Source organism: Flavobacterium sp. FG68 (assembly GCF_057808895.1).
This window is the reverse complement of sequence record NZ_JBMDIY010000018.1, coordinates 1-57,671: the sequence shown is the minus strand read 5'-3', so window position 1 is coordinate 57,671 and position 57,671 is coordinate 1. Positions and strand designations below refer to the sequence as shown.

Sequence of the window (57,671 nt, the reverse complement as noted above, 5' to 3'; positions counted from 1 at the left end):
TCGATTAACTATTTTTTTATGAAAGAAGAAATAAACGCTTATAATAATGTTTTAGAGTTAATAGGTAATACCCCGCTTATTAAACTAAATAAAATCACCGAAGAGTTAGAAGGAAATTTCTACGCAAAGGTAGAAGCTTTTAATCCAGGTCATTCCTCAAAAGATAGAATAGCGTTATATATTATTGAAGAAGCCGAAAGAAAAGGAATATTATCACCCGGCGATACCATAATTGAAACTACATCAGGGAATACAGGTTTTAGTTTAGCCATGGTAAGCATTATAAAAGGCTACAATTGTATTTTGGCCGTGAGTTCAAAATCATCCAAAGATAAAATTGACATGCTGAGAAGCTTAGGCGCAAAAGTTTATGTTTGTCCGGCTCACGTATCTGCAGATGATGAAAGATCGTACTACAATGTAGCAAAACGATTACACGAAGAAACAAAGGGTTCAGTTTATATTAATCAATATTTCAATCAATTAAATATTGATGCCCATTACAACACTACAGGTCCCGAAATCTGGGAACAAACAAAAGGACAAATCACACATCTTGTTGCTTGCAGCGGAACCGGAGGAACAATTTCCGGAACAGCAAAATTCTTAAAAGAGCAAAATCCGAATATTAGAATCTTAGGAGTAGATGCTTTTGGATCAGTATTGAAAAAATACCACGAAACAAGAGAATTCGATAATAAAGAAATTTACCCGTATCGTATAGAAGGTTTAGGTAAAAACTTAATTCCTTCGGCAACAGATTTTGATATCATCGATAAATTCATGAAGGTTACCGATGAAGAAAGTGCTCACTCTGCAAGAGAAATCACTCGTAAAGAAGGTTTATTTGTTGGATATACATCTGGAGCAGTAATGCAGGCGATTAAACAATATGCAGAAGAAGGTGAATTTACAAAAGACAGCAATATTATTGCAATCTTCCCTGATCACGGTTCACGTTATATGAGTAAAGTATTCAGTGATGACTGGATGAACGAACAAGGATTCTTTGACAGTGTTAATGAAGAAGAAACCCAAAAAATTGAATTCGTAAAATAGATTACTATTTTTCTAAAAATATTAAACTCCATTCGTTTTGCGAATGGAGTTTTTTTATGCTGACTTTTAAGTGATTAAGAAAATCTATAAAAGAGATCCATATTATTTTAAAAGCTTAAATTTTTATAAATGTTAATTATTTCATTTTGTTTGAGAAAACCGTATTTATACGTAAGATATTTTAATTGAAATTGAGGTTAATTTATAATTTTAAGAATTACTTCAATAGTATAATTAAAATTAATTTTGTCGACAAAATCATCAGTTTTGGTTATTTTAACGATTATTTAGGTAGGTTAACGAAAAAATTTTCGACGAAAAACATAATAGTATAGTTTAGCTGTGTATAAATGACACACTTTATTTATAACCCTAAATTCTGCTATTATGAAAAAATTTCTACTCTCAGTAATGTTTGTAAGTTATTTGAATGCGACTGCTCAAAATCCAATTCAGGAGTTTAATTTCAATGGGACTTTAAATAATGAATCTAACACAATTTCTTTCATGGGGTCAGATGAGTTTGTACCCGATAGATCAGGAATTGCCGGAAATGCTCAAAGACTCAACAATAAAGCGCTGGAAGCCGTGGTAGATGATCTGCCACAAGGTAATAAAGCCAGAACTGTTAGTATTTGGGTTAAATTTAATGACATAGCTTCTGCAAATTATATCTGGGGTTATGGTTCAGCTTACAATGCTCAGTATTTTGGTTTATTGCAGCAGTCGACAGTTTCTTCTAATTCAGATTTAAGTTTAGCGGGCTGGGGTGCAGCAAATGATGTAATTGTCTCAACTCCATTAGCAAAAGGAGTTTGGTATCAATATACCGTAACCTTTGACGGGACGGTTTCTAAAATTTACCGCAACGGAGAATTATTAAAATACATAAACGGTTTAAAACGCTCTACAAAAGGTACTATTTTTAGATTAGGCGAAATAAACACATCAGTTGGTATAAATGCAGATGTAGACGATTTAAAGATCTATGATGTTGCTTTGACAGATGAACAGGTTTCGGAGTCTTATAACAGCTCTAAACCTTTAATAGTAGTCGCAGAAGCTGCAGCAGCCCCTAAAACAAAAGGCGCTGTAAAATCTAAAACAGCAAAAACTACTTCAAGTAATATAATTGTGAGTAAAGATGTAAATGTGGGAGGTAAAAATATTGAAGTGTATTCGCAAGGACAAAAAGTAGTAGGAAATAATTCAATGACAATAAATGATCTTCCAGAAGGAACCTATTTATTAAAGATTTCAAATGCTCCGTCAAAAAAAATAACATCAAAATAAGGCCATCAATTAATTTTTTTAAATAGTTAGTTAGTTTTTAAATATTGTTTAGTAGCAATTAGATTTTTTGGAATTAGGAAACAGCCTTTTGGATTCAGAAGGCTTTTTTTTAGCCCTTTATAACTATAAATTTTTATATTTTGTGAGAATTCTGTATCTGCATGTAGGATTTGTTTGTTTATGCTGAATTAAAATTATAGTTTTAACAAAATTTATAAATAAAATATTTAAAAATTTGTAATTGTAGAATTTGAATAATCAAATTTGCTTTCAAATAAATCATTATAAAAAGATATCATCCAGTAAAAAATGTATATACCTATGAAAAAAATATTACTCACTTTAATGTTTGTAAGTTTTTTAAATTCTAATGCACAAAATCCCGTTCAGGAATTTAATTTCAACGGAAATTTAAGCAGCGCAGATAATACCATTTCCTTTTTAGGTACTCCAGTTTTTGTAAATGACAGAATGGGTGCCCCTAAAGGAGCTTTGCGACTTTCTAACAAAGCTTATCAGGCTGTAGTAGGTGATCTTCCACAGGGAAATAAACCTAGAACAATATCTATTTGGGTTAAATTTAATGCAATAAATGCCGTTAATCATGTTTTGGGTTACGGTACGGCGGCAAATGGACAATATTTCGGATTAACGCAGCAAGCGGCTGCCGGAGGTAATTCTGAGGCAAACCTTGCGGGATGGGGGCCAGGAAATGATGTGGTTGTTTCTGCACCGCTTTTAAAGGATATCTGGTACTTGTACAGCATTACTTATGATGGTAATAGTTCAAAAATTTATCGTAATGGCGAATTGCTAAAATCTACTGAGGGAATCGCGCGTTCAACCAAAGGTTATATTTTGAACATCGGAAAACTAAATACAGCAACAAGCATCAATGCTGATATCGACGATATTAAATTGTATACGGTTGCTATGACAGACGAGCAGGTTATGGAATCCTATAACAGTTCAAAACCGGCTAAAACAGTAGCGGCTCCGCCAGTGCCAGTTTCAAGTACAGAGAAAAAAGCTGCTCCTGCACCTGTAAAACTGCCAGCTGCGGCTGTGGCTGCTTCTGCCGAAACTACTAAAAGTGGTAAAAGTGTTGAGGTTTTTTCTCAAGGACAAAAAATAATAGGAGCTAACGCTTCGAATATTGGCGATTTGCCAGAAGGAACATATTTGATCAAGGTAACAAACACTCCAAAAAAGTAATTTTATATTTTTCTAAAAAAGAAAGCCTTCTGAATTTCAGAAGGCTTTTTATTTTTTTATTAGCTTATTACACTAAGCACTATAAATAAGATTACCAGAATAATTACGGCAAATCTTGTGTATTTTGATGTTTGCATATTTGTTTTTGTTTAAGGAATTATGATCTGATTGTGACAAATATAATAGTTTATTTTACTTTTTATAATATTTTGCTTTCTTCTGCATGAATTTTAACAAAACAAAAAAGCCCTGAAAATTCAGAGCTTTTAAAATTTTTATCAAAAGAAAAATATTATTCCTCTTTCATAGTATGATAAACGTTCATAACGTCATCATCCTCTTCAATTTTTTCGATTAGTTTTTCAACGTCAGCGATTTGAGCTTCAGTTAATTCTTTTGTGATTTGAGGAATACGCTCAAAACCAGAAGATAAAATTTCTAAACCTCTGTTTTCTAATTCTTTTTGTAAAGCACCAAAACTTCCAAAAGGAGCGTAGATCAAGATTCCGTCTTCGTCTTCAAAAACTTCCTCGGCACCAAAATCAATTAATTCAAGCTCTAATTCCTCAGCATCAAGACCAGTATTTGCAATTCTGAAGTTACAAGTATGATCAAACATAAATTCAACTGAACCCTGAGTTCCCATTGTTCCGTTACATTTGTTGAAATAACTGCGAATGTTTGCTACCGTTCTGTTGTTATTATCAGATGCAGTTTCAATCAAAATCGCAATTCCGTGAGGAGCATATCCTTCAAATAAAATTTCTTTATAGTTGGCAGTATCTTTATTGCTGGCATTTTTAATCGCGCGCTCAACATTATCTTTTGGCATGTTGGCCGCTTTTGCGTTTTGTATAACAGCTCTTAATCTAGAATTGGCGTCAGGGTTAGGACCGCCTTCTTTAACAGCCATAACGATGTCTTTACCAATTCTGGTAAATGTTTTGGCCATTGCAGACCAACGTTTCATTTTTCTTCCTTTTCTAAATTCGAACGCTCTTCCCATTTCTAATTTTTAGTTTTGTGATGCAAAAATAAAGGTTATTCCTTATTTATCCAAAATCAAAATTTTAATTTTTTTTATTTGTTTCAAGTTTCAGGTTTCACGTTTCAAGTTGGCACAACTTTACGAACATTCCGTAAAACTTGAAACTTGAAACAAAAAAAACTTGAAACAAAAAACCTTATTTCGAAAAATTGAAGTCATTGATAATATTCACCGCTTCGTTGAGGTATGGATTTGTTTTTAAATTATCCATTTGATATTGATTAATCGTTTTATCATTAGGATAAGCGCCTAATAAAAACTGATTTACAGAAGAATTATAAACATCCAGCGGGTTATTTTCGTCATTAAAAGTATTGATTTCTGTCCAAAGAGAATTTACGACTTTCTTTTGATTAAAAACCGCATCTAAAGTCATCGGAATCTCTGCTTTTGGCGTATTGATCAATTGATCTATTTTTTGATTTATCTTTTTAATATCATTAAAATAAAAATTATCAGCCAGTCTTAAAGAACTGTTTTTGGCCAATTTATCTATTAAAGTACGTTTTACATACGGTCTGAATTTTAAAAACGGTTCAATACTGTCATTTTTCATGGCAGTAGGGAAATCACTTTCTTTTTGATAAACATCTTCATAAAATTCAGGAAGAACAACATCTGGCGTAACACCAATATATTGATGGCTTTTTCCCGTAACCCTGTAAAATTTATTAATTGTAATTTTAAGGAAATCAGTATTTTTATTTTCGTCAAGCGAAAGAATCGTCTGCATTGTAGCTTTTCCAAGCGTATTGCTTCCTAACAAAAGTGCGCGATTATAATCCTGCATAATCGAAGAGAAAAATTCACTTGCAGAAGCCGTATTGCTATTCACCAAAATCACAATTGGGCCTCTGTAAATCATTCCTTTATAAGGATCATTGATAACTGATTTCTCTTTAGTATGATCAATAACAACCGAAATTGGACCATAATCAATAAACATTCCGGCTAGTTTTATGGCTTCTTCCATCGAACCGCCGCCATTATCAATCAAGTCAATGACTAAACCTTTAATATTATCTCTTTCCAGTTTGATGACTTCTCTGGCCACATCATCCGCACATCCTTTTCTACTGTTTCCATCTAAATCAGCATAAAAACTTGGAATTTTTATATAACCAATTTTACTTTCCTTACCAATTATAAAACTGAAAACCGAATTTTCTTCGTCCTTCATTACTTGTTTTTCGATAAAAACATCAAAATTTTTGCCTGAGTTTCTTTTCAGCGTAAGCGTAAGAGTTTTATTCGCTTCAGATAAAATCATGGTAGAAATAGATTCTAACGAAGAACAGGAAACCTGAAGTGTCTCTTTATGATTGGAAACCGAAATAATCTGATCACCTTTTTTAATCTGACCTGTTTGATACGCCGGACCATTTGGATCTATTTCGTGAACAATAATCTCATTTTTTTCATTAAGATTCACCGTCATTCCCAATGATAAATGCTCTTTTGATAACGAAGCCACAAAACTAGATTTAGAATCGTCGCTAAAATAAGCTGTATGCGGATCAAAATAAGTACAGAAGAAATTATAAAGATTCTCGTCTTGTTTCGTTTTAGTTTCTAAAAGCGTGCTGATACGGCAAATTTCATTCGACACAATCAGATTTCTGGATTTAGCTTCAATAGAAGCAAAATTTGCTTTTATAGAATCCAGATTATCACTCGTTTCAGCTATATCATCCAGAATTTGATAACGCAGTTTTTTGCGCCATACCTTCTCTAAATCTTCTTTTTTTAAATAGAAAGGAAATGACTTTTTGTAGAATCGAATGGTATCTTTCTTGGTATAATCAAATGCAGTTGCCTGAATTTTTTCAAGAACCTCTTTAGTTCTGATCAATCCATTAATATATTTGGCGGTAATATCAGTTAAAAAAGTACAATCGTTGCTTAAAATTAAATCGTCCAGATTTAAACGATATTCTGCTGCCAGTTGATCGTATTCGCTCTTAAAAAAGATGTTACGCGAAGGATCTAATTCATTTATAAGATTATCAAAAACAAAAACAGATAAACTGTCATCGACTGGTTTTGGACGCAAATGTTCTGTTTGAATAACAGCATTTATTTTGTTCAGTATTTCGCATGTCTCGGCGCTATTTTGACTAAATAGGAAAGAAGTAAACAGTAAAAATAACGGCAAAATTTTGTTCATAGGTGAAATCTCAACATTCTATATTAAAGTTACGGTAATTTTTCGAAAACGGTTTACATTTTTTCTAAAAAATCTTACATATAAATAAGAAATAAAATGCCGAAGATTAAATGATATCAAGGGATAATACTTGCAATCATTTAATCTTCGGCAAAAAAAATGCATTACCATTACAGTAATGCATCTTACAATATTTATAACTTTAATTATTTCTTGTAAAAAGGCAGTTTTACCACTTTTGCAAGAACATCATTTTTTCTAATTCTAATAAAAATATCACTGTCAACAGCACTATTTGAAACCGTAACATATCCTAAACCAATTCCTTTATTCATAGAAGGAGACATTGTTCCAGAAGTTACAATTCCAATTACAGCTCCAGAACCATCTACAATTTCATAATCATGTCTTGGCACCGCACGTTCCTGCATTTCAAAAGCAACTAATTTTCTGGTAACACCAGCTTCTTTTTGCTTTTTAAGAGCTTCAGAATTAGTAAAATCTTTATTGAATTTTGTGATCCATCCTAAACCAGCTTCAAGCGGAGAAGTAGTATCATTAATATCATTTCCGTAAAGGCAGAATCCCATTTCTAAACGTAAAGTATCACGAGCTGCAAGACCAATAGGTTTGATTCCAAAAGCTGCACCAGCTTCAAAAACTTTGTTCCAGATAGCTTCAGCATCAGCATTTTTACAGTAAATTTCAAATCCTCCCGAACCAGTATAACCAGTTGCAGAAATAATTACATCATTAAAACCTGCAAAATCTGCTACTTCAAAATGGTAATAAGCAATCGCAGATAAATCTATAGAAGACAAAGCCTGCATAGCCTCAACCGCTTTTGGTCCCTGAATTGCCAATAATGAATAATCATCAGAAAGGTTTTTCATTTCAACTCCCAAATCATTGTAAGAGGAAATCCAGCTCCAGTCTTTTTCAATATTCGAAGCATTTACAACAAGTAAATACTCTTCTTCTTTCATTTTATAAACAATCAAATCGTCTACAATTCCGCCTTCGTTATTTGGCAGACAAGAATATTGCGCTCTACCAATAGTTAAAGTCGAAGCATCATTTGAAGTCACTTTTTGAATCAAAGCCAAAGCATTTGGCCCCGTTAACAAAAATTCACCCATATGCGAAACGTCAAAAACGCCCACACTATTACGAACCGTTTCATGTTCAGCATTTACACCTTCATATGTAATAGGCATGTTGTAACCCGCAAAAGGCAGCATTTTCGCTCCCAAACTCTCATGTATGTGCGTAAGCGCAGTATTTTTCATTGTGTTGTTTTATAAAATTGTTCTGCAAATCTATTCAAAAAATATCTAATTTGAATGCCTTAAATTATAAATTTCGCAATAATTAGGAGCTATTTCCTGCTATCCGCTATATCTTTTGCTTTTTAAAGAAAAAAGCAAAAGGATACCGCTGCTATCAGGGCTAGGACTTAACGGAAACAATAAACATTCGTGTTTTCGATTTTTTATGTAACTTTAATCATAATAAACAGTAACGAATCATCTTTTATAAAGTCAAGCTTCACAATCAGCTATGTTTGTTAAAAACAAGTGAAACGCCTTTAACCACAAAGAAAAGCTATGATTCTATGTGTTTAAAAATAAATGCACCAACAAAAGCCATCAAATGAAATCTCCATATTTAATCACAAAAGAAGAAATCTTAAAAATATACAAACCCGTAAACCCTCATACACACAAGGGAATTCAGGGTCATGCTGTGATTATCGCCGGAAGTTACGGAAAAATAGGAGCAGGAGTTTTGGCTTCAAAAGCATGCTTAAAATCCGGCTGCGGACTCGTAACGACTTTTATACCAAAATGCGGTTATCAAATCCTTCAAATCTCCATTCCAGAAGTAATGACCGTTACCGACGAAAACACCAATTTCATTACTAATATTCATTTGCCATTAATTCCGCAAGCAGTTGGAATTGGCCCCGGAATAGGGAAGGAACTCGGAACACAAAAAGCCTTATTTGAATTTTTAAGAATCAACAAAGCGCCTTTGGTTCTCGATGCCGACGCTTTAAACATTATTTCTGAAAATTTATCATGGCTGGAATTAGTTCCCGAAGACACGATTCTGACACCTCATCCAAAAGAATTAGAACGCTTGATTGGAAAATGGAATTCAGAATCTGAAAAATTTCAAAAAACAATCGCCTTTTCAGAGAAGTATAAAGTTATCGTAGTCATGAAAGGCGCACCAACATTCACTATAAACAGAAATTCTGTCTACGAAAATACAACCGGAAACGCAGCCTTGGCAACCGCAGGAAGCGGCGACACCTTAACTGGAATCCTCACAAGTCTTCTGGCGCAAGGCTACGAACCCAAATACGCCTCAAAATTCGGAGTCTATCTTCATGGACTAACAGCAGATATTGCTTTGCCAAAAACTGGTTACGAATCTTTCATAGCCTCAGATATAATCAAAAATTTAGGAAGGGCTTTTTTGAGTTTAGAAAAGTAATTTTAACGCAAAGCTCGCAAAGGTTTTTCGCTAAGTTCGCTAAGTTTTTTTAAGGTGCTTTGCTTTTTAAAGGTCGCAAAGTCGCAAAGTTTTTTAGGTAAAGTTTCTATACAGTTTGTCATTTCGAGGAACGAGAAATCTCCACAAGTAACTCCTCAGCGAGAATCGAATCTTTGTAGAGCTTCTTGTGGAGATTTCTCGTTCCTCGAAATCACAAGATTGGGAATATAGCGTGAACAAAAACTTTGCGACTCTGCGTCTTTGCGAGATTAAAAAACTTTGTGTCTTTGTGGCTTCGTGGCAAAAACCTTAGTAAGTTTGTATTTATGAAAAACAACTTCGATCTCAGAACGGTAAACGTCATGCGTTATATAACGCCGCTGCGCGAAGGCGGATCTTTACCCGCTTTGGCAGAAGCCGATGACGATTTTAAATACGTATTAAAATTTAGTGGTGCCGGACACGGCGTAAAAGCCCTTATAGCCGAATTAGTTGGCGGACAAATAGCAAAAGCCTTAAAACTACAATTACCAGAATTAGTATTCGCAAATCTCGACGAAGCCTTTGGAAGAACCGAAGCTGATGAAGAAATTCAGGATTTACTGCAAGGAAGCCAGGGATTAAATCTGGCACTTCACTTTTTATCAGGAGCGATTACTTTTGATCCCGTTGTAACAACTATCGATGCCAAATTAGCTTCGCAGATTGTTTGGCTGGATGCTTATATTACAAACGTAGACCGAACTTTCAAAAATACCAATATGCTAATCTGGCATAAAGAATTATGGCTAATTGATCACGGAGCATGTTTGTATTTTCATCATTCCTGGAACAATTGGGAACAGCATGCCAAAAGTCCGTTTGCATTGATAAAAGATCATGTTTTATTGCCTCAAGCTTCACTTTTAAAAGAAGTTGACGCTGAATTTAAAGCGATTTTAACGCCAGAAATTTTAGAAGATATCGTAAATACAATTCCGTTAGACTGGCTTCAGTGGGAAGATGCTGACGAAACGCCGGAAGGATTGCGAAACGTTTATTTGCAGTTCTTAAAAACTAGATTAGAGAATTCAGAAATATTTGTAAATCAGGCTCAAAATGCAAGATAACCACTTATACGAATATGCTGTGATTCGTGTTGTGCCAAGGGTAGAACGCGAAGAATTCCTGAATATCGGAATCATTTTGTTTTGCAAAAAAGCCAAATTTATAAAAGTACTTTTTCATTTGGATCAAGCCAGAATTCAGGCGCTTTCAAACGATTTTGATATCGAACAATTAGAATGCAATCTGACTTCATTAGAAAAAATAGCAAAAGGAGCCAAAGACGGCGGTCCAATCGCTGAATTTGATATTCCGGAGCGTTTTCGCTGGTTAACCGCAATTAGAAGTTCTGCAATCCAAACTTCAAGACCACATCCGGGTTTGTGTCAGGATTTGGAGAAAACGATTCAAAGATTGTTTGAAGAGTTGGTGCTTTAAGGAAAGGATCAAAGGTGTAGAGGTTCAAAGTTACAAAGGTTTTCTGTAGAGGCGCACAGCAGTGCGTCTACGCCCCAATTGTCCATACTTTGTGTTAGACGCACTGCTGTGCGCCTCTACATTTAATCTTTGCGCCTTTGCGCCTTCGTGGCAGAAAAAAAATAAAAAACCACGAACTGCATCCCTGCAATCCGTGGTTCTAACTAAAAACTAACTTACTTTTATTCTAATTCAATTAAAACGAACCGCAGATATTGCCGCCTAAAGTTGCTCCTGCATTTGCTGAAATATCAGCTTTAACAGCAGTTTTATTAAGTTTTACAATAGAATATGGCGGAGTAAAAGCAGTACCGCTTCCGGCTTGATTTCCGGTTGTATTTGTAAAAACGTTATCAGTTGCCGTAACAGCCGTATAGCCGCTCATTAAATCGATAGGCGTTTTTACACCTTCAAAAACGTTGCTTTCTACACGAAGATCAGCTTCAAAACCTGCAGCGATGCATTTATTGCTTACCGTACTGTTAAAGAAGTTGTTTACTAAATGTACTTTTCCAAAACGAACTCTTGGCATTCTCTCTTTACATCCTGGAGCCCACCAGCATCTTGCAAAAGTGATTCTCAATTTGCCGCGATCGGCAGTAGCACCATCGCTTGAACCAATTAAGTTTGAATATCTATGATCGTCTGATCCTCCTGAACCTCCAGCTTTTGGTGGTTTTAGATAATGGAATTTAGAATACGTAACCGAAATATAATCGGATTTGTTTTTGATGTCGAAGTTTCCGTCAACACCATCTCTAAATTCGCAGTGATCGACCCAAACATTCGTGCATTCATCCAAAATTGCGTTGTCCCAGCCATCAGTATCATAAGCTCCTGGGCCTTCAAAGATTAAATTTCTGATGATTAGATTTTTGCATCTTTTAATATTGATAATACCAGAAGCATCTTTAGTCTGATTTGTCGAAACCAGTTTTGCACCACTTGTGCCATAAATGGTTTTACCCGTTTGATCCTGAAATGATAATCGTGTAGTAACAGTAATTGTTCCGGAAACTTTGATCACTTTTACAGAAGTGTTCTCTATAGCCGCTTTTAATTGAGCGTAAGTTGTAACCGTAGTTTCAGCCGAAGAACCGCCGCCGGTTGTACTTCCGTTTTGAGAAGCCCAGCCGGGAACTTCAGAACAGTTTCCAATTTTTGCGGTTAAATTCGTCGTAGCCGACTGTGTTGTTGTTTCGATACTTGCTTCTGTATTTGATGAAGCAATTTCTTCAGAATTACATGCCGTAAATCCTAAAGCCAATGTTAGTAAAAACATGGAGAGTGTTGATTGTAATTTCATAATTTAAGTTTGGTTATTTATAAAAGTTTAATAACACAAATCTGATTATAATTTGCAGGAAAAAAGTTGAACAAGTTCAAACTTTTGCAAAAAATTCTATGAAATTCGTTTTTTTAACAGTTGTTAATTTACAAAAATGCATAAATAGTGTACATTTACGTAATCGATTACATTTTTTAAACCCCTAATAAAGAATGGATTGAAAAAACAAATTTATTTCCAACAAAAACCACAAGCATGTACAACCTACTAAGAAAAAACATTGAGCGAAAGATCCCGCTCACAGATGAAGAATGGAATATCATTGTTTCAAAAGCGGAACTTATTAAACTTAAAAAAAATCAGTTTCTTCAAATCCAGGATTCTAATAATAGTTATGAGGGGTTTATTTTAAAAGGTTCATTTAAAACTTATATCTTAAACGAAAACGGAACGGAAACCGTAATTTTCTTTTCTTTCGAAAATGAATGGATGTGTGACTTAGAAAGTTTCTATCACCAAAAACCAACAACTTATAATATCAAAGCCATAGAAGACAGCGAAATTTTGGTCATAAATAAAGCTCAAAAAGCGCAATTGTTTGCAGAAGTTCCCAAGCTTATTCAGTTTCATGTTTTAATGATTGAGCGCGCAAATGTAGCTATTCAGCAAAGACTTTTAGATGTTTTAAATAAAACTTCAAAACAGCGTTATTTAGATTTTAAAGATCGTTATCCGCAAAAAGTCCAGACCATTAATAACAAAAATCTTTCATCGTATTTAGGGGTTTCGCACGAGTTTTTATCAAAGATTAAGAGAAGGTTTCCTAGGTTTAAAGGTTTTTCGTAGAGACGCACTGCAGTGCGTCTAACAGAAGTTTTTTAGCCACAGATTAAAAGGATTAAAATGATTTTTGTTTCACGCAGATTAATCCCCAATCTTGTCATTTCGACGAAGGAGAAATCTTCGTAAGTAACTCCACAACGAGAATCCAATCTTTGTAGAGCTTCTCGCGCAGATTTGCTTCGCCTATCCGCTGTCGCTCGGGTCTCCTTCGTCGAAATGACAAACTGTATGGAAACTTTGCGACTTTACAAGATTTAAAAAAAACTTAGCGCCTTAGTGTCTTCGCGGCAAAAAAACTATTAAAAATCCAATATTCCAAAAAGGCATTCATTAGAAAAATGAAGCAATATATTTTCCTTTTCTTGATTTTCAATGACTAATAAATCATAAGATTCCAGATCATATGGATTCTCATTAATTTTAATAGATGTAGTATTTAAAGAAAATAAAATTATTATTTGAGCATTACAATTCTGATTGCTATTTGTTATTTCCAGTTTATGACGGGAAATTTTTTCAGAAACCATCCAATTAAAATCCATACCATTTGTATAAGAAGTCACTTCATCATCTGAATTAAATTCCATGATTTCATACTTCTCATACACTTTCCTTTCTTTGTTTACCTCAATATCTAAGCAGTTATCAAGCATAACCAAATATCGGTGATAGCCCTTAAATTTGGTAAACTCTGAAGGCACTTTCTCTATTGTAGCACTGCTTATTCTGAATAAAAAAACTCTATCAGTATAGTTTGCTGTTTTCGGATATATCATATATTCATATGTCAATCCGCCACTCCAAATAGAGGGTTTACTATCTTTTTTAGAGAAAAGACTTATTTTCATTTATTGAATATTTTATAAGATTTCAAAGTATCTAAGATTCATATTTAATCTTCTTTTAAATGAACTTATATCACTTATATGGTAAAAAAGAAAAAACTTAGTGTCTTTGTGCCTTCGTGGCAAAAAAAACTTAAATCTTTTTCTCTAAAAATATAAACTCCAAAGGTTCTTCTGAAACTGTAATATGAATTTCGCTTTGAGGGAAAGGTTCTCTTTCGCCTGTATCAACATAACCGTGACGTTTGTACCATGCAATAAGTTCCTCACGAACCGAAATAACCGTCATAATAATGCCAGACAAACCAAGCGTTTTAGCATGAATTTCGGCTTCAGCCAAAAGCTTTTTCCCGATTCCGCTGTTTTGAAGTTCGGGCGAAACGGTCAACATTCCTAAATACAATTGATGTCCTTTTTCAACCAATAAAACCGAACCAATAATTTTGTCATTCTCCGTAAATTTCAGAATTGTATTTTTTGGATTAAGGAAAATTTGGGTCATTTCTTGTTCGTCGGTTCTTTTTCCTTCTAGTAAATGGGCTTCGGTTGTCCAGCCTTTTTTAGAAGATTCTCCTCTGTATGCTGAATTTATTAAGATTGTTAATGCTGGAATGTCTTCGAGTAATGCTTTTGTAATCATGTTATGCGGATTGTATTATAAATATAAATAGTTTCCAGTTTTAACTGGAAAAAAATTGAATTGCCTACAGCTTTAGCTGGAGGAACAAAGTTATGTTAGAAAATGGCTTTAGCCTAATCTTTTTTGATAGAACGCGGATTAAACAGATTTGCTTTTGCAATCCCGATAGCTATCGGGAGCAGATTTACACGGTTTGTATATTTAAAATCCGTATTAATCCGCGTCTTCGTGATAACGAATCCGTTAAATCTGCGTTCAAATATAAAATTGAAAAGCGTATCTTACAAAAACTAGTTTGTTTTTTACCTAAATTTATTTTCGTTTAAGAATTTTAAATATCTTTGAATTATGAGTACAGCAATAAAACCAAAACATATCGGCAGAAACATAAGCCGTATCAGAGAGCTTAAAGATATGAAACAGGAAGCACTGGCACTGGCTTTAGGAACAAGTCAGCAGACCATTTCGGCTATTGAAAACAGCGAAATTGTCGAAGAACAAAAACTAATTGAGATAGCAAATGCTCTTGGTGTTTCTGTTGAAGCAATTAAAAACTTTTCGGAAGAAGCGGTTTTTAATATTATTGGAAATACTTTTCAAGATCAAAGTGCAGTTTACAATTGCAATTGCACTTTTAATCCTTTAGATAAAGTTGTTGAGCTTTATGAACGTTTGGTGCAAGCTGAAAAAGATAAAGTTGAGTATTTAGAGAAGTTATTGAACGGGAAATAACCGTTTTTAAACATATATTAAATTGAAAAGAGACCTTTGATGAGGTCTCTTTTTTTGTTTCTTATTTCTTATTGCTAGCGCGAGCGTCTCGCTCGTGAACGTTCCAATTGGTTTTTGAATTTCCTTGTGCAAACAAGCGAGACGCTCGCGCTAGCGGGGGGGGGGAACATCAATAATTTTTACAAACGTTCTTTTAATTTTTTATTCGTGATAGATTCTTTCACTTTAAAGAAAAAGAAAAATAGTATCAAACTAAATACAAAAAATGTCATAAACATATTAAAGTAATATTCACCTTTTGATACATTCAAAAAAAGCTTATTTCCTTTTGCATCAGATTTATTTGTTGCATCGAAGACAAAATATTTTCCATGCTCAATTTTACCACTGATTGCATCTCCTCCGTGAATATAGTATATAATGAAGAGTACCACAATAGATACTAGAAGTGTAAGTGATATTATTTTGATCAAGTTAAGTTTTAGTTTCATTGAATAATAACTATTGTTTACGGATTTTAGTTAACATTGGCTATAACTAATTTATAAGCGAAACAAACTTTTCCTCAGCTAGCGCGAGCGTCCCGCTCGTGCCCATTCCAATTGGTTTTTGAATTTCTTTGTGTTCACGAGCGGGACGCTCGCGCTAGCAAGTTATAGACACTAATCATTCTTTATTTATTTATTTATTTATTTATAATCATTTGAGTAGTAAACATAATATGGTCTATCTATTGATTTCTTGGTTGAAGTTAAATGATTAATGCAATTTAATTGAAAGTATTTTTCCAAATCTTCAGACTTTAATTTTTTACAATTATTAATATCACTTTGTTTAATTCCAATAAATAATTTGCCATAGACTTCAATTTCTGTTATAGTGTCGAGTTTAATCGTCGTCATATGGTCGCTTGTCTTTAGAATTGTTGTTACTGCGGTAACTTGTGCATTATATTCTGGTATTTGAAAACAAAATGTAAATAAACTATCATCCCGATTTATGTCATATTCACCTCTAAAATCGGATTGTTGAAATATTGAATCTTTATTTAAAGAAATTTTATATTCTCTACTTGAGAGGTTTTTTAAATTAATGGATTGTCTAGGACTTGAATCAGCCACAAAAATCAACATACACAAAATTCCAATAACAGAATTAAGAATATTATTGTTTTTTTCTTCTATTTCGGTTGTTTTTCTTTTGAAATAAAGATAAGAAAATGGCAGAATTATTAATGCAACTAAATCGGTTAAATCAACTGTTCTGTAAAAAGCTAAATTTGTAAAATTCGAAATCCACTCAATAAATGGCTGCGATATTTCAAATTTCCATAAAGTAAAAATTAAAGAAATTAGAAGATAAATTTTGTTCGCATTTTTTTCGAAAAAAATTGAAATGAAGTAAGGAAAAATAAAAAGACCAGCAAAGTCGGATAATTTACCCGTTATAAAATTTGAAAAAGTATATTTAAGATAGAAGTCATTTAATACTAATGTCAATAACCCTAATAGGAAAAGATTCTTTTTTAATAAGTAATATTTTGGATTTTTTGTCATTCAATTATTCGTTTCTTTTTCTTGTTTTTCAAATATATATTTTTTTCATGTTTTTACCTTACTAGCGCGAGAGAATTGCGTTTGTCGGCAATTTTATTTTATAGAGTTTACAATTTTGCATCTCTTCTTTGCTATTTGTCATAATGGAATGCTATTATTTCAAGTAAAACTTTTTTATTTTCATCTTGGGGCAGTCTAAATACATAACTAAAAGAGGATTCTCCTTTTTCTCCATTAGAGCTAACATAATATTCATGATTGATAACTTCATTTTTAATTGTGCTTAGCACATTACTAAAGTCTTTGTTAGTAACAAATAGAATTAAAGCGGTTTTTGAATCACGCCAAGTTAAATACCTATCGAATAATTGAGAAATTGCTTTTAAAAATTCTGAAGTTCCGTGCCAAAATTTGCATTCCGCAACAAACAAATTGCTGTTATCATTAGCATATTTAAGTATAATATCTGTCTTTCCTCCACGATTAAATGTTTCTCCTGTAGCAGTCGTTCCATCATATCTGGTTTCTAAAAACAACAAGACTTGATCTCTTAAAGCTTCTTCATCTTTACCTTGATATGTCGAAGGTTTTTTTTCCATGCTTTTACCTAAATCATATATTACTTTTAAAATATCGTTATACATATTCATTGACATGGTTGGTTCGCTGGAAAATTCTTTATTTTTGGATACTGTAGGTTGCGGAATGTCTTTTTTTGTAATAGTTGGAATTGTAAAAACGGATTCAGTGTCTTTATTAATGCTAATATTTATAGCAGCAAAAAAATCATTTTCTTGTTTGAATTTATTTTTTTCAATATGAAATACTCGCTTCACAGCATTTTCAAAACCATCTACAGTAGATTGTACATTATTATTAATTCTCTCTAAATTATTAAAAGCATAAGAATAAGCTTCTGACTTTGCTCTATTAAACTCTCTAACATCTTGTTGGTAAATTGAAAATGAAAAAGATACTCGATTATTTTTTACATGTATATCATAGCTGGCAGTAGTTCTAGGATTTGGTTGAACAAAAAATAATTCTTCACTTCCTGTAAATTCATAGCTCACAGTAAAGTAGTACACTTCAGCATCAAAATAATATCCCCAAGGATCACTTCTTTTTTCTATTTCTTTTTTAGGCGCTGAAATGGATTCAGTTTCAAGATAAATCTGTAATGGTTCAAGTCTATATTTTTCGACTAAATATTCAATAAATTCTTCCTCATCTATTTTAAGGATATAATCTTTTTCTTTAGATAATATTTCTTCTTTTATTTTATCAAAATGTTGTGTTGGAAAATCCAACCAAGAAATACCTGAAAATGACTTCATTTTTTTTGAATTTAAATAGAATAAAATGTTGATAATTAGGGTTCTTATTTTTCAAATGTAAGTATTTTTTATTGCTAATTTTTACGGATTTCCGTAGTTGATATATTTATTAGGGTTTATGCAATAAAAAAAGCGAGTAAAAACTTTTTACTCGCTTTAATCATTTATCATATGTTTTTACTTCAAGAAAGCCTTCAACTCCTCATAAGTCCCAATCTTCACACTAACTTTTTCCTCATTAATAACACTCTCAATCTGAGCAGGAATCGGAAGTGTAATTCCCAAAGCAGGTTCAACAACATCTAAAAACTTAATAGGATGTGCAGTTTCTAAGAAAATACCAATTGCGTTACTATGTTTTTCCAGTTCTTTTTTCAAGCCTAAATAACCAACAGCGCCGTGCGGTTCTGCGATATAACCATCTGTGTTATAAATTTTCTTTAGAGCTTCAAGAGTTTCTTCATCAGTATAACTATAAGAAGAAAAGTCTTTTTCGAAAGCTTTTAAATCGTTGTTGTACAATTCCTGAATTCTAATAAAGTTACTTGGATTTCCAACGTCCATGGCGTTAGAGATTGTTGCTTTAGAAGGTTTTGGATCGTATTTTCCGTTTTCTAAGAATCTTGGCACCGTGTCGTTTACGTTTGTAGACGCTACAAAATGTTCAATTGGTAAACCTAATTTCTTTGCCATAATTCCGGCGCAGATATTCCCGAAGTTTCCGCTTGGGCAAGAGAAAACTAAAGGTTTGTTTTGGCTTTTCAACGCTTTGTAAGCAAAGAAGAAATAAAACATTTGCGGTAACCAGCGCGCAATATTAATCGAATTTGCCGAAGTCAGGTTTTTATGCACTAAAGTTTCATCTAAAAACGCTTTTTTCACCATATCCTGGCAATCATCAAAAACACCGTCAACTTCAAGTGCTTTAATGTTTTGCCCTAAAGTCGTCAATTGTTTTTCCTGAATATCGCTCACTTTTCCTGACGGATATAAAATCACAACATCAACGCCGTCAACACCTAAAAATCCGCTGGCAACGGCTCCGCCTGTATCTCCAGAAGTAGCGACTAAAACGGTGTTTTTAGCGTCTTTTTTGTCTTTGTTGAAATAGCCCAGACAACGTGACATAAAACGCGCTCCAACGTCTTTAAATGCCATTGTTGGGCCGTGAAATAATTCTAATGAATAGATGCCGTTTTCAACTTTCACAACCGGAAAATCAAAAACCAAAGTATCAGCAATGATTTCTTTTAATTTGTCTGCAGGTATTTCATCGCCAACAAATTGTTTTATGGCTTCAAAAGCAATTTCTTCGTGGCTTAAACTTTCGATTTTATCAAAAAATGACGGATCAAGTGGTGTTATGCTTTCTGGAAAATATAATCCTTTATCACTCGCTAATCCTTGTATAACAGCTTCCTGAAAAGAAACTTTTGGGGCATTATGGTTTAAACTGTAGTATTTCATTTCTAAATTTTAGATTTTAGATTTTAGATTTTAGATTATTTGGAGAAAATTCCAATTTTTAAATTCCAAATTCCAATAGTTATGTTCGGTTTTCTTGTCATTTCGACGGAGGAGAAATCTCCGCAAGTAACTCCGCAATGAGAGTCAAATCTTTGTCGAGCTTCTTGTGGAGATTTCTCCTTTCAGTCGAAATGACAAACTGTATGGTTATGTTTTGTGTCTATACTTTGTCGACAAACTAGTGCGATTTGCTTCGCCTGTTCGCTATCGCTCGAGTCTCGTTCCTCGGAATGACAAACGTTGTGTCATTACTTTGCGTGGGCTTCGACTTCGCTCAGCCTGACAAACTTTGTCTTAATACTTAATTCTTCGTACTTAATACTCTTCTACAAAATTCTTACGCCATCAGGATTAATTTTCGAAACGTGAATTTCATATGGTAAATTCATTTTTTCGTAAACGTCGCTCATGGCTTTTGCGATTTGGTCTGCGGTTTCTTTTCCTCTGCTTAAAGCGAAAATCGAAGGGCCAGAACCTGAAATTCCAGAACCTAAAGCACCGTTTTCAAGAGCCGTTTGTTTGATTAAATCAAATCCCGGAATCAAAACGCTTCTTAATGGTTCAACGATTTCGTCATGAAGCGAACGTCCAATTAAGTCGTAATCTTTTGTGTAAAGACCCGCTATGAGTCCGCCCACATTTCCCCATTGCATAATCGCGCTTTTTAGGGAAACGGTTTGTTTTAATACCGAACGTGCATCAGAAGTTTTTAATTCAATTTGCGGGTGAACCACAGTTGCGAATAATTCTTCCGGGCTGTCAATTCTAATAATATCAAGCGGAGCGTAACTTCTTACCAAAGTAAATCCGCCTAAAAGGGCAGGAGCAACGTTGTCAGCATGTGCATTTCCGCTGGCTAATTTCTCGCCCTGCATCGCAAACTGAACCAAATCTTTACGAGAATACGGTCTTCCTAATAATTCATTAATTCCGAAAACCGCTCCGGCAGAACTTGCAGCGCTGCTTCCAATTCCGCTTCCGGCTTTTATGTTTTTGTAAATTTCGATTTCAAATCCAAAATCTAGTTCGTCTAAAGTTTCAAGCATTGCCAAAGCAGCAACTCCAGAAACGTTTTTTTCGGTTTCCAAAGGTAAATCGGCACCGACAATTTTAGTGATTCGAACTCCTTTTTGATCGACTTTTCGAACAATCATTTCATCGCCCGCATTGTCTAAGCAAAGTCCCAATACGTCAAATCCGCAGGAGAGGTTTGCGATAGTTGCCGGGCAAAATAGTTTTATTTCTTTCATTTTTTTGGTTTTTGCCACGAAGGCACAAAGTCACAAAGTTTTATTTTTTTAGTTTCTGAGATGCTAAGTTTCTAAGATACTAAGCATGAAAAAACTTAGAAACTTAGCGTCTTAGTGCCTTAGCGGCTATACATTCCCAATACGAATAACGTCTGCAAAAATTCCTGATGCTGTAACAGCTGCTCCGGCTCCGGCTCCTTTGATCAATAAAGGCTGATCTATGTAACGATCTGTGTAGAACAATACGATATTATCTTTTCCTTCTAAATTGTAAAAAGGATGATCTTTTGGGATGAATTGCAGACCAACGCTTGCTTTTCCGTTTTCGAATTGCGCTACGTATTTTAATCTTGAATCTTTGGCTAAAGCTTCGTTGTAAATGCCTTCAAAATGAGAAGCGTGTTTGATTAACGATGCAAAAAAGTCTTCGTTGTTTGTTGTTGCTAAACATTCTGCTGGTAAAAACGATTCGTTTGCAATGGCGTCAATATCCATTTCGTAACCGCTTTCGCGAATAAGAATCAGGATTTTACGCGCCACGTCGATTCCGCTTAAGTCAATTTTTGGATCTGGTTCTGTGAATCCCTGAACTCCGGCTTCTTTTACCACATCGTGAAAAGAATTGTTTTTATCGAAATTGTTGAAAATGAAATTCAAACTTCCTGATAAAACCGCCTGAATTTTATGTACTTTATCGCCAGATGCAATAAGGTTTTTTACGGTATCTATAATTGGTAATCCCGCACCAACATTTGTTTCAAATAAAAACGGAGCGTTGTATTGGCGTGATAAACTTTTTAGTTTTTTGTAATTGTCGTATGCAGATGAACAGGCAATTTTATTACAAGTTACAACGGCAATACTTTCTTTTAAGAATTTCTCATACATTTCAGAAACACCTGTATTTGCTGTAATATCAACAAAAATACTGTTACGTAAATTTAATTCTCTGGCACGTGCGATGAATTCTGTTGGAATGGCTGCTTCAGCTTTGTCTAAAGTCGATTTCCAGTCTTTTAATGAAATTCCATCTTCATCAAAAAGCATTTTTCTTGAATTCGACAAAGCAATTACGCGAACATTAATCTTTAAATTATCTTTTAAAAATTTTCTTTGATTGTGAATCTGCTCGATGAATTTTTCGCCCACATTTCCAACTCCCATTACAAATAGGTTCAGCTGTTTTGTGTTTTCTTCAAAGAAGTTTTCGTGTAAAGTATTCAATGCTTTTTTAACGTCTCTTTCGTTAATTACAGTCGAGATATTTCTTTCAGATGCACCTTGCGCAATCGCACGAATGTTTACGTTGTTTTTTCCTAAAGTAGAGAACATTCTACCACTTAAACCTTGGTGATTTTTCATGTTTTCACCAACCAAAGCAATAATGCAAAGGTCTTTTTCTACATAACAAGGATCGATTTTGTTTTGTGCAATTTCGATTTCAAAAGCTCTGTTAATAGCAGCTTCGGCATTATCAGCATCAGAATTTAAAATTCCGATACAAATAGAATGTTCAGAAGAAGCCTGAGTAATAAAAATTACATTGATTTTTTCCTGAGACAATACTTCAAACAAACGTCTTGACGAACCTGCAACACCTATCATTCCGGGACCTTCAAGTGTTAAAAGCGAAATATTATCGATATGACTAATTCCTTTTACAACCGTGTCTTTAGATTGAACATGATCAGAAATTAAAGTTCCTTCGGCTTCCGGCTCAAAAGTATTTTTGATCAGAATAGGAATATTTTTTCTTAAAACGGGTTGAATTGTTGGCGGATACAAAACTTTGGCACCAAAATGCGATAATTCCATAGCTTCCTGATACGAAATATTTGCAATTGGCTGTGCTTGTTTTACAATTTTTGGGTTTGCAGTAAACATTCCGTTTACGTCAGTCCAGATTTCCAGTTGTTCTGCATCGATTGCTCCGGCAATAATCGCCGCAGTATAATCAGATCCGCCACGGCCCAAAGTCGAAGTGATTCCGTCTAAAGTCTGTGCGATAAATCCCGGAAGAATATTGATTTTTGATTGATTCGAAGCAAAATATTCCTGAATCAATTGATTTGAAATTTCGAAGTTTACGGCTGCTTTTCCAAAATCAGCATTTGTTTTAATTAATTCACGGCTGTCTTTGTAAACGGCATCTTTTTCAGTTTGCTGAAAAGCCTGTGCGATGATATAAGACGAAAGCAATTCTCCAAAACTTAAAATAGTATCGGCAGTTCTTGGCGATAATTCGCCTAAAAGAAAACATCCGTCTAATAAAGTTTCTAAATGGTTTATGATTCTTTTTACATGGCTTAACAAACTGCTTTGCTCGCTTACCGGAATAAGATCTTTAAGTGTGTCAAGGTGTTTTTTCTCGATTTCGGCAACGATATCTCTAAAGCCTTCGTCGTTTGCTGCCGCTTTTGCTGCTGCTAATTGCAATAAGTCAGTTACTTTACTAAGTGCAGAAACTACAACTACTAATTTATCCTGCTTCACTTTTTGGTTAACAATTTCGAGAACGAGTTTTATATTTTGAGCATTGGCAACCGAAGTTCCGCCAAATTTTAATACTTTCATTTTTGATATTTTTTTAATAAGGTGCAAAGCTTTTGAGTAACAAAGGTTCAAAGGTTATTAACTGTGAACTGAAACTGAAAACTGTGACTATTTTTTTCTTTGTAAATGTTTTTTATGTATCCAATGCCTTTCTTCTTTTGCGAAAAAAGTATAGATAATCTGGATTATATGTAAAAATGTATACCCCTAAGGGGTAGTAGTTGTTGTAGTAGAAATTGTTGTAGCAGCAATTGCAACTCCTGTTTGAGTTGTCATTGTAGATTGATATTTTGCGCTGTTACTTTTCATTTTTGATTTTTCAAAAGTACAGATTTTTATACGAGTTAAAAATTTTGAAAGCCTTTTTGCGAATATTTTAATAATTTAAATCCTTAGATTTCAATATTGAGCATTTGTTAAAATTAAAGATGTTAAGTTAGCGTTTTAATATATTTCTGATAATTTAAAATGGAAAAACAGATACTTTCCCGACGATATTTTTACTGAAAAAAGGAGCAAAAGACCATGATTATCTACATTTTACTATTGCTAAATAAATAAAAGTAAAGATTGGGCTCTGTCGAAATTTTAATTATTGTGATAAAATGTTGCTTTTTAATATTGATTTGTTGAATTTTGACACCTTAAATTTAAAAATGTCATGAGAGATATTCATTATATAAGTACTGAAACTATTACGCTTGAAACTTTACAGGAAATTTTAGTAAATGATAAGGCACTTGAGTTATCTGAGGAAGCTAAAGTAAATGTTCAAAAATGCCGTGATTATTTAGATAAAAAAATGGCATCGCTTACGACACCAATTTACGGAATCAATACTGGTTTTGGATCTTTATATAGTGTAAAAATCTCTAATGAGAATTTATCGAAACTTCAGGAAAACTTAGTAAAATCTCATGCTTGCGGAACGGGCGAGGAAGTTCCGGCAGAAATTGTAAAAATGATGCTTTTGCTTAAAATTCAATCTTTAAGCTACGGACATTCTGGAGTTCAGTTGATTACGTTAAGCCGTTTGGTTGATTTTTATAATAATAATATTTTACCGGTAATTTATACTCAGGGTTCACTTGGGGCTTCTGGAGATTTAGCGCCGCTGGCTCATTTATCTTTACCTTTAATTGGAGAAGGAGAAGTTTATTTTGAAGGAAAAAAAGTGGCTTCTGCCGAAGTTTTAAAACATTTTAACTGGGAACCAATTGTTTTACAGTCAAAAGAAGGTTTGGCTTTGTTAAACGGAACGCAGTTTATGAGTGCTTATGGAGCTCATATTTTAATTAAAGCTTATAAATATTCATACTTGGCAGATTTGATCGGAACAATTTCTTTGGAAGGTTTTGATGGAAGAATTGAGCCATTTAATGAATTGATACATTATATACGTCCGCATAAAGGACAAATCGTAACGGCGCAGCGTATTACTGAATTCTTAGACGGAAGCGAAATTATCGCTCAGGAAAAGAAACATGTTCAGGATCCGTATTCTTTCCGTTGTATGCCGCAAGTTCACGGTGCTTCAAAAGATGCAATTGATTATGTTCGAAAAGTATTTAAAACCGAAATAAATTCGGTTACAGATAATCCAAATATATTTATAGAAGCGGATCAGATTATTTCTGGAGGAAATTTCCACGGACAGCCTTTAGCTTTGGCTTTAGATTTTATGGCAATTGCTTTGGCAGAATTAGGAAGTATTTCTGAAAGAAGAACGTATCAGTTAATTTCCGGTTTGCGTAATCTTCCGGCATTTTTAGTTGATAATCCGGGATTAAATTCTGGGTTCATGATTCCGCAATATACCGCAGCAAGTATTGCCAGTCAAAACAAACAATTGGCGACTCCGGCTAGTGTTGACAGCATTGTTTCGAGCAACGGACAGGAAGATCATGTGAGCATGGGAGCAAACGGAGCTACAAAAGCCTTACGAGTTTTAGATAATTTAGTGCGTATTTTAGCGATTGAATTGTTGAATGCATCTCAGGCAGTTGCTTACAGAGAGCCTTTAAAATCAAGTGATTTCATCGAAATGTTCTTAAGCAGTTATAGAGAAGTTGTACCATTGGTTAAGGAAGATAGAATCTTACATTATGATATTGAAAACACAGTTTCGTTCCTGGAGAGTTTTCAAATAGAAAACGATTTGTTAACAATGGCTTAACATTGTAAAATATTATTGAAGTAATTTTGCACTATCAAAAATATAAAAATGTCAATAAACAGTATTTTCCAATTTTTAGTGCCGAAAGACAAAAAATTCTTTCCACTTTTTGAAGAGGCTTCAAGCAATTTAATTGAATTAGCTTCTAATTTACACGAAGCGGTAAACCTTCCATTGAAAGAAAGAGAAATTCTTTTTCAAAAGATTGACGAATTAGAACAAAGAGGAGAGGACATTACACGTCAGACCAACTTGGAATTAAGCAGAAACTTTATCACTCCATTTGACAGAGAGGATATCCATACATTAATTACTTCTATTGATAACGTTGCTGATTACCTTCATGGTGCAGCAAGCCGTATGAGATTGTATCAGGTTGATAAGATTACAAAATCTATCAGAAGAATGACAGAAATTAACCTTGAGGCTTGTCAAAACATTGACAGTGCTGTAAAAGAGTTAAGAAATTTAAAGAATTTTAAAATCATTAAAGATGCTTGTGCCAGAATTAATAAACTGGAAAACAAATCTGATAATGTATATAACAAAGCAGTTTTTGAAATTTTTGAAAACGAAACAGACGCTAAAAATATCATTAAATATAAAGAGGTGTTATCTGTTTTAGAATCAGCAACAGACAAATGTAAGAGTGTTGCGAACATACTAGAATCTATTTCTGTAAAACATTCTTAATTCAATCTTTCATTCTGAAGTTATAATTTTATGACGCTACTTATATTAATTATAGTATTAGCCTTAATTTTTGATTACATCAATGGTTTTCATGATGCGGCAAATGCTATAGCGACTGTTGTTGCAACAAAGGTTTTAACGCCTTTTCAGGCCGTTCTTTGGGCAGCATTTTTTAACTTTTTAGCTTATTGGGTTTTCGGATTTGGTGTTGCAGATACTGTTGCAAAAACAGCGCACACAATGGAAATTAACCTGGTTGTAATTCTTGCCGGGGTTATTGCGGCAATTTGCTGGAATTTATTGACTTGGTGGTTAGGGATTCCTTCAAGTTCTTCTCATACATTAATTGGAGGTTTTGCAGGAGCGGCGGTTGCGCACGCTATTGCAGTTCATGGTTTTTCTGGTTATGTTGGAGAGGACGGAACAACACATTACTGGTATCAAATTGTAAGCTGGTATAAGGCCGGAAAAGATGGCGGAATGCCTTCTGGAGTTCTTATTATTATTGCTTTTATTGTACTGGCACCGCTATTGGGAGCTTTGGCATCGTATTTAATTTCTATCTGGTTATTAAATGCTTCTCGTAAAAGTATTTGGCCTAAAGTTTTTACTGTAGCTTTAATGCTTGGAACTATTTGGTTTGTATACGCTCAAATGGTTTCTTATGATGAAATTTTAGAGCATGGAAAACCTCGTTTTGATTCTCATTTTTGGAGTATAGCTTTTGACCCTCATAATATTAAATGGTTTTTAGTAGCCTTTATTATTTTAACTGTAAGTGCATTTTGTTTAATATTTAGCAGTTTAAATCTTCATCAGGCTGATGCTGCTTTGAAAAAAATGCAATTATTATCTTCTGCGGCTTTCAGTTTAGGTCACGGAGGAAATGATTCTCAAAAAGTAATGGGTATTATCGCTGCTGCTGTAGCGGTTTATATTAATACAAATCCTGGAGTTCATATGGCTTCCTGGTTAGATGTTGTGCTGCCAAATGATGATTTAGGAATAAAAGGAGTAATGCCGGGATGGATTCCGTTAGCATGTTATTCTGCAATTGCGGCGGGAACTTTAAGTGGTGGATGGAAAATTGTAAAAACAATGGGTTCTAAAATCACAAAAGTAAGTTCATTTGAAGGAGTTGCTGCTGAAACTGCCGGAGCTTTAACACTTTATTTTACAGAACATTTAAAAATTCCGGTAAGTACAACACATACTATTACAGGATCTATTATTGGGGTTGGATTAACAAAACGTGTTTCTGCAGTTCGCTGGGGAGTTACGGTAAGTTTAGTTTGGGCTTGGATTCTAACTATTCCAATTTCAGCAATATTAGCAGGTTTGGTTTATTTTATACTAAGTTTGTTTATTTCGTAAAATGATGAATATGAAATGTGAGATGTAAATCGCATTTTGTCAACATAATTAAAAAGCCGATTTCAATTGAAATCGGCTTTTTTTGTTATGATAATGTAAGTTGTTTTTAAGATTTAATGTATCTATATTTACTTGAAATAAATAAAGAAATAAGTTAATAATGGATGAATTAGGTCAAATCAAACGTATTAGATATAAGTTAACCTTAGCGAAAAATACCGACAAAAAGTATGAAGTGTTTGGTGCCGGTAAACATAAATATATTTTAGGTGAAACTGTTAAGGAAGCGGAAATTTTAAAGTTTGAAAAAGATTATGACTTAGAGCTTCCAGAGGATTATAAAGCGTTTTTGCTTCATATTGGCAATGGTGGAGTTTCTTATGCAAATTCTGCAGCTGGGCCTTCTTATGGAATTTACCCTTTAGGAAAAAATGTAAACGAATTTATCTATGAAAATACGACAGCTTATTTAAAAGAAAATTGTAGAATTTATCCAAAAATGCCAAACGAATTCTGGGATAAGTTAATTCAAAAAATTGAAAATGATGATATTTCGGATGAAGAATTTGACATTGAATTAGGGGAGATATTTTCTGGAATATTGCCGCTTGGAAGCCAAGGCTGTACTTATTATCATGCACTTGTTTTAAATGGAGAATTTAAAGGAAGAGTTGTTAATATTGATATTGACAGACAAAAGCCATCTTTTGCTTTCGAGTTAAATTTTTTAGATTGGTATGAAAGATGGCTTGATGAAATTATACCAGAAAAATTAAAACTAAATATGCCGGATTTTTTTAGGTTTTCACTTGGAGGATTATCAAGTTATATTTTAGAAGTATATTTTTCAACAAATGAAAATGAAACGAAAATTGAATGCCTAAAGAGTCTTTTAAAGAAGCAAAATCTTGATTCAAAAACTATTGAGGTACTAGAAGAACAGTATAAATTAAGTGTTGGTGAAATTCAAAGAATGATACTTCAGATACTTACGAAATTTGATTACGAAAAAGCACATTCTTATTTAATTGATTTATCAAGAGAGAACTTATTAGAGGTTTTTCAATTTGTGTTTTGGTATGCGAAAGAGAAAAGTCCTGAGTGGCTAGCAATTATTGAAGCTAACGCTGAGAAAATAAATAATGAAGAAACTTTTAGATTTTGTACTTATTTATTAAAGCAAATGAATATAGATTATAGCTATTTTATAATTCCTTTTACTTTAAATAAAAGCGAAAATATAAGGGTTAGTGCTTATTACTCACTGGGAAAATTAAGCAATAAGATTGATTATTTAGATAATTTTATAGTAGGTTTAAGCGATAGTTCAAATACAGTTATTCGTTCCGCATTGCAAGCATTAAATGGTATATTGGATAGAAAACTTCTAGTTCATTATAAGATAATTGCAGAAAAATTCCCTAAAGAGCAAGATTATATTTTGTCAAATTTAAACTGCAATCTTGAATTATTTGGATTATCCACAACAACCATAAAAACTATTAATATTGATGAATATAAAATAATTAATATGAGTAATCGAAAATGGTTTGAGTTTTGGAAAAATTAAAAAGCCGATTTCAATTTGAAATCGGCTTTTTAATTGCACTTAATTGTAAATGAAAATATGTCTGTAAATGGTGTTTTTATAATTTTTAGCAGTCATTTTTAAGATTCTGTAAATTGATATTTGCAGGATTATTAAACATGTAAACTCATTTTCTAAAGTATTGAAATAGATTGAAATGAGTTTTTAAAACTGCTAATCCCAATTGATACATATCTTTAAAAACAATAAGCTTTCACCGCTTTTCTTATTGGTGTTTTTTTTGTTTTTCTCTTGTAAAGGCGACGATGATATAAGAAGAATTCGCTTAAAAGTAGATCAAAAGAAAGTGACCAGCAATCCAAATGAAGAATCGGATATAATTTCCTGTTTTATAAAAGAGTCGGTCAGTAAATCTTTGAAAGGCATAAATACAGAAAAATTAAAATATTATACAGTTGAAAGAAATGATACTATTTTAGTAATAGCTAAGGTTAGTGATATGATGGGGATCCAAAAATCTTCCCGGAAAAAAATGTTATTTGCTATAAATGACTGTCTTATTTCTTCTGAAAGATATTATATGAAAAAGATTTACATTGATGTAGAAGGAAACTTTAGTACACTATTGGTAAAAACACCTATGAGATATGATTTGGATGGGAGGTTTGCTGATGAGGATTTACTTTTATCATTTTATGGTAAATCAAAAATCCCATTTAAGAAATAAGAAATAAAGTTTTTAGTTTCTCTTTAATTAAAATTTTGAAGACTTTTGTGATTGTGCTTACGTTTATAATGCGTTTGTTTTAATTTTTCCTGATCTTCAGAAATTATACTGATCGTTCCGTCAATTTCTAACATTGCAAGCTTTACATTTTTAAAAAATTCGATTCCATGTTCTCTCATGGCTTCCTTTAATTCTTCGTCAGAAATATCTAATTTACTTAAAGCTTTAAAATCGAGTTTTCCATCGTGAATTAATACTTCGGGTTTGTCTAATAACAGTTCGCCAAAAACCTTGTATTTGCGAGTTAGTTTTTTAATAATAAAGTTGATTACAAATAAAACTAATGCAGCAATTAAACCTCCTGAAAGACTTGTGTCTGGACCAACCATTGCATTTTGAACGGAATTACTAATTAGTAAAATCAGAATAATATCTGCCGTATTTAATTGTGAAAGTTCTTTTTTACCAAAAACGCGTAAGGCAATTGTCATAAAAAAGTAGACGGCAACGCTTCTTAAAATAATATCTAAATAAGGGAAAAGCATGTTTTTTATTTTAAAGTTAAAAAAAAACTTTGTCAAAGTTTTAAAACTTTGACAAAGCTGCTAAATTATTTATTTGGAATTAAGTTTAAATGAACTTAACCAAGTTTAAAATTCTTTTCAATTGCTTTGATCATTTCTCCGGCAATATCCTTATTTGTTGCGCCTTCGATTCCTTCAAGACCTGGAGAAGAGTTTACCTCCAATAATAATGGCCCTTTTGAAGAACGAATAATATCAACGCCTGCTACTTTTAAATCCATGGCTCTTGCAGCCTTAATAGCGATCTTTTTTTCTTCGGCAGTTACTTTTATTACAGATGCTGTTCCGCCAAGGTGAATATTTGCTCTAAATTCGCCCGGCATTGCTTCACGCTGAATTGCGGCAACTACTTTTCCGTCAATTACAAAACAGCGAATATCTTTTCCGTTTGCTTCTTTGATGAATTCCTGAACTAAGATATTTGCATTTAAACTTTTAAAAGCATTGATAACACTTTCTGCCGCTTTTTTGGTTTCGGCTAAAACAACACCTTTTCCTTGCGTTCCTTCTAATAATTTGACAATTAGAGGAGAGCCTCCAACCATCTTAATTAAATCGTCTGTATCCAGCGGAGAATTGGCAAAACCAGTTGTTGGGATATCAATACCGCTGTTTAAAAGCAATTGCAGTGAATATAATTTATCTCTTGATTGTGTTATTGCTGTAGCAGAGTTTAAAACGAAAACTTTCAATGCTTCAAACTGACGTGTTAAGGCACAGCCGTAAAAAGTAATGCTTGGTCTAATTCGTGGAATTATGGCATCAAATTGATTTAAGATTTTTCCACCTCTGTAATGAATCTCCGGAGTTTTAGCATCGAGTTTCATGTAGCATTCTTTGATGTTCAAAAAATGCATTTCATGGCCGCGCATTTCGCCCGCTTCCATGATTCTTTTATTACTGTATAATTCCGGATTACTGGCTAAAAGACCAATTCGTAAACCAGAACTTGCTTTTTCTGAGTTTTGATATAATTCTTTTAAAGCCTCGCTTGTAGGTTGTCCAAGTAAGTATTTCTCTTCCGGATCAACCAATACACGTCCGCTCATGGCTTCGCGTCCTAAAAGCATACGGAAACCCATTGAATCACGATTAGTCAAAGTCATTTCGATTGGCCATTTTGAATCGCCAATTCTAATATTGGTCTGAATTACATAACGGTGTTCTCTAAAACCGCTTGAACTTTTTACAATTCTTTTATCAACAAGCGGAGCTTCGCAATGAATGATGGTTTTAATATTATTTTGAATCGGATTAATGTCAAACTTAACCCAATTAGCATCATTTTTTATAAAAGGAGCTATGTTGATAGCGTGCATTGCCGAAGTTTTGGCACCAGAATCGACACGAGCCTTAATTGTCGGGATTCCAAGTTCTGGAAATGCGCACCATTCTTCGCTGCCTAAAATGACTTTGTTTTGAAGCATACTTTGTTTTTTAATTATAGAATTTAAATTCAAAAATAGCTATTTGCTTTTACTAAAGATAGTAAATTATCCAAAAAAAATACCCGTTAAGTTATGAAAACGTAACGGGCAGATTATTTTTGTTATAAATTTTGACTAATTTATTGATTTGTCGGTTCTTCGGCTTTGTGAATTTCTACCGAAAGTTCTTGTGAATCTTCTTTCAAATCCATCATGATTTCATCGCCTGAATGTATTTTCGAAGTAATGATTTCTTCTGCTAACAAATCTTCAACATATTTTTGAATTGCTCTTTTAAGCGGTCTTGCCCCAAATTGCTTATCAAAACCTTTTTCAGCAATAAATGCTTTGGCTTTGTCTGTTAAGCTTAATTTGTAACCAAGTTCAGCAATACGAGAATAAAGTTTTTTCAATTCGATTTCGATAATCAAATCGATATCTCCTTTTTCTAAACTGTTGAATACAATTACGTCGTCAATTCTGTTTAAGAATTCAGGAGCAAAGGTTTTTTTCAATGCATTTTCGATAATGCTTTTTGAGTTTTCATCGGCCTGAGCCACTTTTGCAGCAGTTCCGAATCCAACACCTTGTCCGAAGTCTTTTAACTGACGTGCTCCAACGTTAGATGTCATGATAATAATAGTGTTTTTAAAGTCAATTTTACGACCTAAACTATCTGTTAAATATCCGTCATCTAAAACTTGTAACATCATATTAAATACATCTGGATGTGCTTTTTCGATCTCGTCTAAAAGTACAACGCAATATGGTTTTCTACGAACTTTTTCAGTCAATTGACCACCTTCTTCGTAACCTACGTATCCCGGAGGCGCTCCAACTAAACGAGAAATTGCAAATTTTTCCATGTATTCGCTCATGTCAATACGAACTAACGCATCTTCAGAATCGAATAATTCTTTTGCTAAAACTTTTGCTAATTGTGTTTTACCAACTCCGGTCTGACCTAAGAAAATGAATGAACCAATTGGTTTATTAGGATCTTTAAGTCCGGCTCTGTTACGTTGAATAGAACGTGCAATTTTAAGAACAGCTTCATTTTGACCAATTACTTTATTCTGAATCAATTGAGGTAATTGTGCTAATTTGTTGCTTTCTGTTTGTGCAATTCTGTTAACAGGAATTCCGGTCATCATAGAAACAACATCGGCTACATTATCTTCTGTAACTTCAATTCTGTTGTTTTTAGAATCTTCTTCCCATTGTTCTTGTGCAACAGCCAGATCTTTTTCAATGCGTTTTTCATCATCGCGAAGTTTGGCAGCTTCTTCATATTTTTGTTTCTTAACTACCATGTTTTTCATTTCGCGAACTTCTTCTAACTGACGTTCTAAATCCAAAATTTGTTTTGGAACATCAATATTAGTAATGTGAACACGAGATCCGGCTTCGTCCATTGCGTCAATAGCTTTGTCCGGTAAAAAACGCTCAGACATATATCTGTTTGTTAATTTCACACAAGCTTCAATTGCTTCCTGTGTATAAGTAACATTGTGGTGGTCTTCGTATTTGTCTTTTACGTTGTTCAAAATCGCGATTGTTTCTTCAACAGAAGTTGGTTCAACAATTACTTTTTGGAAACGTCTTTCTAAAGCACCATCTTTTTCAATATATTGTCTGTACTCATCAAGAGTTGTAGCACCAATACATTGTATTTCACCTCTTGCTAATGCAGGTTTGAACATGTTTGAAGCATCAAGTGAACCTGTTGCTCCTCCAGCTCCTACAATAGTGTGGATTTCGTCAATAAAAAGAATAATGTCATCGTTTTTCTCCAGCTCGTTCATTACGGCTTTCATTCTTTCTTCAAACTGGCCTCTGTATTTTGTTCCGGCAACTAAACTTGCCAAATCCAATGTTACAACACGTTTGTGAAAAAGAATACGGGATACTTTCTTCTGGATAATACGCAAAGCAAGTCCTTCTGCAATAGCAGATTTACCAACTCCGGGCTCTCCAATAAGAAGCGGATTGTTCTTTTTTCTTCGGCTTAAAATTTGTGAGACACGTTCAATTTCTTTTTCGCGTCCTACAACAGGATCAAGTTTTCCTTCTTCAGCCATTTCTGTTAAATCTCTCCCAAAATTATCTAAAACAGGTGTTTTAGATTTTTTGTTTGACTTATTGGCTGGATTATTAAAACTACTTTCCTTTAGACTGTCATCTTGTCCTGAATCGTCATTGTACGATTCGTTTCTTGGCAAGTTTTCTAAGAATTCTTCTTCGTTTGGCGTCATGTTTAAATATTGTTCTTTAGCTATGTCATAATCTATTTTTAGCTTATTCAATAGCTTGGTTGTTGGATCGTTTTCGTTTCGTAAGATGCATAAAAGCAAGTGAGCTGTGCTAATCGACGAACTTTGAAATACTTTAGCTTCAAGAAAAGTGGTCTTCAATGCCCTTTCGGCCTGTCGGGTCAGATGAAGGTTTTTCTTTTCTGCATTTATCTCAACGCTCTGGTTGGCTGGACTCAGTATTTCTACCTTCCTGCGTAAATGGTCTAGATCGACTGCTAGGTTATTAAGTATATGAATAGCTTTTCCGTTACCATCTCTTAAAATGCCCAGCATTAGATGCTCAGTACCAATAAAGTCGTGTCCTAAACGAAGGGCTTCTTCCTTACTGTATGTAATAACATCTTTTACTCTTGGTGAAAAATTATCATCCATAATATATAATTGGTATTGTAAATTTAATGAATTACAGTTTGAAAAACAAAAACCATACCCATCGAGAACTACTGTCAGCTAATTGACAAAAAAAATAACAATAAAAGCGTTAAAAAACGCTTAATTTATTAACTAAAACCTAAAATAAAGTTGTTAATAAATCATTTAAATAAGTGTAAGGAAATAGCTGAAAAAATTTTAAAAAAACGTATCTTGGCACGCTTTGAAACTAATGTAATTATTAAAACATAACAACTTATGTCTGAAGGAGAAAAGTTAATTCCTATTAACATTGAAGATGAAATGAAATCAGCTTACATCGATTATTCGATGTCAGTAATTGTATCGAGAGCACTTCCTGATGTTAGAGATGGCTTGAAACCAGTGCATCGAAGAGTTCTTTACGGAATGTATGATTTAGGTGTAACTTCAAGATCTGCCCACAAAAAATCTGCGAGAATTGTAGGGGAGGTTTTAGGTAAGTATCACCCACACGGTGATACCTCTGTTTATGATGCAATGGTTCGTATGGCTCAGGAATGGAGTATGCGATATTTATTAGTTGACGGTCAGGGTAACTTTGGTTCTGTTGATGGTGACAGTCCGGCAGCAATGCGTTATACTGAGGCGAGAATGCGTAAAATATCTGAAGATATTATGGCAGACATCGAAAAAGAAACAGTTGACTTTCAATTAAACTTTGACGATACTTTATATGAGCCAAAAGTAATGCCTACAAGAGTTCCTACCTTATTAGTAAATGGAGCAACAGGTATTGCAGTAGGTATGGCGACTAATATGCCGCCGCACAATTTAACAGAAGTTATCAACGGTACATTAGCGTACCTTGATAATAATGATATCGAAGTTGACGAATTAATGACACATATTAAAGCTCCTGATTTTCCAACAGGTGGTGTAATATATGGTTATGAAGGCGTTCGCGAAGCTTTTAAAACTGGTAGAGGACGTATTGTTATGCGTGCCAAAGTTGGTTTTGAAGAAGTGGATGGAAGAGAATGTATTATTGTTACCGAAATTCCATATCAGGTTAACAAAGCCGAAATGATCAAACGTACGGCTGATTTAGTTAATGATAAAAAAATTGAAGGTATTGCGAATATTCGTGACGAGTCTGACAGAAACGGTATGCGTATTGTTTATATCTTAAAACGTGACGCTACTCCAAACGTAGTATTAAATACCTTATATAAATTCACTTCATTACAATCTTCTTTTAGTGTAAACAATATTGCACTTGTAAAAGGACGTCCTCAAATGTTGAATCTAAAAGATATGATTCACTACTTTATTGAGCACCGTCATGATGTTGTAGTTCGCAGAACTCAATTTGAATTACGTAAAGCCGAAGAAAGAGCACATATCTTAGAAGGATTAATTATTGCTTCTGATAATATTGATGAAGTAATTGCGATCATCAGAGGTTCTAAAAATACAGAAGAAGCGCGTGAAAAATTAATCGAAAGATTCAGTTTGTCAGACATTCAGGCCCGTGCTATTGTTGAAATGCGTTTACGTCAGTTGACAGGTCTGGAGCAAGATAAGTTAAGAGCTGAGTTTGAAGAATTAATGAAATTAATCGAGCACTTAAAAGCTTTATTAGCAGATGTTAATTTAAGAACTAATTTAATTAAGGAAGAGCTTGAAGAAATTCGTGAGAAATACGGAGATGAACGTCGTTCTACTATTGAATATTCTGGTGGAGATGTAAGTATCGAAGATTTAATTGCTGATGAAAATGTAGTTATTACAATTTCGCATGCGGGCTATATCAAACGTACCAACTTAACAGAATATAAAACTCAAAATAGAGGCGGAGTTGGACAAAAAAGCGCTGGAACAAGAGATCAGGATTTCCTTGAACATATGTTCGTTGCGACAAACCACCAATATATGATGTTCTTTACCCAAAAAGGAAAATGTTTCTGGATGCGTGTTTACGAAATTCCGGAAGGAAGCAAAACGGCAAAAGGTAGAGCAATTCAAAACTTAGTGAATATTGAAAGCGACGATAAAGTAAAAGCTTTCATTTGTACACAAGACTTAAAAGATAAAGATTATATCAATACGCATAACCTTGTAATGGTTACGAAACAAGGACAGGTTAAGAAAACTTCTTTAGAGAAATATTCTAAACCTCGTGTAAATGGAGTTGCCGCTATTACAATTAAGGAAGGTGATGAATTACTTGAAGCTAAATTAACTGACGGTGAAAGCCAAATTATCCTGGCAGTTAAGTCTGGTAAGTTAGTTCGTTTTGAAGAAACTAAAACACGTCCGATGGGAAGAACAGCTTCCGGAGTTCGTGGAATTTCTTTAAAAGATGATACTGATGAAGTAATTGGTATGGTTACTGTAGCTAAAAATGATGTTGCTGATTCTCAAATATTAGTGGTAACTGAAAACGGATACGGAAAACGTACTAAATTAGTTGATGACGATGGAGAAGATGTGTACAGAATTACAAACCGTGGAGGTAAAGGGGTGAAAACGCTAAATATCACGGAGAAAACAGGAAAATTAATTTCGATTAATGCCGTTACAGATTCTGATGATTTAATGATCATCAACAAGTCCGGATTAACAATTAGAATGGCAATTGAGGATTTACGTGTTATGGGACGCGCTACTCAAGGTGTTAGATTGATTAACCTAAAAGGAAAAGATTCTATCGCTGCTGTTACAAAAGTTATGAAAGATGATGTAGAAGAAGTTATTGTAGATGAAGATGGTAATGTTGTCGAATCTGCAATTGAAAGAGTTAAGCCGGATCTAGATGAAGTTCTTGAAGATGATGGAACTGCTGACGACGACGACGATGACGCTGATGATGTAGTGGAAGACGACGATGACTCGGAAGAAGAAGAATCTGAAGAATAGAGAAAAACCACAAGAAAATTAAATTAAATATACAAATTGAACATTATGAAAAGTAAATATGTTATACTAGCGTCAGCATTACTGATTTCTGTAGCTACATTTGCTCAAAAAGATCAGATTAAAAATGCTGAAAAAGCATTGAAAAGCGGTGATGTACAAGGAGCACTTGCGCAGCTAAAAGATGCTGAAAACTCTATAGTAAATGCAAAAGATACGGAGCAGGCTCAATATTATTTTGTACAAGGAAATGCTTATTTAGACCTTGCAACTAAAAAAGTTGAAGAAAGTAAAAACTTAACTGCAGCGGCTGACAGCTACAAAAAATTAATTGATGTTGAAAATACTTCTGGAAAACAGAAATATTCAACTCAGGCAGCGGCTTCGATTACAAATATCAAAGGTTTGTTGATTAACTCAGCGATCGCTGATACTCAGGCAAACAAACATTCTGACGGTGCTAAAAAATTATATGATGCTTACCAGTTAGATAAAAAAGATACTATCAATCTTTACTATGCAGCATCTACAGCAGTAAACGCACAGGATTTTGATACAGCGCTTCCAATGTATGAAGAGTTGAAAAAATTAAACTATTCTGGTAAAGGAACTTTGTATTTAGCTACAAATAAAGCAAGCGGAGGAGAAGATAACTTCGCTAATGCAAAAGAAAGAGATTTAGCTGTGAAATTAGGAACTCACGAAAAACCTAAAACAGAAGCTATTCCTTCAAAAAGAGGAGAAATCTACAAAAACTTAGCATTGATTTTAGTTCAAAAAGGAAAAATCGAAGATGCTAAAAAAGCAATTGCTGACGCTAGAAAAACAAATCCGGATGACAGTTCTTTGATTCTTACTGAAGCTAACTTATACCTTGAAACAAAAGATTACGACCAGTATAAAAAATTAGTTGGTGAAGCATTACAAAAAGATCCAAACAATGCTGATTTAGTATTTAACTTAGGAGTATTAAGCGCAAATTCAAAGAATGAGGCTGACGCTGAGAAATATTATTTAAAAGCTATCGAAATCAATCCGAACTATACTAATGCATACCTTAACCTTGCTGCATTAAAATTAGAAGCTGAAAAACCAATCATTGACGAAATGAATAAATTGGGTACTTCTGCAAAAGATATGAAACGTTACGACGTTTTAAAAGCACAAAGAGAAGGCGTTTTTAAAGGTGTAATTCCTTACCTTAAAAAAGCAAATGAATTAGATCCTAAAAACGAAGATGTTGCTAAAACATTATTAGGAGTTTATAAAGCATTAGAAATGACTGCTGAAGCAAAAGCTTTAAAAGCAACAATGAACTAATATTAGTCATTTCATTATATAAAAAAAACCATCTCGTAAAAACGGGATGGTTTTTTTATGCTTAGAAAATAAACTTAACTCACTAATGTAGCAGATAAAGTTATAGTTGTATTTAAAAGTTTTGAAATCGGGCAGATTTCTTTTGCTTTCGCAGCCGTTTTTTCAAACTCTTCTGCAGATATTGATGGCACTTTTCCTTTTAAATCTAAATGAATTAAAGTTATCGTTCCGTCTTCAAAAGTTACTGTAGCTTCTGTAGATAAATCATCTGCAGTGAAACCGCCTTCGTTAAGTAAAAAGCTTAACTGCATTGTAAAACAGCCAGAATGCGCAGCTGCAACTAATTCTTCAGGGTTTGTTCCAACTCCGTCTGCAAATCTTGTTTTAAAAGACAATTGTGCGTTATCTAATGTTGTACTTTGTGTGCTTATAGTTCCTTTTCCTTCCATGCCGGTTCCTTGCCAGTTGGCATTTGCTTTTCTTGTAAATTTCATGTTCTTGTTATTTAAAAATTAGTATTAATTGTTATTTGTTTGATTTTCTGTTAATAGTGGTAACTCAAATATAATCAATATTTTGCAGAATAGTTTTACGAAATTTAATGAGAATGTTAAGTTTTAGGTTTTGTTGAAAGTTGAATTGTAGAGTTTTAACGCAAAGAACGCAAAGGTTTACGCAAAGTTCGCAAAGTTTTTGTTGAAAATTGGATTGGAGGTTTAACGCAAAGAACGCTAAGGATTTGCGCAAAGTTTGTAAAGTTTTTTGTTTTTATACTAGTATACAAAGTTCGCAAAGCTTAATAAAAAATCTTTGCGAGCTTTGCGTTAAAAAATGAGCGCAAAAATAAACACAAAAAAAAGGTGCAATGAATTTCATTACACCTTTTATATTTAAATGGTTTCGACTTCGCTCAACCTGATAATTATTCTGGCTGATTTAAGTTTCTTAATTGTTTCAGTTTGTCTTTCCATACTTCAAGACTTTCTTTGTGAATAGCAATGTTTTTACGTACTTCTGTAACAATTGAATTCTCTTTTTTAGCGTTTTTAGTATTGGTAAAGAACTGAATGTTATTTTCTAACTGGAAAATTTCATTTTGAACTTCTTCAATTTTACGCATAATGAAAATCTTTTCATTGTCTAATTTTCTTGTGTCGTTACTATCTGATAACGAATCGATTCTATTAGAGAAACGCATCATTTCAGATTCTTTTTTGCTTAAACTTAGTTTTTCAAAAAGAGCATCTAAAATTTTATTGAATTTCCCTTCAATATGACGTCTTGAAAAAGGTACTTTTCCGTAACCTTTCCAAATTTCAATATGTTGTTTTATAGCATCAAGATCTGTTTTGTGATCACCAGTTAACTGGTAAGCTCTCAAAATATCCAAATAAGCTTTTTTGTTGTCAAATGCAGCAACCTCATCAGCATTTTCTTCTGATTTGTGTTCTTTTAATTTATCAAAATAATGGTTGCATGCATCTTTAAATTCTTTCCAGATTTTATCTGAATATTTCTTAGGAACATGACCAATCTGTTTCCATTCTTCCTGAATTTGCTTCATGATTGGAGTAGTAGAACCAAAATCTGTGCTTTCCTGCAATTCTTTGGCTTTAGCTACAAGAGCCATTTTTTTGTTTAAATTATCGTTTTGATCTTTCTTGATGTCTTTATAAAATGAATTTTTAAAGGCATTGAAATTTCTAACAGCTGTTTTAAACGCAGCCCAGGTTTCTTCATTTACTTCAGAAGGAACTTTCCCGGCAGCGAAAAACTCATTTCTTAAAGCTTCTACTTTTTGAATCTGAACAAGCCATTGCGAATGCGAGTTTACTTTCTCCGTTCCTAAAACCTCGATTTTAGAAATAATTTCTTTTTTAGCTTCAAGATTTTGTTGTTCGTTTGCTCTTTGACTTTCGAATAAAACTTCTCTTTTATCGTGAATTTTTTTCGTCAGTTCGCTAAATTTATTCCAGATAGAATCACGGTGTTCTTTAGAAACAGGACCGATATCTTCTTTCCAAAGTCGGTGTAAATCCTGCAATTCACGAAACGCTTTACTTATGTCGGTTTCGTTTACAAGCTCTTCAACTCTTGCAATAATTTTTTGTTTTTGCTCTAAGTTATGTTTAAAATCTAAATCACGTGCTTCACGATCTAAATGCAGATAATCATAAAAATTTTCTACATGAAAGTGGTAATTGTTCCAAACGTGATTGTATTTGTCTTTTGGAATTGCTCCGGCATTTTTCCATCTTTCTCTTAAATCATTAAAATGCTTAAGCGTGTCTTTTATATTGGCTTGTGGATTTATAAGTTCTTTTAATTCCTCAACTATGGCAAGTCTGTTTTCTAAATTAGATTTTAGATTAGTTTGTAAATGTTTAAAGTGAGCATTTCTTTTCTCTCTAAAAATATTATAATATTCATCAAACTTAGATTTTAAAGGAGAATGATATTCAAATTCTTCATTTGGATCTTCTTTTGAAGCATTAAATTCTTCTCTTTTTTCTTCTATTAGATGATTGTATTGTAGTAAAAATGATTTTTTGATTTCCTCAATATGATCTTTTACAGACATTGTTTTGTCTATATTAACCAATTTTTTAAGTTCGTCTACCAGTGCATCCAAAGAAAAAGTGTCATAATCCTTCATAGGAATATCATGACGCTCTTTTAGCGTTTCATCTTCACTTTCTTCGGCGTTTGAATTTGTTATGGCATCTAATGCACTTTGATGATCAGTTTCTTCAATTTCAGCTGTTTCTTCAACTTCATTTTCAACATCTGGAACAGTAGTTTCAGTTACAGTTTCAGGTTCTGCAGCTTCAACTGTATCATCTTGTGTAGAATCACTAATATCGATTCCTAACTTTCCGTCTGCTTCTTGCAGGTTATCATTCTTTTCTTCTAACATTTTAAATGTATAAGGTTTTTACTTTAAACAGAGCGAAAGATAGTAAAGGTGTTTCTAACTACAAAATAAATCGTTTGTTTATGCTGTATTTTACGATGAAATTCTTATTCTTTACTATCATTTACACCTTTGATATGTTAATTTTTATAAATTGTTTGAAGGAAATAAAAATTTCAATTTCCCATTATTTTTAGAAGATTGAAGTTAAACTAATGATTTTAAACAGAAACTTTTGTCGATTCCTGATTAAAATAAAATCAGCATTCCAACTTCAATTCCCCAGTTATAAGACTTATGATTTCCAAAACCAACACTCGGATGAATATATGCCAAATCATTTGCCGTTATTTTTCGGCCAAATTCTAGAAAAGCATTATTTGGGAAACCCTTATTTGTGTTATTGTATCTAAAAGCGGCATCGGCAGCAAACCAGTTTTTTCCAAAAATATACATAAAGTAATTTTCAAAAGATGTCGTATTGATATCGCTTCTGTTGTCTGATCCTGCGAAACTGGATTGGTTTTCTAAGGAACTTATCCATAAAAATTTATTCATGACCAGATATTTTCCATAGAAAACTGCAGGAGCAATGACCCATTTTCCTGATCCCAAAGCAGGATCAACGGCTGAATTTGATATAACCCGAGCACGAAAAGCAACTCCGCCATTTTTATGTTCTAAATACGGAATATAACTGATTCCGACACCTATATCTCCAATTCCGGTTTTGTTTATAGAAGAAGTATTAGTAGAAATCAATGGAAGATCGACTCTTAAATTCCAGGCCTTGTTGGCAATGGGATGTAAAAATCGAAGCTGTGTTGTATTAAATGAACCGGAATCAGTATCTAAATATTCATTAAAAAGTAAAATCGTTTTTAGATAATAATGATATCGGGCTTCTGTATACACACTACTTGCAGTCTCATTTGTGTTTTGAGATTCCTGTGCTGTAGAAGCAAGTGAAATAAAAAATAAAATGCAGAAGTAAAGTATTGATTTTTTCATAACTATCTACAAATGAGTAGACTAATTTACAAAAATTACTTTAATTTCCTATATTTCAAGTTTTTTTATTTGTTCCAGATTTTCCAGGCTTTCTCTGCCTGAAAAATAAGCATATCATATCCGTTTTTAATTACGGCACCTCTTTCTTTGGCATTTTTAAGAAATTGAGTTTCGGCAGGATTATAAATCAAATCGTATGCAATGTGTTTTTCTGTAAAAAACTCATATGGAAGATCAGGACAAGCTTCTATGTTAGGACTTGTACCAACTGGTGTGCAATTGATTATAATTTGATAATTGTCAAAAGTAGTAGCATTAATTAAGTTGTAATCAATGATATTTTCTTTTGCTTCCCTGGAAACAAAAGTATAAAGAATACCAAGTTCATCAAGTGCAAAAGCCACACCTTTTGAAGCACCGCCGGTACCAAGAATTAATGCCTTTTTATGATGCGGTTCTAATAAAGGTTTTAATGATTTTTTAAAGCCGTAATAATCGGTGTTGTACCCTTTTAGCTTTCCGTTTTTGGTAAACTTAATAGTATTTACAGCACCAATTAAAGCTGCTTTTTTTGATAGTTTATCTAAAAAAGGAATTACCTGCTCTTTATAAGGAATCGTAACGTTTAAACCTTTCAAATCCGGATTGTTTTTTAATAATCCTGTAAAATGGCTGATCTCAGAAATGTCGAAGTTTTCATAGCTGTTGCCGACGAAAATTTCATCATTAAATTTTTCTGTAAAATAACCTTTTGAAAATGAGTAACTAATATTACGGCCCAATAAGCCAAAACGCCTTTTTAAAATATCAATCATTATTATTTTCTGTGTTTTTCGATATAATTTCTAACTGTTTTTTTTGTCCAAACTACCGGAAATAAATCTTCGATAAGAATATAATTATCAAAGTTCAAACGCAATCCATTACTTAAATGGAATTTTGCTTTTGTATTGTCCTGAATCATAAAATACAATCCTGCTAAACGATATTCGATTTCGTTTTCTTCCGGAAAATATTCTGAAGCCTGAAGCAAGGTTTGAATAGCACTTTCAAATTCTCCTAAAAATTGAAGAATATCAACCCAATATAACCAGGTATCAAGAGCATAATCTCCAAATTCAACTGCTTTTCTGTATCCAAATTCAGCTTCTTCAAAAAAGTTCATTTGTTTATTGATCGTTGCATAACGTTTCCAATACAAACGATTTTGATTGTCGATTGCTAATGCTTTATTGACAAAAAATAAGGCTTTTTGAAAATTCTTTTGGCGAACATGAAAATCGGTAATCGCAATCCAGCCTTTATCTAAAAGCGGATCTTCGTGAACAGTCTGGTTGTAATATTGAAGCGCTTTTACAGCATTTCCTAATTTTTCATAACATTTACCAATACGCAATAAGGCATACGAAGTTGCATCGTCTAACTCAATCGTACGATTGTAGCTTTCAATAGCTTCATTGTACTTTTTAAGACGTTCGTAAGCTTTTGCCTTTTCCATAAACGCACCTAAAAACTCATCGTCGATTAGGGTTGCGTAGTCAAAAGCACGAATAGCACTTTCATATTCTTTTACGCCATAATGCAGTCTTCCAAGCTGGTGCCATGCAATTTCACTATATGGGTTTTTGTTGATGTAGTCGTTCAGATATACAATAGCTTCCTGATTTTGATCTAAAAATTCAAAACAGTAAACTACGTTATATAAGGCAGATTGATCTTCTAAATCTTCTTCAAGACATTTAATGAAGCTTTCTTTTGCCAGTTCAAGATTATCCATAAAAAGATATTCCATTCCAATCAAGTTGTACACATCGGCATAATCATCTGTATATTGCAAAGCAATTTTAAGTAATTCTACCGCTTTCTCGTGTTGATCTCTTTTAGAACAAATATTTGCTTTTTGGATATAAATTTCCTCGTTGTTTGGTTCGATTGCATACAACTCGTTTAAAAGCTTCTCAGCTATTTCAAGTTTGTCTTCGTAAACCAGCATTTCTACTTGTACTAATTTTAAGCCTGTAGATTTTGGATGTTGGTCTAATGCAAGTTTTAAGGCCTTTTTTGCTAAATTAGCCTTGCCTATATCTAAATAATGAAGAATAATTTCTTCAAATTCTTCAGAATCAAAAAAGAGCACTTTGTTAGTTTTTAACATCGACTCAAATTTCGATAAGGATAGGTTATAATCTTCTTCTTCGTTGCTTAATTGCATACTTTGTTTTATTTGAAATTAGCCTGTTATAAATTTAGGCAACCATATAATTGATGTGGGGAAGGGAAATTAATTGTTTTGAACAATTTAATTAACAATGAATTTAGAATTTACGTCCCAAATGTAGTTATAATCTTCTGATCTTTAAAAGATTATTTAATTATTGCCCGCTTTTAATATTTCATCCATAACATTTAAAATTATGGAACATCCTTCTCTTATTTCTTCTTCAGAAATTGTAAGCGGCGGCGTTATCCGGATTGCACATCCTTCAAACAAAAGCCAAAACAGTATTAGCCCTTTGTCCTGGCAGTTTAAAATAACCTGATTTGTTATATCTGCAGTTTCTGTCATCGCTGCAAGCATTAATCCCTTTCCTCTAACTTCCTTTATCAAAGGATGTACCAAAAGCGATCTGAACAGTTTTTCCTTTTCTAAGGCTTCCTGCATTAAATTTGTCTCAGTTAATTCCTGCAAAGTAGCCAAACAAGCTGACGCAATGACAGGATGACCTCCAAATGTAGTGATATGTCCAAGTTTAGGATTTTCGGTTAAAAGGTCCATTCTTTCTGCCGAAGCTGTAAATGCACCAACAGGCATTCCGCCTCCCATACCTTTTCCCATAACAACAATATCTGGAACTACATCGTAGGTTTGAAAGCCAAAAAGCTTTCCTGTTCTTCCAAAACCCGGCTGAATTTCATCTACAATCATCAATGCTCCAACTTCGTCACAACGCTTGCGGACTTTCTGCAGAAAGTTATTTTCCGGCTGAATAAATCCGGCACCGCCCTGAATTGTTTCTAAAAGAATTGCTGCGGTTCTGGTTGTTATTTTTTCTAAATCGGCTTCGTTATTAAATGTAATAAAATCTACATCTGGAAGCAGCGGACGAAAAGCTCGTTTGCGTTCTTCAAATCCCATAACACTCATAGAACCCATTGTGTTTCCATGATAGGCGTTATGGCAAGAAATAAGCTGACTGCGTCCTGTTGTTCGTTTTGCGAGTTTTAAAGCGCCTTCGATTGCTTCTGTTCCTGAATTTACTAAATACGTTTTGTTTAGGGATTCGGGAAGGAGTGAGGCCATTAATTTGCAATACTGAACTGCCGGACTTTGCGAATATTCTCCGTAAACCATTACGTGTGAATATTTGTCTAACTGGTCTTTTATGGCCTGATTTACTCTCGGATGCTGATGTCCAAGCGTACAAGCCGAAACTCCGGCAACAAAATCTAAATATTTTTTATCGTTTGTATCGTATATGTATGATCCAATGGCGTGCGAAACTTCCATTCCTAAAGGATAAGGAGAAGTTTGTGCCTGGTATTTTATAAAATCTGGGTTCATTTTTTTTAAGATGCTAAGTTGCTGAGATGCTAAGATTCTTAGATTTTTATTTCAGGTTTAAAGTTTCAGGTTGCTGAAAACTGTGACTGAGACTGAAAACTGAAACTAATTTTTTAACGCAAAGATCGCAAAGATTTACGCAAAGTTTGTAAGGTTAAAATTAAGATTGCATTGTTAATGCAAAGATCTCAAAGCTAAGGCTGAAAATTAAAATGTGTTTTAAGCTTCAGGCTTGTGAAAATTGAGACTGAAAACTGCAAATAATTTTACCACAAAGTCTGTAAACTGTAAACTGCGACTGAAAACTGAAAACTATTTAACTTTAGGTTTAGTCTCTGTTTTTACAGCTGGTTTTTTCTTGTCGTAATTCAAAGTCTCTTTCCTGACTTTCATAGGAACATTTTTATCTTTTTCTTCCTGATCTTTTCCTTCCTTGACTAATTTGTCGTTCATTTCATTTTCTTCGGCAGTAAAAATATCGTCTTTTGATTTTATTCTTTCGTCACCGCGCCAGACAAAACCTCGCAGTTTACGGGCATTTTCAGGTAAATCTTCTTCTGGGAAAATATCTCCGTCAACACGGTTAAAAAACGTAATCGTTTCTACGGCATTATTCTCCAGAATCAGGTTTATTTTACTGCTGACATTTTTATTAATTCCGATTAATTCATTGGCGTCATTCCGCATAAAATAGACGACTTCGGTATTTTTGACGACGTCAACATCGTGGAGTTTTCCTTCTTTAAACTTTCCAAATAAATTAAGTCCCTTGACCTGATTATATCCCGTTCCTAAAGTGTCCTTGGAGATCAGGAAAGTGTTATTAATAACCTTTAATGAATCTAATTTTTTAGTATTATTATCGCCAATTAAATGCATTAAATCGCCTGTAATCTGACTGTCGCCGTTCCATAAAATCGGGCTTCCAATTAGTTTTGTTAAAGCGGTTTTAGAATTTGAATGTATCGAATCACATTTTCCGCTCATGTCGGTTTTATAAAAACGAACATTTTTAAACGCTCTCAAAATTCGTTCACCTTCTTTTCCGGTAACCATTAATCTTTGTCCGTGAATGTAAACCGAATCGTTTTCAACTAAATTAATAGCAACCGCCCTTTTGGTAACAAACATAGAATCTTTTAGTTTGTAAATCTCGGCATAATGCCCTTTTACAAGCCCTTTATTAATAGAATCCGTGATTTTTACATTTCGCGTTGCCGAAGCAAATTCGGTGTTTCGATTATAAAATAAACTATCTCCTTCAATGAGTCGGTCATCGTATTTTATGTATGATTTCCGTAAAAAATGAGCAAGGTTTTTCTTGGTGTCGTAAAACCCTTTTTCAGTATAAATATAATTGGCTTTACTGGTAATTGTTGACGGACCAAGTAAATAAGTATGCCCTGAATTACTGTAATAATCCAAATGATTTGATTTTATAACATACTTCGGATTCGTAATCGTAACTTCTGTCAAAAACTGAAATTTTTTCTCAGCGACAAAATACCTTCCGGATTTACTCACTAAAGTATTGTCTTTGTTCACGATAGTACCTTTTGTATTATAAAAAACTTCTTGGGTATTTCGGTCAAAATTAATAGTATCCGTTTGCAAAGTAGCATCTGGCGAAGTCATTACAGCATCTCCAGTTGCAAAAGCTTTTTTCATATTTCCGTTATATTCGGCATATTTACTATTTAAAAATAAAGTATCACCTTGTACTAATTGTACATTTCCAAAGGCTTTTAAATAATTTTCTTTCTGAAAATAATACGCTTTATTACAAGTAAGCACTACTCCGTCATGGTTTACTTTTACGTTTCCGGTAAGCAAGACCGCATCAGGCGCTGTAGCCTGATCCACATCTAAATAATCAGAATGTTCTATGTTGATTTTTTTTGGTCCCTGCGCTTTTTTTGGTGCTTGCGCAGAAATGATTTGAACACTTAATAAAAGCAGACAAGATATAAAAAAGAGTAATTTCTTCAAGTGATTAAATTTTTGTCAAATTTATAAAAAAGGATACAACCTTAGATTGTTATTAGCATTAATTTATATGTTTATTTTTAAGGTTCAAAGGTACAGAGAAACAAAGGTTCAAAGTTTTTCTGATTTTAAAACCTTTGTCACTTTGAGCCTTTGTCACTTTGAACCTCATCTGAATTTATTAACAAAACCATGAACTCTTACGTTGTAGTTAACGATTTCGTTATTGCGAAATGATAAATTGAAATGGCATTCTTCGGAGTTATGAAAAATAGACTAAATTTAGGAATTGGATTTAGATTTCTAATTCAAAAAAACAGATACGTTTAGATTTAAAAAACTATGATAAAAAGTAAATTTATTGCTGCGGGAATGGCTGCGGCAATGTTGTTTTCGGGTTGTAAAACAAAAGATTTAAAAATGAGTGAAGTAAAAGAAGAAAATTCAAAAGATCATAAAATTGTTGTTTACCAGGTTTTTACCCGTTTATTTGGAAATAAAAACAAAACCAATAAACCGTGGGGAACTATTGAAGAAAACGGAGTTGGAAAGTTTAATGATTTTACAGATAAAGCGCTTCACGAAATAAAAGATTTAGGGGTAACTTATATTTGGTACACGGGCGTTCCGCATCACGCTTTGGTTCGTGATTATACGGCTTACGGAATCTCAAACGACGATCCTGAAGTAGTAAAAGGCCGTGCAGGTTCACCATATGCCGTAAAAGATTATTACAATGTAAATCCTGATTTAGCCGTAAATCCGGCAAACAGATTACAGGAATTTGAGGCTTTAATCGCCCGTACCCATAAAGCAGGTTTAAAATTAATTATTGATATAGTTCCGAATCATATTGCGCGTAAATACGAAGGAAAAAATAATCCTGAAGGAGTAAGAGATTTTGGTGCCGATGATGATGTGAATGTTGAATACAAACGTGACAATAATTTCTACTATATTCCAAATATGCATTTTGAAATTCCCGATGGAGATATTCCCTTAAACGGAGAAAAAAATGCACTTGTTGATGGCGTTTTTGATGAAAATCCTGCAAAGTGGACAGGAAATGGCTCGCGTAAAGTAAAACCGGATCAAAACGATTGGTATGAAACAGTAAAAGTAAATTATGGTGTTCGTCCCGATGGTACAAAAGATTTTCCTGAACTTCCGACTGGTTTTGATCAAAAATCGTATGTCGAACATTTTACATTTTGGCAGGATAAAGAGGTGCCCGATTCGTGGAAAAAATTTAAATCAATAGCTTTATACTGGACAGCAAAAGGTGTTGATGGTTTCCGTTATGATATGGCAGAAATGGTTCCGTATGAATTTTGGAGTTATATGAACTCTGCAATTAAAATGAAAAATCCGAATGCTTTTTTATTGGCAGAAGTTTATAACCCAAATGAATACAGAAATTATATTCGTTTAGGAAAAATGGATTATTTGTATGATAAAGTAGAAACGTATGATAAACTGAAAGATATTATTCACGGAAAATCTTCTCCAGATGGATTATCGGATATTCAAAAAGGAATGGCAGATATTGAGCATCATATGCTTCATTTTCTTGACAATCATGACGAACAGCGTTTAGCTTCTCCGGAATTTGCCGGAACGCCGGAAAGAGGAAAACCTTTAATGGTAGTTTCAACTACTTTGAGCACTTCGCCAACAATGGTTTATTTTGGACAGGAAGTAGGAGAGGCCGGAAATGAAAATGCGGGTTTCGGAACTCGTTCCAGAACTTCGATTTTCGATTATGTCGGAGTTCCAAATCATCAAAAATGGATGAATGAAGGAAAATTTGACGGAGGACAATTGTCTGATTCTGAAAAGCAATTACGAGATTTTTACAAACGATTATTGAATTTTGCTATAAAAAGTCCGGCTTTAATAGGAAGCTTTCAGGAAATTCAATCAGTAAACCGTCAGAATAATGTGGGATATGATGAATTGATTTATTCGTTTGTTCGCTGGTCTGAAAATCAAAAACTGATAATTGTTGCTAATTTCTCTTCAGAAAAAACAAGTGAATTTGATTTGAAAATTCCTTCGGATATTATCTCAAAATGGAACCTAAAAGATGGTTCGTATGTGCTTGTTGATAAATTATATTCTGAGAGTAAAACCTATTTTACTGTAAAAAATGGCGAAGGTTCGGCAAGAGTTAAAATAAAACCATCTGAATCTTTTATTTATGAAGTGAAATAGTCGACAATTAAACTTGTCAGATTTGCTAGTCCTGCAAGGTTTTCGAAACCTTGTAGGTCTTAACTATTTTAGAACCATACCTACAAGGTTTCGAAAACCTTGCAGGATAAAAACTAATTTTTATAAATAATAAAACTATTGGGTTTTAGAATTTTGCTTCCCATTAATACTTTGACATTCGCAGGCAGTGTTATTTCTTTTTTTATACCAAAATTAATTAGAACAGTAATTTTTTCATTTTCAAAAGATCTTGTAAATGAAATTTTATCTCCCTCAAGTTCCAGATTATCATAAGTTCCATATTGCAAAACTTTTTCTTTATTTCTTAAAGCGATCAATTTTTTATAGCTGTTAAGAATAGATTTTTTTTGAGGTTTTAAAGCATCAACATTTATTTTTTTATAATCGGGATTGATTTTAATCCAGCTTTTTTCTGTTGAAAATCCTGCAAACGCTTCTCCGTTCCATTGCATTGGGCTTCGGGATTTATCGCGATTGTGTTCGTTTCCTTCAAGAAGTGCTTCTTTGTCGTTTTTGCCTTGTGCTATTGCCAGTTGATAATGGGTTTTGCCTTGTATATCGACCATTTCGTTTATGTTTTGGGCGATAATATTATGCATACCAATCTCTTCGCCATAGTAAATAAACGGAACTCCTTTTGCGGTAAGTATCAACGCAGCGAGGGTTGTGGCTCTGTCTGTATTTCCGTCAGCTAGTCTGTCGATCATTCTGGGCATATCATGGCTTCCAAAAAATAAAGTGGGATAATTGTTCATGTTTTTCTCCATGCTTTGCAACTCGTCAAAAATACGCTGGGTCGAAAATTCTTTGATGCTTCCAAAATTGAAATTAAAAACAACATCCAGTAAATCCTGCGATTGATATTGTTTTAAAACCTCGATTTTATCGCTGCCAATTTCTCCCACAATAAATCGGTTATCATATTCATTTACGGTCGATTTTATAATTTTCATGGCATTTTTTACACCTTCCTGATCAATATCGTTTACGTGTTCCTGCTGTCCGTTTTTCATCGGATTATCTTTTGTAATTCCGTTAGTAGTCAGGAAATTGATTACATCTAATCTGAAACCATCTACACCAGCATCGAGCCAAAAACGAAGTATTTTTTGAACCTCAGCGACTACTTTTGGATTGGACCAGTTCAAATCGGCCATTCTTTTATCAAACTTATGATAATAATATTGATTGGTTAAATTGTCTTTTTCCCAAGCTGTACCTCCAAAAAAAGATTCCCAATTATTCGGTTCGTCTTTCCAGATATAATAATCCCGATACGGATTGTCTTTTGATTTTCTCGATTCCTGAAACCATTTACAATCAGTAGAGGTGTGGTTTAAAACCATATCGATAATTACTTTTATTCCTCTTTTATGCGCTTCATTCAAAAAAATATCAAAATCGGCTTTAGTACCATAGGTTGGGTCTACTTCGTAATAATTGGCAATATCATAACCGTTATCGACTTTTGGTGAAGTAAGAAAAGGCGTAAGCCAAATGCCTTTTATACCTAATTCTTTTAGATAATCTAATTTTTTGGTCATTCCTTTAAAATCACCGTATCCGTCTCCATTGCTGTCAGCATAACTGGGCATATAGATTTGATAAAAAACGGATTCTTTCCACCATTTTTTGTTGGGTGTGTTTTGGGCGACCGCTGGATTTGTGTTTAGTATTATTAGAAAAACGAATATATAATTGAAGGTATTAGATTTCATAATAGTATTGTCCATTTAATTATCCTCATTTTTGTCATTCCGAGGAACGAGGAATCTTCGCGAGAAACTCTACAAAGAAATTTATACAATCGTTGTCGAGCTACTTGCGAAGATTCCTCGTTCCTCGGAATGACAAGATTGTGTGTCAAGCTAGATAGAAAATAGTTCTTATTTTTTGCCTTGCGATTTATAATCTACCACAATTCCATTAACTAACATCTTTGAACCTTCATAACTTATTTTTCCATTAGAAGGAACTTGTACAATTACAGCGGCACTTAATGGATCCATTTTTATTTTTGCAGAAGCAGAAATATTTTTAGCTATAAAATTCCCCGAAACAGTATTATACAAATCTACTTTTACACCTTTTTGAACTTTTACGGTTACGTTTTTACTTGTAGAATATGGATTATAATACAGATAAGAAGGATAAGCTTTATCGCTATAAAAATCGGTTGCTAATAAATTTAATTGTAATATTCCTGTAACATTGGTTTCACGAATAATACTTCCAAAAATACCAACGTGACCGCTGCCGTAAACACTAAACTGAGATTCTTTAGGATTTTCTCCAGGAACCCAAAGCGGACCATCGCCTTGTGCTACAGGACCTTTTAGGTTTTCATATTCTTTATAACTAGATTGCTTTATGATACCTTCGTAACCAATAACACCTTTTGTAACTTGAGCTAATTCCGGTATTGTTTCATGTTCGTCCGGCATATACTGCGGATAGAAAAAACGAGAAGCATTGGCTGCATTCAGCATCCATTTTCCTATTGCTGTGGCATAAGATTGATCGTATCTTACCATTGGTATAAGCGGCCAGGCAGCGTCATAAGTATTCATTAAAAACCCATATCCGCCGTGATCTACAGTACTTCCAAAAACACCCGAAATATCAATTCCGTTCCAGTTGCCTACTAGTGATCCCCATCCTTCACGACAAATTGGTGTTCCGTCAAAAGTCCAGGCCAACATTTTATTTGTATCGTATTTTGCACCTTCTTCGGCATTAATTCTTGCTGCTAAATAAGCTCCAAAAGGCATTAATACTTCATAAGTTGGATTTTTGGACTGTGATTCTAAAGCTGCTAATGCGCTTTTAGCTCCTTTTAAGTATTTGGCATCGCGGAATTTTTTATACGCCATATACAATACCCATGCATGTCCAGCTGCTGCATCTGGTTGGGCACAGATTTGGTTTGTCATAGGCTTCATTTTGTTGTAATCAAAATAAGAGTATTTGTAGTTGCCGTTTAAAATTACATCGGCTTCATAAAATTTGTCTGCAATACTTCTGGCTATTTCTGTAAAACCGGGTTCATTAGGATATTTATCATAAATGGCATAAAACAGCAGGTTTGGATATACGTCATACCACCAATCGCGGCCATAACCTCCGCCTAGTAAAGCAACTTCGGGGCAGGTATTATTCATCATAATATTCCAGTTGGTTTCTTTGTTGAAATAGTTTTTCAACATCGCAACATAATTTAGGTTTTGCGAGTTGTTTTTGTCTATTCCAACTAATATGGCTCCAAGTGTAGCGCCCATTGTTGCCAGGGCTTCATGAAACATTCCTTTATTGTGATCTGGGCCTTGTCGTACATCTGCAACAGCAGTATATAATCCAACAACGGTTTGCGGGTAATTTTTCTTGCTGTCATCCATCCAGACCATTGGCCAAAATTTACCTTTTGCATTAAAATCATAAACTGTTTTATCAAAATCTAAAGCCAGTTTTTTATAGTCAATAATTTTTAATGGCTGTGGTAAATCAGGCATTTGTGCTACACGGGTTATATTTTGTTGTTTTACTTGTGCGGCTGCTGTTAAACTTAAAACTAACAGACACGAAGTGCTTATTTTTATAAATGTATTCATTTTGTTCTTTTTAATTTAAAGAAGTCCTGCGGCTGTTTCTTCTAATACTTTAGCTTCTATTTCTTCATCTGGTGAAAGTTCAAGACCTTGTTTAATGATTTTTTTGCTAATGTAAATGGAGCATAACTGCAATAGTGCGATAATACCAATGGCATATCTTAGAGCAATATCTTCAGATACAACAAAATATAAGGTTAAAAATGTTCCCGCACCTAAAAGTCTTCCAAGGTATAAACCGGCTTCATGGTTTAGGATATAAGCGAATTCGCCTCTTTTTTCGATTCTGGAAACAATGTCAATTACTTTTAACTGAATAGGGAAATAGGCCAAATCCATCAACGGTTTTGCTATAAGCAGCAATAATAAAAAGATAATTACACCCATTTTGTTAAATAAGAAACCATTTAAACAAGCACCTAAAGCAAATAGGATTAAGCCAACAGAAAATGTTTTAATCCTGTCTGATGGTTTAGAAAAACGGCCTATGAAATAAATAATAATTGCCGCTAAAACTGCCCCAATAGATTGTGCTTTTCCTAATGCGCCTTCTTCTCCCAATATTTTAAAAATAAGCATGGCAGGTGCGGTAACCAAAAATCCTTGTGCCAAACCTTTGAAGGCTGCCAATGAGAGTAGTTTGTACCAAAGCGGATGAAATTTGAAAAATATATATTGCTTTTGTACAGGATTTATAAATTTACCTCTATAACAAACCATTGAAGCTATAATAGTAATTAAAAAAACAACTGCTGTAATGATTTCATAAGCCCGATGTTTTTCGTTTTCGCCTATTTTTGACTGAATAAACAAACCAATTGCTGCGGGTATTGCAATAGCAATTATGGTATAAATAAAGGTTTCTAATCCGTAATAATAATTTCGATTGTTGTCATTAGTTATAGACAAAGCCAGATAATCGCGATTTGACCAGTACAAACCAAAAGAAAGTCCCATAGTAATCCCGGCAACACCAATACCGATTAAATCGAGTGTTTTTAAGGACATCATTATAATCATCGAAACGCCGCTGAGCATCATCCCGATTGAATATAATTTTTTGATATTGATATGTTTCAGCAAAAATCCATTTAATAAAAATGTAAGTGGAATCCCGGTATAAATCGCCAATTGATAGATAACTACTTTTGAGGTATCATTAGAGTTTCGCATAATATAAGCGGCGACAAATATATCGATAACCGGCAGTACTAACGCGTAGACTAAGTTGGTGAAAATAAGAATACGAAAATTATGGGTCTGACTTTTAAAATGATCAATTTCTGATATAAGTTTTTTAAACATTAGCTATTTTTTAAAAGTAAAAGGATTTCTTTAATCGAAAACTGAGCACCGCATACAAATTCATCTGATGCACCGTAATACATGGTAAGAGTGTCTCCGTCAGGCTCTACAATGTGGCCGTTGGTGAATACTACGTTTCCGAAAAAACCGCTTAATTCATATTCTTCAGCAGGAACCATAATAGGATCTATTGTTCTTGCAATTACTTTTGTGGGATCTTCAAGATCCATTAAAAAAGCACCTAAACAATACATATGGTTTTCATTGGCACCATGATAAATTTCGAGCCATCCTTTTTCTGTTTTTATGGGAGCGGCTCCGGCACCAACCCTTTTACTGTCCCAGATTCCTTTTCTTGTTTTTATGATGCAGTGATGATTTCCCCAGTGAATACCATCAGGAGAAGAAGCAATCCAGATGTAATTACCGCCAATATCTACGCTGCTTGGGCGGTGTAAAGCGTAAAATAATCCGTTTATTTTTTCTTCAAAAATGGCGCAGTCTTTATTGTGCGCGGGTAATATCATACCGTGTTTGGTAAAGTTTTTCCAATCGGTTGTAGTACGCAAACCAACACCAACACCATTGTCTGATACAGAAGTGAAGGTTAGGTAATATGTTCCTTCAATCTGGGCGACGCGACAGTCTTCTATTCCAAAAGTTTCGAGCATACCTTCGCCAACCAAATGCGGATAGTTTTCGGGTTCATAAAAATTATGTCCGTCTTCACTGCATAGTAGTCTAAGATGGGAAAGCGTGGTTAAATAATCAACTCCTTTATAATTGATAACACGTGCATCTGTTGCAATAAGTTCAGGATCGTTTTTTTCTATTTCGATAATGTGAATTTCACCTGTTTGAGTCAGTATGGGAAACGAAATAACAGTATCCTTTTGTTTTGGTCTTTCGGCAACGCGCACTATCAGCCAGGTTTTATTATCATATTGAAATACGCCCGGATTTAATAAGCATGTAATTTCTAATCCTTCTCTGCTTGCAGGAATGTCTACAGGCGATAATAATGGGTTGTCTGCAAAACGTTTCGCTATATCTTTCATATTTTTAGTTTTATTTTTTATCGTTTTTAATTACCTCCAGCTTTAGCTGGAGGTTGAAGAATTGATAATAAATTCGGCTTTAGCCAAAATAATTAAGTGTTTTGGCTAAAGCCTAGTTCTCATTCCCTTTTTGATCCCCAGCTAAAGCTGGAGGCAATTAAAAATTGGAAATAGATTTATCTTAATATCCCGGATTTTGTGTTAAAAGTCCTGCTGAGGCATCTACTTCTGCTTGTGGAATTGGATACAGCATATGCTTGTCTAAGAAAACTTTTCCGTGAGCCGTCATTACTTCTTTTGCAATTCCCCATCTTTTTAAATCGGGCATTCTTTGATTTTCAAAACCTAATTCGGATCTTCTTTCAGCAATCAGCCAAGTTTTTATAAGAGCTTTATCTCCAGAATTTGGTCTGTCTGGCAATGTTCCTGCGGGTGGAGGAGGACCAACAGAAGTTACCGGAATAGTTTTGCCCGGGTCAGCTGGAAAAGCCGGATCCTGAACTCTAACCGTAACAGTTGTTACTGTATTTCTGGCTCTTGCTCTAATTTGGTTTATAATGTCAATCGCGCCTGAATAATTTCCTGTTTCATTAAGTGCTTCTGCTTTCCAAAGTAAAACATCAGCATAACGAATGAAAACTTTATTGTTTGGAGCGTCATCATCGCCTTTGTTTCCGCCGTCTGTAGTTCCTAAAAGTTTATTAACCCATTGTTCAGGAGCATTTACGGTATATAATTTTCTAGGATCATTAGGCTCAAACGAAGCTAAAAAATCAGTGCTTGGAGCAAAAAATCCCCACCCAAGAGGCGCACAAATTCCGTTTCCTTTTCTTGGATCAGCTTGTTTAACATGGTTATAAGAGAAAATCACTTCATTGTCTGCATATTCCTTGTTCATATTAAAGTTATCAAAATAATTCGCATCAAGGCTATAAAAACCTGTTGTTTCTAATTCTGATACTAAAGTGTTTACAGCCGCCCAGTCTTTATTGTATAGCGCGGTTTTGGCCAAAAGTGCAATAACCGCTCCTTTTGAAACTCTCCATTTTTCTGTATTTGACGAATATTTTAAATTTGGTAAAAGTCCTTTTGCTGTTTCTAAATCTGTTTTAATTTGGCTCCATACGGTTTCTGGATGTGCTAACTTAGCATGGAGTTCTAGTTAAGAACTAAATCTTAACTTT

43 protein-coding genes are annotated in these 57,671 nt (G+C 33.8%); 16 read left to right on the top strand and 27 right to left on the bottom strand.

Going from position 1 to position 57,671, the window contains the following annotated elements:
- Positions 1-18 precede the first annotated feature (18 nt).
- The 3 genes from capA (at position 19) to ACODSB_RS12985 (ending at position 3,567) form a co-directional block, all read left to right on the top strand.
- A complete protein-coding gene (capA, locus tag ACODSB_RS12995) occupies positions 19-1,059 on the top strand; it encodes a cysteate synthase (protein ID WP_053473587.1) in 1,041 nt (346 codons plus the stop codon).
- A 387-nt stretch (positions 1,060-1,446) separates the two neighbouring features.
- Positions 1,447-2,352, top strand: a complete 906-nt coding sequence (locus ACODSB_RS12990; RefSeq protein WP_488937360.1) for a LamG domain-containing protein — start codon at positions 1,447-1,449, stop codon at positions 2,350-2,352.
- Between the two features lie 321 nt (positions 2,353-2,673).
- The gene (locus ACODSB_RS12985) at positions 2,674-3,567 is read left to right on the top strand and encodes a LamG domain-containing protein (protein WP_488937359.1); all 894 of its coding nucleotides are present in this window, start codon (positions 2,674-2,676) and stop codon (positions 3,565-3,567) included.
- A 292-nt stretch (positions 3,568-3,859) separates the two neighbouring features.
- Here the strand turns inward: ACODSB_RS12985 and ACODSB_RS12980 are convergent, their stop codons facing one another.
- From ACODSB_RS12980 to gcvT, 3 genes are all read right to left on the bottom strand, one after another.
- The gene (locus ACODSB_RS12980; RefSeq protein WP_256634147.1) at positions 3,860-4,573 is read right to left on the bottom strand and encodes a YebC/PmpR family DNA-binding transcriptional regulator; all 714 of its coding nucleotides are present in this window, start codon (positions 4,571-4,573) and stop codon (positions 3,860-3,862) included.
- A 178-nt stretch (positions 4,574-4,751) separates the two neighbouring features.
- Entirely contained in the window at positions 4,752-6,782 is a 2,031-nt protein-coding gene (locus ACODSB_RS12975) for a S41 family peptidase (protein ID WP_488937358.1), read from the bottom strand.
- Between the two features lie 206 nt (positions 6,783-6,988).
- Entirely contained in the window at positions 6,989-8,071 is a 1,083-nt protein-coding gene (gene gcvT / locus ACODSB_RS12970; RefSeq protein WP_488937357.1) for a glycine cleavage system aminomethyltransferase GcvT, read from the bottom strand.
- Positions 8,072-8,435: 364 nt separating this feature from the next.
- Between gcvT and ACODSB_RS12965 the strand changes: the two genes are divergently transcribed.
- From ACODSB_RS12965 to ACODSB_RS12955, 3 genes are all read left to right on the top strand, one after another.
- Positions 8,436-9,284 (top strand): NAD(P)H-hydrate dehydratase, encoded by an 849-nt coding sequence (locus ACODSB_RS12965; RefSeq protein WP_488937356.1) that lies wholly within the window; start codon positions 8,436-8,438, stop codon positions 9,282-9,284.
- A gap of 326 nt (positions 9,285-9,610) precedes the next feature.
- The gene (locus ACODSB_RS12960) at positions 9,611-10,393 is read left to right on the top strand and encodes a HipA family kinase (protein WP_488937355.1); all 783 of its coding nucleotides are present in this window, start codon (positions 9,611-9,613) and stop codon (positions 10,391-10,393) included.
- A complete protein-coding gene (locus ACODSB_RS12955; protein WP_488937354.1) occupies positions 10,383-10,766 on the top strand; it encodes a DUF3037 domain-containing protein in 384 nt (127 codons plus the stop codon). Before ACODSB_RS12960 ends, ACODSB_RS12955 begins: the two co-directional genes overlap by 11 nt.
- A 235-nt stretch (positions 10,767-11,001) precedes the next feature.
- On the opposite strand, the gene ACODSB_RS12950 is transcribed toward ACODSB_RS12955, so the two are convergent.
- Entirely contained in the window at positions 11,002-12,111 is a 1,110-nt protein-coding gene (locus ACODSB_RS12950; protein ID WP_488937353.1) for a pectate lyase family protein, read from the bottom strand.
- A gap of 237 nt (positions 12,112-12,348) precedes the next feature.
- On the opposite strand from ACODSB_RS12950, the gene ACODSB_RS12945 reads away from it, so the two are divergent.
- Complete coding sequence (locus ACODSB_RS12945; RefSeq protein WP_488937352.1) at positions 12,349-12,939, top strand: Crp/Fnr family transcriptional regulator; 591 nt, start codon at positions 12,349-12,351, stop codon at positions 12,937-12,939.
- Positions 12,940-13,235: 296 nt separating this feature from the next.
- Here the strand turns inward: ACODSB_RS12945 and ACODSB_RS12940 are convergent, their stop codons facing one another.
- Both ACODSB_RS12940 and ACODSB_RS12935 read right to left on the bottom strand, forming a co-directional pair.
- The gene (locus ACODSB_RS12940) at positions 13,236-13,784 is read right to left on the bottom strand and encodes a HutD family protein (protein WP_488937351.1); all 549 of its coding nucleotides are present in this window, start codon (positions 13,782-13,784) and stop codon (positions 13,236-13,238) included.
- Between the two features lie 130 nt (positions 13,785-13,914).
- Positions 13,915-14,421 carry a GNAT family N-acetyltransferase gene (locus ACODSB_RS12935; protein WP_488937350.1) on the bottom strand — a complete coding sequence of 169 codons (507 nt, stop codon included), beginning with the start codon at positions 14,419-14,421 and terminating at the stop codon, positions 13,915-13,917.
- A gap of 348 nt (positions 14,422-14,769) precedes the next feature.
- On the opposite strand from ACODSB_RS12935, the gene ACODSB_RS12930 reads away from it, so the two are divergent.
- The gene (locus ACODSB_RS12930; protein WP_488937349.1) at positions 14,770-15,153 is read left to right on the top strand and encodes a helix-turn-helix domain-containing protein; all 384 of its coding nucleotides are present in this window, start codon (positions 14,770-14,772) and stop codon (positions 15,151-15,153) included.
- 179 nt (positions 15,154-15,332) lie between these two features.
- Here ACODSB_RS12930 and ACODSB_RS12925 read toward each other — a convergent pair whose 3' ends face one another.
- The 6 genes from ACODSB_RS12925 to thrA all read right to left on the bottom strand — a co-directional run bounded on the left by ACODSB_RS12925 (position 15,333) and on the right by thrA (position 23,397).
- Positions 15,333-15,644, bottom strand: a complete 312-nt coding sequence (locus tag ACODSB_RS12925; protein WP_488937348.1) for a hypothetical protein — start codon at positions 15,642-15,644, stop codon at positions 15,333-15,335.
- Positions 15,645-15,842: 198 nt separating this feature from the next.
- Complete coding sequence (locus ACODSB_RS12920; RefSeq protein WP_488937347.1) at positions 15,843-16,709, bottom strand: hypothetical protein; 867 nt, start codon at positions 16,707-16,709, stop codon at positions 15,843-15,845.
- Between the two features lie 131 nt (positions 16,710-16,840).
- Complete coding sequence (locus tag ACODSB_RS12915; protein ID WP_488937346.1) at positions 16,841-18,046, bottom strand: hypothetical protein; 1,206 nt, start codon at positions 18,044-18,046, stop codon at positions 16,841-16,843.
- A 177-nt stretch (positions 18,047-18,223) separates the two neighbouring features.
- Positions 18,224-19,513, bottom strand: coding sequence for a threonine synthase (gene thrC, locus ACODSB_RS12910; RefSeq protein WP_488937345.1), 1,290 nt, complete (start codon positions 19,511-19,513; stop codon positions 18,224-18,226).
- 386 nt (positions 19,514-19,899) lie between these two features.
- Positions 19,900-20,823, bottom strand: coding sequence for a homoserine kinase (locus ACODSB_RS12905; protein ID WP_488937344.1), 924 nt, complete (start codon positions 20,821-20,823; stop codon positions 19,900-19,902).
- Between the two features lie 126 nt (positions 20,824-20,949).
- Positions 20,950-23,397, bottom strand: coding sequence for a bifunctional aspartate kinase/homoserine dehydrogenase I (gene thrA / locus ACODSB_RS12900; protein ID WP_488937343.1), 2,448 nt, complete (start codon positions 23,395-23,397; stop codon positions 20,950-20,952).
- Positions 23,398-24,037: 640 nt separating this feature from the next.
- Here thrA and hutH point away from each other — a divergent pair.
- The 5 genes from hutH (at position 24,038) to ACODSB_RS12875 (ending at position 29,895) form a co-directional block, all read left to right on the top strand.
- A complete protein-coding gene (gene hutH, locus ACODSB_RS12895; RefSeq protein ID WP_488937342.1) occupies positions 24,038-25,552 on the top strand; it encodes a histidine ammonia-lyase in 1,515 nt (504 codons plus the stop codon).
- 48 nt (positions 25,553-25,600) lie between these two features.
- Complete coding sequence (locus ACODSB_RS12890; protein WP_053473567.1) at positions 25,601-26,245, top strand: DUF47 domain-containing protein; 645 nt, start codon at positions 25,601-25,603, stop codon at positions 26,243-26,245.
- A 30-nt stretch (positions 26,246-26,275) separates the two neighbouring features.
- On the top strand, positions 26,276-27,619 hold the full coding sequence (locus tag ACODSB_RS12885; protein ID WP_053473566.1) for an inorganic phosphate transporter: 1,344 nt from the start codon (positions 26,276-26,278) through the stop codon (positions 27,617-27,619).
- 160 nt (positions 27,620-27,779) lie between these two features.
- Positions 27,780-29,189, top strand: coding sequence for an SMI1/KNR4 family protein (locus tag ACODSB_RS12880; protein WP_488937341.1), 1,410 nt, complete (start codon positions 27,780-27,782; stop codon positions 29,187-29,189).
- Between the two features lie 202 nt (positions 29,190-29,391).
- Entirely contained in the window at positions 29,392-29,895 is a 504-nt protein-coding gene (locus ACODSB_RS12875; protein ID WP_488937340.1) for a hypothetical protein, read from the top strand.
- 23 nt (positions 29,896-29,918) lie between these two features.
- Here the strand turns inward: ACODSB_RS12875 and ACODSB_RS12870 are convergent, their stop codons facing one another.
- From ACODSB_RS12870 to ACODSB_RS12860, 3 genes are all read right to left on the bottom strand, one after another.
- Positions 29,919-30,440 carry a DUF421 domain-containing protein gene (locus ACODSB_RS12870; RefSeq protein WP_488937339.1) on the bottom strand — a complete coding sequence of 174 codons (522 nt, stop codon included), beginning with the start codon at positions 30,438-30,440 and terminating at the stop codon, positions 29,919-29,921.
- Between the two features lie 95 nt (positions 30,441-30,535).
- A complete protein-coding gene (gene rimK, locus ACODSB_RS12865; protein ID WP_488937338.1) occupies positions 30,536-31,906 on the bottom strand; it encodes a 30S ribosomal protein S6--L-glutamate ligase in 1,371 nt (456 codons plus the stop codon).
- A 140-nt stretch (positions 31,907-32,046) separates the two neighbouring features.
- Entirely contained in the window at positions 32,047-34,593 is a 2,547-nt protein-coding gene (locus tag ACODSB_RS12860; protein WP_053473561.1) for an ATP-dependent Clp protease ATP-binding subunit, read from the bottom strand.
- Positions 34,594-34,851: 258 nt separating this feature from the next.
- On the opposite strand from ACODSB_RS12860, the gene gyrA reads away from it, so the two are divergent.
- Positions 34,852-37,494: a DNA gyrase subunit A gene (gene gyrA / locus ACODSB_RS12855; protein ID WP_180857702.1), complete on the top strand. Its 2,643-nt coding sequence runs from the start codon at positions 34,852-34,854 to the stop codon at positions 37,492-37,494.
- 45 nt (positions 37,495-37,539) lie between these two features.
- Positions 37,540-38,811: a tetratricopeptide repeat protein gene (locus ACODSB_RS12850; protein ID WP_488937337.1), complete on the top strand. Its 1,272-nt coding sequence runs from the start codon at positions 37,540-37,542 to the stop codon at positions 38,809-38,811.
- A gap of 74 nt (positions 38,812-38,885) precedes the next feature.
- On the opposite strand, the gene ACODSB_RS12845 is transcribed toward ACODSB_RS12850, so the two are convergent.
- The 7 genes from ACODSB_RS12845 to ACODSB_RS12815 form a co-directional block, all read right to left on the bottom strand.
- Complete coding sequence (locus ACODSB_RS12845; protein ID WP_053473558.1) at positions 38,886-39,305, bottom strand: OsmC family protein; 420 nt, start codon at positions 39,303-39,305, stop codon at positions 38,886-38,888.
- Positions 39,306-39,733: 428 nt separating this feature from the next.
- On the bottom strand, positions 39,734-41,728 hold the full coding sequence (locus tag ACODSB_RS12840; protein WP_488937336.1) for a DUF349 domain-containing protein: 1,995 nt from the start codon (positions 41,726-41,728) through the stop codon (positions 39,734-39,736).
- Positions 41,729-41,974: 246 nt separating this feature from the next.
- Positions 41,975-42,736 carry a lipid A phosphoethanolamine transferase gene (locus ACODSB_RS12835; RefSeq protein WP_488937335.1) on the bottom strand — a complete coding sequence of 254 codons (762 nt, stop codon included), beginning with the start codon at positions 42,734-42,736 and terminating at the stop codon, positions 41,975-41,977.
- Positions 42,737-42,801: 65 nt separating this feature from the next.
- Positions 42,802-43,551, bottom strand: coding sequence for a shikimate dehydrogenase family protein (locus tag ACODSB_RS12830; RefSeq protein WP_256634168.1), 750 nt, complete (start codon positions 43,549-43,551; stop codon positions 42,802-42,804).
- 2 nt (positions 43,552-43,553) lie between these two features.
- Positions 43,554-44,948, bottom strand: a complete 1,395-nt coding sequence (locus ACODSB_RS12825; RefSeq protein ID WP_053473553.1) for a tetratricopeptide repeat protein — start codon at positions 44,946-44,948, stop codon at positions 43,554-43,556.
- 156 nt (positions 44,949-45,104) lie between these two features.
- Positions 45,105-46,298 carry an aspartate aminotransferase family protein gene (locus ACODSB_RS12820; protein WP_309841066.1) on the bottom strand — a complete coding sequence of 398 codons (1,194 nt, stop codon included), beginning with the start codon at positions 46,296-46,298 and terminating at the stop codon, positions 45,105-45,107.
- 312 nt (positions 46,299-46,610) lie between these two features.
- Positions 46,611-48,287, bottom strand: coding sequence for an OstA-like protein (locus ACODSB_RS12815; protein ID WP_088636411.1), 1,677 nt, complete (start codon positions 48,285-48,287; stop codon positions 46,611-46,613).
- Between the two features lie 339 nt (positions 48,288-48,626).
- Here ACODSB_RS12815 and ACODSB_RS12810 point away from each other — a divergent pair, with 339 nt between their 5' ends.
- Complete coding sequence (locus ACODSB_RS12810; protein WP_488937334.1) at positions 48,627-50,498, top strand: alpha-amylase family glycosyl hydrolase; 1,872 nt, start codon at positions 48,627-48,629, stop codon at positions 50,496-50,498.
- A gap of 113 nt (positions 50,499-50,611) precedes the next feature.
- On the opposite strand, the gene ACODSB_RS12805 is transcribed toward ACODSB_RS12810, so the two are convergent.
- The 5 genes from ACODSB_RS12805 to ACODSB_RS12785 all read right to left on the bottom strand — a co-directional run bounded on the left by ACODSB_RS12805 (position 50,612) and on the right by ACODSB_RS12785 (position 57,385).
- Positions 50,612-52,252 carry an alpha-glucosidase gene (locus ACODSB_RS12805; protein WP_488937333.1) on the bottom strand — a complete coding sequence of 547 codons (1,641 nt, stop codon included), beginning with the start codon at positions 52,250-52,252 and terminating at the stop codon, positions 50,612-50,614.
- Between the two features lie 153 nt (positions 52,253-52,405).
- The gene (locus tag ACODSB_RS12800; RefSeq protein ID WP_488937332.1) at positions 52,406-54,127 is read right to left on the bottom strand and encodes a hypothetical protein; all 1,722 of its coding nucleotides are present in this window, start codon (positions 54,125-54,127) and stop codon (positions 52,406-52,408) included.
- Positions 54,128-54,142: 15 nt separating this feature from the next.
- The gene (locus ACODSB_RS12795) at positions 54,143-55,429 is read right to left on the bottom strand and encodes an MFS transporter (protein ID WP_256634173.1); all 1,287 of its coding nucleotides are present in this window, start codon (positions 55,427-55,429) and stop codon (positions 54,143-54,145) included.
- The gene (locus ACODSB_RS12790; RefSeq protein ID WP_180857711.1) at positions 55,429-56,487 is read right to left on the bottom strand and encodes a glycoside hydrolase family 130 protein; all 1,059 of its coding nucleotides are present in this window, start codon (positions 56,485-56,487) and stop codon (positions 55,429-55,431) included. Before ACODSB_RS12790 ends, ACODSB_RS12795 begins: the two co-directional genes overlap by 1 nt.
- Positions 56,488-56,668: 181 nt before the next feature.
- Positions 56,669-57,385: a RagB/SusD family nutrient uptake outer membrane protein gene (locus ACODSB_RS12785; protein WP_488937331.1), complete on the bottom strand. Its 717-nt coding sequence runs from the start codon at positions 57,383-57,385 to the stop codon at positions 56,669-56,671.
- Positions 57,386-57,671: the final 286 nt, after the last annotated feature.

Bases quoted from the DNA above. Each gene is read 5' to 3' on its own strand.
- capA (WP_053473587.1), top strand. From the start codon at position 19: ATGAAAGAAGAAATAAACGCTTATAATAATGTTTTAGAGTTAATAGGT.
- ACODSB_RS12990 (WP_488937360.1), top strand. From the start codon at position 1,447: ATGAAAAAATTTCTACTCTCAGTAATGTTTGTAAGTTATTTGAATGCG.
- ACODSB_RS12985 (WP_488937359.1), top strand. From the start codon at position 2,674: ATGAAAAAAATATTACTCACTTTAATGTTTGTAAGTTTTTTAAATTCT.
- ACODSB_RS12980 (WP_256634147.1), bottom strand. From the start codon at position 4,573: ATGGGAAGAGCGTTCGAATTTAGAAAAGGAAGAAAAATGAAACGTTGG.
- ACODSB_RS12975 (WP_488937358.1), bottom strand. From the start codon at position 6,782: ATGAACAAAATTTTGCCGTTATTTTTACTGTTTACTTCTTTCCTATTT.
- gcvT (WP_488937357.1), bottom strand. From the start codon at position 8,071: ATGAAAAATACTGCGCTTACGCACATACATGAGAGTTTGGGAGCGAAA.
- ACODSB_RS12965 (WP_488937356.1), top strand. From the start codon at position 8,436: ATGAAATCTCCATATTTAATCACAAAAGAAGAAATCTTAAAAATATAC.
- ACODSB_RS12960 (WP_488937355.1), top strand. From the start codon at position 9,611: ATGAAAAACAACTTCGATCTCAGAACGGTAAACGTCATGCGTTATATA.
- ACODSB_RS12955 (WP_488937354.1), top strand. From the start codon at position 10,383: ATGCAAGATAACCACTTATACGAATATGCTGTGATTCGTGTTGTGCCA.
- ACODSB_RS12950 (WP_488937353.1), bottom strand. From the start codon at position 12,111: ATGAAATTACAATCAACACTCTCCATGTTTTTACTAACATTGGCTTTA.
- ACODSB_RS12945 (WP_488937352.1), top strand. From the start codon at position 12,349: ATGTACAACCTACTAAGAAAAAACATTGAGCGAAAGATCCCGCTCACA.
- ACODSB_RS12940 (WP_488937351.1), bottom strand. From the start codon at position 13,784: ATGAAAATAAGTCTTTTCTCTAAAAAAGATAGTAAACCCTCTATTTGG.
- ACODSB_RS12935 (WP_488937350.1), bottom strand. From the start codon at position 14,421: ATGATTACAAAAGCATTACTCGAAGACATTCCAGCATTAACAATCTTA.
- ACODSB_RS12930 (WP_488937349.1), top strand. From the start codon at position 14,770: ATGAGTACAGCAATAAAACCAAAACATATCGGCAGAAACATAAGCCGT.
- ACODSB_RS12925 (WP_488937348.1), bottom strand. From the start codon at position 15,644: ATGAAACTAAAACTTAACTTGATCAAAATAATATCACTTACACTTCTA.
- ACODSB_RS12920 (WP_488937347.1), bottom strand. From the start codon at position 16,709: ATGACAAAAAATCCAAAATATTACTTATTAAAAAAGAATCTTTTCCTA.
- ACODSB_RS12915 (WP_488937346.1), bottom strand. From the start codon at position 18,046: ATGAAGTCATTTTCAGGTATTTCTTGGTTGGATTTTCCAACACAACAT.
- thrC (WP_488937345.1), bottom strand. From the start codon at position 19,513: ATGAAATACTACAGTTTAAACCATAATGCCCCAAAAGTTTCTTTTCAG.
- ACODSB_RS12905 (WP_488937344.1), bottom strand. From the start codon at position 20,823: ATGAAAGAAATAAAACTATTTTGCCCGGCAACTATCGCAAACCTCTCC.
- thrA (WP_488937343.1), bottom strand. From the start codon at position 23,397: ATGAAAGTATTAAAATTTGGCGGAACTTCGGTTGCCAATGCTCAAAAT.
- hutH (WP_488937342.1), top strand. From the start codon at position 24,038: ATGAGAGATATTCATTATATAAGTACTGAAACTATTACGCTTGAAACT.
- ACODSB_RS12890 (WP_053473567.1), top strand. From the start codon at position 25,601: ATGTCAATAAACAGTATTTTCCAATTTTTAGTGCCGAAAGACAAAAAA.
- ACODSB_RS12885 (WP_053473566.1), top strand. From the start codon at position 26,276: ATGACGCTACTTATATTAATTATAGTATTAGCCTTAATTTTTGATTAC.
- ACODSB_RS12880 (WP_488937341.1), top strand. From the start codon at position 27,780: ATGGATGAATTAGGTCAAATCAAACGTATTAGATATAAGTTAACCTTA.
- ACODSB_RS12870 (WP_488937339.1), bottom strand. From the start codon at position 30,440: ATGCTTTTCCCTTATTTAGATATTATTTTAAGAAGCGTTGCCGTCTAC.
- rimK (WP_488937338.1), bottom strand. From the start codon at position 31,906: ATGCTTCAAAACAAAGTCATTTTAGGCAGCGAAGAATGGTGCGCATTT.
- ACODSB_RS12860 (WP_053473561.1), bottom strand. From the start codon at position 34,593: ATGGATGATAATTTTTCACCAAGAGTAAAAGATGTTATTACATACAGT.
- gyrA (WP_180857702.1), top strand. From the start codon at position 34,852: ATGTCTGAAGGAGAAAAGTTAATTCCTATTAACATTGAAGATGAAATG.
- ACODSB_RS12850 (WP_488937337.1), top strand. From the start codon at position 37,540: ATGAAAAGTAAATATGTTATACTAGCGTCAGCATTACTGATTTCTGTA.
- ACODSB_RS12845 (WP_053473558.1), bottom strand. From the start codon at position 39,305: ATGAAATTTACAAGAAAAGCAAATGCCAACTGGCAAGGAACCGGCATG.
- ACODSB_RS12840 (WP_488937336.1), bottom strand. From the start codon at position 41,728: ATGTTAGAAGAAAAGAATGATAACCTGCAAGAAGCAGACGGAAAGTTA.
- ACODSB_RS12835 (WP_488937335.1), bottom strand. From the start codon at position 42,736: ATGAAAAAATCAATACTTTACTTCTGCATTTTATTTTTTATTTCACTT.
- ACODSB_RS12830 (WP_256634168.1), bottom strand. From the start codon at position 43,551: ATGATTGATATTTTAAAAAGGCGTTTTGGCTTATTGGGCCGTAATATT.
- ACODSB_RS12825 (WP_053473553.1), bottom strand. From the start codon at position 44,948: ATGCAATTAAGCAACGAAGAAGAAGATTATAACCTATCCTTATCGAAA.
- ACODSB_RS12820 (WP_309841066.1), bottom strand. From the start codon at position 46,298: ATGAACCCAGATTTTATAAAATACCAGGCACAAACTTCTCCTTATCCT.
- ACODSB_RS12810 (WP_488937334.1), top strand. From the start codon at position 48,627: ATGATAAAAAGTAAATTTATTGCTGCGGGAATGGCTGCGGCAATGTTG.
- ACODSB_RS12805 (WP_488937333.1), bottom strand. From the start codon at position 52,252: ATGGACAATACTATTATGAAATCTAATACCTTCAATTATATATTCGTT.
- ACODSB_RS12800 (WP_488937332.1), bottom strand. From the start codon at position 54,127: ATGAATACATTTATAAAAATAAGCACTTCGTGTCTGTTAGTTTTAAGT.
- ACODSB_RS12795 (WP_256634173.1), bottom strand. From the start codon at position 55,429: ATGTTTAAAAAACTTATATCAGAAATTGATCATTTTAAAAGTCAGACC.
- ACODSB_RS12790 (WP_180857711.1), bottom strand. From the start codon at position 56,487: ATGAAAGATATAGCGAAACGTTTTGCAGACAACCCATTATTATCGCCT.
- ACODSB_RS12785 (WP_488937331.1), bottom strand. From the start codon at position 57,385: ATGAACAAGGAATATGCAGACAATGAAGTGATTTTCTCTTATAACCAT.